The sequence below is a fragment of the Ruminiclostridium herbifermentans genome (assembly GCF_005473905.2).
GTDB classification, from domain to species: Bacteria; Bacillota; Clostridia; order Acetivibrionales; family DSM-1351; genus Ruminiclostridium; species Ruminiclostridium herbifermentans.
The window spans coordinates 3157297-3214967 of the sequence record NZ_CP061336.1 but is presented as its reverse complement, the minus strand read 5'-3'; the positions used below and the strand labels follow the sequence as shown (position 1 = coordinate 3214967).

Sequence of the window (57671 nt, the reverse complement as noted above, 5' to 3'; positions counted from 1 at the left end):
AGAACCTGTAAAAATTGAAAGTAATAATTTTATTACAACAGTAAACACCGAAGGAATAAATCAAATAAAATATTGGGCAGTTGATATAGCAGGTAATATAGAGGATGAACAAACGCTCACAGTTAAAATTGATAAAAGTAGTCCGACATTAACTAAAAGATTATCACCAAATGAAAATTCAAATGGCTGGAATGATACGGCTGTAGAATTATATCTTACTGCTGAAGACATGTATTCGGGAGTTAGAGAAATTTATTATCAAGTAGGTGATGAAGACGAGGCTCAGGCAATTGGAAATTCTGCGATAGTCTCAATATATGAAGAGGGAACAACAAAAGTTACTTTTTGGGCTGTAGACAATTTGGGCTTTGTTTCCGAAAAAGAAACGGTTAGTGTAAATATTGATAAAACTAACCCAGTTCTTACAGTTCCTATGGATATTACTCTTGAAGCTACAGCTATAAAAACACCTGTTTTACTAGGAACTCCAACTGTAGTGGATATTTCAGAAGTAAAAATAACCAATGATGCTCCACAAGATGGGTTTCCAGTTGGAGTTACAAAGGTTAAGTGGATTGCAGAGGATTCAGTTGGAAAAATTACAGAAGGCGTTCAGACTATTACTGTAAAAGATACTACTAAACCATTACTTACTGTACAAGGTAATATAGTTAAAGAAGCAACAGGTATTTTAACCCCTGTGGTAGTCGGTCCTGCTGAGGCAAAGGATATTTTTAGTGTAAACATTACCAATGATGCTCCACAGGAGGGTTTTCCTCTTGGAGATACTAAAGTAACCTTTACTGCAACCGATGCAAATGGTAATAGCGTTACAGCAATACAATATGTAACTATAAAAGATAGAACACCACCAGTACTAACACTTCCTGCTGATATTACTTCATATGAGGCTACAGCAGTAAGGACACCTATTGATATAGGTATGGCAACAGCAACAGATATTTTTGAGGTAACCATAGGTAACAATGCACCAGCAGATTATGTAGTGGGAACAACTGATGTGGCATGGACAGCAACAGATGCAAACGGAAATGTTTCCACAGGTATTCAAAAGATTACCGTTGTAGATACTACGAAGCCTGTATTAAATATTCCTGATGACATTACGATTGAGGCTACTGCTAGGAGAATGAAGATAGATATTGGTGAGGCAACAGCAACAGATATATTTGCTGTATCCATTAAAAATGATGCTCCTGCAGATTTTGGTGTGGGAACAACCAAAGTAACATGGACAGCTACTGATGCAAATGGTAATGTTACAACTAAAGTTCAGAATATTACTGTTACAGACACAACAAAGCCTGAGATTAAAGTAAAAGATGATATTATTATAGAGGCGACAGGAAGAACAACTCCTGTTCAGCTTGCTTTACCAGATGTAAGTGATATTTTTGAGACAACTATTACTAACAATGCTCCTGAAAATAACATATTCCCATTAGGAAAAACAACAGTTACCTGGACTGTAAAAGATTCTAATGGAAATGTTTCGACAGGAGTACAAATTGTAAATGTTGTTGATACTACAAAGCCATTACTTACATTACCAAAAGATATAATGGTAGAGGCAACAGCAATTAGAACGCCTGTTGAAATTGGTACTGCAAATGCGACAGATATTTTTAATGTGACTATTAAAAATAATGCACCAGCAGATTATCCAGTAGGAGAAACAAAAGTAATATGGACAGCAACAGATGAAAATGGAAATATTACTGAAGGTATACAAACCATCATAGTTGTAGATACTACAAAACCTGTTATCAGTATTAGCGGGAATACAACAAATGTAGAAGCAACAGGAAGAAGAACTCCTGTAACTTTTAAAGCTACTGCAACAGATATATTTAAAGTGACCATAACAGATAATGCTCCAGCAGATTATCCTCTTGGAGAGACTATAGTGACTGTAACAGCTACAGACGAAAATGGAAATATCGCATCTAAAGATGTAAAGGTTACTGTAGTTGATACAACTAAACCATTGATGGAATTACCACCTGATATGACTGTAGAAGCAAATGCTGTAAGATCAATTATTGATATAGGACAACCAGAGGTATCAGATATTTTTGATTGTACAGTTGAAAATGATGCACCAGCAGATTATCCAATAGGTATTACAAAAGTAATATGGACAGCTACTGATGAAAATGGAAATACCAGTATTGGAACACAGATTATTACTGTAAAAGATACAACAAAACCTGAACTTATAGTACCTGAGGATATTATTGCAGAAGCAACAGCAGTGCTTAGCCCTATTTCACTTGGTAAAGCCATTGCAAATGATATTTTTGATGTGACAATTAAGAATAACGCACCTGAAGCTTTTGGTTTAGGACAGACTGTTGTTACATGGACAGCAACCGATGCAAATGGAAATGTTACAACAGATACACAAAGAGTAATTGTTAAGGACACTACTCCACCAGCTATAGTATCTATTGAAGATTTGACAATAGAGGCTACTGATATTTTAACACCTGTAGATTTGGTTGAACCTAAAGTAACAGAAATATTTAAAGTTACTATGAGTAACGATGCACCTGAGGCATTCCCACTTGGGACTACAAAGGTAGTGTGGACTATAAAAGATGAGAATGGTAATTCTACAACTGCAATTCAATCTGTAACAATTGTAGATACTACAAAACCTGTTCTCAATCTTCCTGCTGATATAAAATTGGAAGCGACAGCAGTTAGGACACCTGTAAACCTTATTCAAGCAACAGCAAGTGATATATTTGGTGCGGATGTAACAAGCGATGCACCAGTTGATTTCCCAGTTGGAGTTACTACAATTACATGGACTGCAACTGATAAAAATGGAAATATCACTACTGGAACACAAAAGGTGACAATTGAGGATACAACAAAGCCTATATTAACAGTACCAGAAGCTATTAAAGCAGAAGCAACTGATATCAGAACAGCTTTAAACATTGGAATGGCAAAGGCTACAGATATATTCCCAGTTCTTATTACAAATGATGCTCCTGCAGATTTTCCAATAGGAAATACTATAGTAAAATGGACAGCAACAGATGAAAATGGAAATGTATCAACAGCAGAGCAGCTAATTACTATTGAAGATACTACAAAACCAGTATTAATATTGCCAGAAGATATAACTACAGAGGCAACAGCAAGAAAAACACCTGTGAATATTGGAGAAGCAAAAGCAATTGATATCTTTAAGGTTAATATCACAAATGATGCTCCAGCAGAATATCCATTAGGAAAAACGATTGTAATATGGACAGCTATTGATGAAAACGGAAATGTTTCAAAAGCAGAACAGGTTATTACAATAGTAGATACTACAGCCCCAGAGCTTAATGTACCTAATAACATAGAAACAGAAGCAACAGCAATAAATACACCTGTGAGTATTGGATTGGCAACAGCAACAGACATATTTAACGTAACTGTTACAAGTGATGCACCAGTTGTTTATCCAATAGGAGAAACTATTGTAACGTGGACTGCAAAAGATGAAAATGGAAATGTTTCAACAAAAGAGCAGATTATTAAAATAGTAGATACTACTAAACCAGTACTTAAAGTACCTGATAATATAGAAGCAGAAGCAACAGCAATAAAAACACCAATAAATATTAGAGAAGCAACAGCAACTGATATTTTTAAGGTGGATATAGTAAATGATGCACCTGAAGCTTTTCCTGTAGGTGTAACTATAGTAAAATGGACAGCAACAGATGCAAATGGAAATGTATCAGAAGCTGAGCAAATTATCAAAATAGTGGATAGTACAAAGCCTGTATTGGTTATACCAGCTTCAATAACAACAGAAGCAACATCAATAAGAACACCTGTAGATATTGGTAAGGCAACAGCAACTGACATATTCCCAGTAGAACTTATTAACGATGCACCAGCAGACTATCCAATAGGAGAAACTATAATACATTGGAAAGCAACAGATGCAAATGGAAATGTATCAGAAGCAGAACAAGTTATCAAAATAGTAGATACTACAAAGCCTGTACTAGTAGTACCTGGACCAGTAACAGCAGAAGCCATTGCTATTGAAACACCAGTAAACATAGGAGGAGCAACAGCAAGTGATATTTTTGAGGTAGTTATTACAAGTGATGCGCCTGAGAAATATTTGCTTGGTGAGACAGTAGTAACATGGACAGCAACTGATGCAAATGGAAATGTATCAACAGCAGAGCAGGTTATTACAATAGTGGATACTACAAAACCAGTAATTACAGCTCCTGCAGATATAAAAGAAGAAGCAACTGCTATTAATACACCTGTAGACATTGGACAGGCAACAGCAACTGATATTTATCCAGTTACTATTACTAGTGATAAACCTGAAAGCTACACTTTAGGAGAAACAATAGTAACTTGGAAAGCAACAGATGCAAATGGAAATGAATCAACAGCGACGCAGAAGATAACAATAGTAGATACTACTCCGCCAGAGATAATTAAACCTAAGCCTTTAATAATTGAAGCGACTGCACTGAAGACACCCGTAAATTTGGTTTCACCAGAAACAAGAGATATTTATGAGGTTACTACTTCACATAATGCACCTGCAGGTGGCTTCACATTAGGCAAAACTGAGGTAATATGGACAGCAACAGATGCAAACGGAAATGTATCAACTGAGATTCAGGAAATCATTATAGTTGACACTACAAAACCTGTAATAACTGCTCCAAAGGATATAATAATGGAAGCAACAGCAGTCAGGACACTTGTAGATTTAGGCTCACCAACAACATTTGATATATTTAAGGTGACAACTACAAATGATGCACCAGCAGATTTCCCTGTAGGAACAACTGTTGTAGTTTGGACAGCAACTGATGAAAATGGCAATGTTGCAACAGCAGAACAAAAAGTTACAATTGTAGATACTACAAAGCCAGAGTTAACTGTACCAGCAGATGTAACAGCAGAAGCAACTGCTATTAATACACCTGTTGATATAGGTGAAGCAACAGCTACTGATATATTTGAAGTAACTATTGTAAATGATGATCCTAAAGAATATAAGCTAGGAGAAACAATAGTAACATGGACAGCGACAGATGAAAATGGCAATGTATCAACAAAAAAACAAAAGATAACAATAAAAGATACTACTCCGCCAGAATTGACTGTACCAGAGAATATAACAGCAGAAGCAGTAGCTATCAATACACCTGTTGATATAGGTGAAGCAACAGCTACTGATATTTATCCAGTTACTATAACATGTGATAAGCCTGATAGCTATAAATTAGGTACAACACCAGTAACATGGACAGCAACAGATGCAAATGGAAATGTTACTAAAAAAGTACAGCTTATTACAATAGTAGATACTACAAAACCAGTAGTAATTCCGCCAGCAGATATTGAGAAAGAAGCAACAGCGGTATTAACACCTGTGAATATTGGAGTTCCAACTACAAGTGATATATATAAAATGACTGTTAAGAATGATGCACCAGCTGCATTTCCAATAGGAACTACTATAGTAAAATGGGAAGTAATTGATGAAAATGGAAATGTAACTATAGTTGAACAGAAAATCACAATAGTAGATACAACTCCGCCAGAGCTGATAGTACCAAAGGATATTACAGAAGAGGCAACAGCAGTAAGAACACCTTTAAAAATAGGTGAAGCTACAGCAAGTGACATATTCAAAATTACTGTTACAAATGATGCACCTGCAGATTTCCCAATAGGAGAAACTATTGTAACATGGACAGCAACAGATGAAAATGGAAATGTTTCTAAAGCAGAGCAGAGAATTACAATTGTAGATACTACAAAGCCAGAATTGACTGTACCAGATGATATTGTAACAGAAGCGACTGCAATAGAAACACCAGTCGACATTGGAGAAGCAATAGCTAGTGATATCTTTGAAGTAACTCTGATTAATGATGCTCCTGAAGTATATCCATTAGGTACAAAAACTGTAAAATGGACAGCAACAGATGCAAATGGAAATGTAACAACAAAAGAGCAGAAGATAACAATAAAAGATACTACAAGACCAGAACTTATAGTACCAGAAGATATAACAGTAGAAGCAACAGCAATAAGAACACCTGTTGACATTGGAGAAGCGACAGCTACTGACATCTTCAAAGTAACTATTACAAATAATGCCTTAGCAGATTATCCATTAGGAAAAACAGTAGTAACCTGGAAAGCAACGGATGAGAATGGAAATGTATCAACAGCTGAACAGGTTATAACAGTAGTAGACACTACAAAACCAGTGCTTAAAGTACCAGGAGATATAGTTGCAGAAGCAACAGCATTGTTAACTCCTCTTGATATAGGAGTAGGAATAGCAACTGATATCTTTGATGTGGCTTTATCAAATGATGCACCTGCTGCATATCCATTAGGAATTACTATTGTGACATGGACAGCTATTGATGAAAATGGAAATATTGCAACAGGTAAACAAAGAATTAGAATAGTAGATACTACGAAACCAGTGCTTAGTGTACCAAAAGATATAACAGCAGAAGCAACAGCGATAAGAACACCTGTAGATATAGGACAGGCAGAAGCAACAGACATTTTCCCTGTGACTATAACAAATGATGCACCTGCAGACTACCAGATTGGAACTACTAGAGTAACATGGATAGCAACAGATGCAAATGGAAATGTAACAACAGCTGAACAAAAGATTACAATAGTAGATACTACTGCGCCTAAATTAATAGTACCAAAGGATATAGTTGCAGAAGCAACAGCTCTGAGGACTCCTGTAGATATAGGTATAGCAACAGCAACAGACATATTCCCAGTGACTATTACTAATAATGCACCTGCAGACTATCCAATTGGAATAACAGAAGTTATTTGGACAGCAATTGATGAAAACGGAAATGTAACAACTGCTGTACAAAAAATTATAATAGTAGATACTACTGCGCCAGAGCTTATAGTACCAAAGGATATAGCTGCAGAAGCAACAGCTCTGAGGACTCCTGTAGATATAGGTATAGCAACAGCAACAGACATATTCCCAGTGACTATTACTAATAATGCACCTGCAGACTATCCAATAGGCGATACAACTGTAACATGGACAGCAACAGATGCAAACGGAAATGTTACTACAAAAGAGCAAGTTGTAACAATAATTGATACAACAATGCCAGTATTAGTATTACCTAACGATATAGTAAAAGAAGCTACTGGCATAAGAACGCCTGTTGACATTGGTAATGCAGTAGCAACTGATATTTTTGAGACTACAATAAGAAATAATGCACCTGTAGATTATCCAATAGGAGATACATATGTAGTTTGGATAGCGAAGGATGAAAACCTTAATGTTGCAACAGGACGCCAGAAGATAACAATAGTAGATACTACAAAGCCAGAATTAACAGTACCTGCTGATGTTACTGTTACTGCAACTGGCATTAGAACAGTTGTGGCAATTGGACAAGCTACAGCGAAAGACATATTTGATGTAACAATATCAAATAATGCTCCAGCTGACTTCCCTGTGGGAGAAACATTGGTAACATGGACAGCAACAGATGCAAATGGTAATATAACTACTGCAGTTCAAAAAGTTACTGTAAAGCCTGTTCAAAATACTGTGTTACTGAAAGCATATAATTCAAATAAAGCAGATACAACAAATACCCTTGATCCAAGAATTATGCTTCAGAATACAAGCAACACAACAATTAATCTTTCAGACATAAAGATTAGATACTATTATACTGTAGATGGTGACAAAGGGCAGTCATACTATTGTGATTATGCACAAGTTGGAGGTTCTGGTGCACAACGTGCTATTACTTCAAGCGTGACAGGAACTGCTCAAAAGAGTACAGCAAAGCCTGGAAGCGATTATTATCTCGAAATCAGTTTTTCAAGTAATGCTGGTACTCTGAATCCAGGGGAAAAAGTTGAAATTCAAGGTAGACTTACAAAAACAGACTGGACAAACTATACACAGACTAATGACTATTCATTTAATCCAACAGCTACAGAATATACTGAAAACACTAAGATAACAGTATATTTATCAGGTAATCTATTTTATGGCGTAGAGCCATAACAAAAAACAGTGCTTTTAGGCTACTCCTAATTAGGGGTAGCCTAAAAGTATTTTATCGGTAAAGAAGAACTAAAATTTACCATTAAAATTGTAGATTTTAAGTTTATCAATGTTTAAATTTTCTTTCCACATTCACACTTCATGGTTCATAGTGTGAAAAAACATTAAATGAACTCTAAAATTTGATATGGTAGTATTTTACCCTATGAAATTTACTAATAGTTAGAGTAGATTTCAGGGGAGTGATAGCAAAAATGCAGACACAAAAATCGGCAGATCAAAAGTCAGAGCAGTCATCGGGAAGAGTTAGCAATAACCTTAAAAATGTTCCTGCATCTCAAAAGCCCACCACAAAAAATAGTACAGTTAGAACAACTGAATATAGAAAAATGATAGAAATATGTCTAACTGATCCAGATTCTGTTACACGTGATGAATTTATTGCATTCCAAAGTGCAATGGGATATGGACAGACAGTCAGACTTCTGGAAGAAGGAAAACGCCGTAAAATGGCTAGAAATGGTGAGAATAAGGGGGCAGAAGCAAATTCTGCAGCAGATAATCTTAAGCAGAAAGTAGACATAGCAAAATCGGCTAAAAATGAAGTAGATAGTAAAAATGAAATGCAAACAGATAAAGTATCAACAGCAAATAGCTTAACAAAGACTATTATAGATACTGCAAAAACTAAAAAGAATGAGCCTGTAGCTGAGCAAAAGACTGCAGCTCAGTCAACTGCAAAGACAGACGCTCAGGCTGAACAAAAGACAGCTACCCAATCGGCGACAAAGACAGCAGCCCCAGCAGCAGCGAAAACAGCGGCTCAGCCAGCAGCAAAGACAGCAGCCCCTGCAGCAGCGAAAACCGCAGCTCAGCCAGCAGCAAAGACGACAGCTTCTGCAGCAGCGAATACAGCAGCTCAGCCAGCAGCAAAGACGACAGCTCCTGCAGCAGCGAAAACAGCGGCTCAGCCAGCAGCAAAGACGGCAGCTCCTGCAGCACCTATAACAGCGGCCCAGCCAGCAGCAAAGACGACAGCTCCTGCAGCAGCGAATACAGCGGCTCAGCCAGCAGCAAAGACGGTAGCCCCAGCAGCAGCGAATGCAGCGGCCCAGCCAGCAGCAAAGACGGTAGCCCCAGCAGCAGCGAATACAGCGGCCCAGCCAGCAGCAAAGACGGCAGCTCCAGCAGCAGCGAATACAGTGGCTCAGCCAGCAGCAAAGACGACAGCTCCTGCAGCACCTATAACAGCGGCTCAGTCAGCAGTTCAGGCAACACCGAATACAGCACAAAAGTCAGCAGCCCAAGCTGTTAACAATGCAGTAGCACAAAAAAAACAAAAAGCAGTAGGGACAGTAGGAAATGTATCGGCGCAGGCAGAACCAAAAGAGGAACGAAAGGAAAAAGCCACTGAGAAATCAGCGCTAGAAACAGTGTTACCTACAGCTGACAAGAAAGCTGAACAAAAAGCACAGAAGCCAGCCGCAGAAACATCTTCAAAAGCAACTGAGGAGCCATCTTCAAAAAATCAAACTAATAAGGAGAAAAACAAAGAAGGCAATAAAGCTGATTCTTCAAAGTCAGAGGGAGGCTCTGCTCTTGGAAAAGGAGAAGGAGGAGCACAAGGCCCAAGCGCTCAAAAAATTAATGATAGTCTTAAACCCAAAAGAGAAGTAAAGCCTGCACCTAAAATAACTGGTGAGAATCCTGGAGAAATATTGAGTAAGTTAGGTAGTGCAGATGCAACTCAGGTTATAAATACCTTCTCTGAGGCAAATGCTGCTTCACAAGGAGCCTTTGATAAGGAAAAAGATAAAGCTCAGAAGTTATTACCTGAAATACCGACACCTACAGGATTAGAACCTGTAGATAAACAGGGTAATACAGATAAAAAGCAGAATTCAATAACACATAAGGCTATAGATGCCTTTAAGTCTGCAAAAACAGGTGGAAAAGCACAGGAAGGAAATATTCAGGACTTTAATTTGCCTGAATCAGAAGACCTTGACGCTGATGATGTAATGAGGGAGGCAAAGGCTTGCACTAAGAATCCTCCTGAAATTGGTATGACAGGAGAAGCAGACCCATCACAAATAGATGGCTTTGAGTCAGAAGCTTCTCAAAGTGTTGAGAATTCCAAACAGGCTGAAGTAAGTCAAATTAAAAGAGATTTTGGAGAAAACAATATAGCACCATTAATTGATAATACTATATTGAAAGCAAAAGAAACAATACGTGCTGCAGCACCGAAAAAATTTGATATAAAGAAAATGGAACCAATAAATCCTGAGGTAGCTTCAAGAGTAGATCCTTCTTTAAATGATACACTGCAAGCTTACATGAGCCAGCAAAACAGTGAATATGAAAAAGGAAAAGCTGAATATGATGCAGGTGTAATGGCTGAAAAAGCAGCAGCAGATGAGAAAATAGAGAGCCACAAGGCAGAAGCCAAAGAAAAGCAGCTAATGGAGCAGGAAAAAGCAAAAGCGGATGTAGAAGGCTATAGAGAACAATGGCAAGGAGAAATTGATCAAGCTACTGCAGAATATGATACTGAAGCAAATGCTGAAGTGGAAGGTAAGAAAAAAGAAGTAGGAGATATAAAGGAAGAAAAGGACAACGAAGTAAAATCAACTCTTAAAACTGCCGAAGCTGATGCAGAAAAGGAATGTGATACAGCAAAGAAAGAGGCAGATGAGAAAGAAAAAGAAGGAGAGAAAGAGAAAAAAAGTTGGTTAGGACAAGCTTGGGACTGGGTTAAAGATAAAGCTCAAAAAGTAGTAGATGGTGTTAAAAAAGCAATTAGTGGTATATTTAATGCACTCAGAAGCGCAGTAAAAACTATATTTGAAAAAGCTAAAAAGGCAGCTCTAGATTTAATTGAAGCAGGACGTAAATTGATAGTTGATTGTATAAAAGGATTAGGAGAGATCCTTAAAAAGCTTGTTAATAAGCTATTAGAAAAATTCCCTGCTATAGCTGAGAAAATATGTGCATTAATCGATAAAGCAGTTAATGCCGCTGTAGAAGCTGTAAATAAAATAGCAGAAGGTTTGAAAAAAGCAGTAACTTTTGTTTTAGATACAATGGCAAAAGGACTTGACAACTTATTTGCAGGCTTAGAAAAGCTGTATAACGGAATTATGGATGGTTTGAAGAAGTTCCTGAGTATGGACTTTATGGAGATGCTAAAAGTTGCACTAGAAGCTGCACAGATAGCAGCAGAACTTGCATTGGCATTTGCAACTGGTGGAGGAAGCGTTTTGGTACAAATTGCTAAGTGGCTTGCTACTACACTTCCAGGACTTATTAGTAAAGCTAAGTCTATTATAGGATTTGTAAATACAATTAGAAGTATCAAGCTTAGTGATATAAAAGAAATGCTTAGTCCGTCTGGATTAGCAGATTTCCTTGTAAAAGGACTCTTTGGAGAACTTAAAGCATTACCAGGAGCAGAAGGCGAGAAGGAGGAAAAAGAAGGAGCCGAACCTGCAAGTAGTGGCGCAGAAAAGGGATTAGTAAAAATCCTGAATACTCTTACAATGGTATTTAATAAAATTAAGGGAGTGTATGGAAAAGTTGCAGGTGCAATAAATAAAGTACTCCCAGCAATTAATATCACTAATAAAAAGTGGTTTGATCCATTCAGCATGGTATATGCCGGAGTTGTAAAGGTTATTGAGGTAGCTCAAAATCCTGCACAGGCATTAAGTGAAGGAGTAGAAAAACTTAAAGAAGCAGCCGGTAATTTCTTTGGCGGTATAAAGACAAAGATAACTTCAGTTGCGGGAAGTATTAAGGAAAAGGTAGCAATCCTTGGAAAGCCAGCAGAGTTGCTCAAATTGATAATCAATAAGGGTGTTGACATGGTACTGAACTTCATAATAATGAATCCACCTTCAGCTCTCTTAAAAGCATTATTTAAACTGATAGAAGCAGTTGCTGGAAAATCTCTTGTAGAACTGATACGTCAGACTATACCGTTTGCAGATGCTTTACTTAATAAAATAGCTGAATCAGGTCCTATACAGTCTATAGCGTCACCATTACAAGAGCCTATAAATAAGGTGAGCGGTGCCATAGATGATGTTACTTCAGGAGTAACAGGTATTGTGGATGATGCAGAGCAGAAAGCTATGTCAGCATTTGGCAGTGGCGAGAAACTTATAGCAGGCTTTATTGGAGGCGGAAGTAAAGGCGGAGGCCAAGCTGGAGGTAAAGCTGGCGGTAAAGACGGCGGAGGAAAAGGCGGTGGCGGAGACTTCTTCGGCACTCTAAAATCCGGAATACATACAAGATTGGTATCATTAGGAGAACAAAATCTGAAAAACAAGGGCAAGGAGTTTGCGAAGGCTGCAGTTGATAAAGGTAAGGAAGCTGTGGCTGGTGCGGCAGGCAAACTCAAGCAAATGCTTACACCAAAAGTCAAGTTCAAGCTAGGCAATGAAGACCATGAGTTGTGGGTTGAAAGAGGCAAGAATAAGAATGTTGTAATGATGGCGAGTGAAGAAGGACCTGTAGAAGATAAGGTAAAACTTGACAATATCGCTAAAGATAAAGTAGAATCAATAAAGAATGATAATCCTGACAATATTGCAGATAAGCCAAATGACACCATTAAAAAAGAAAATGAAATAATAGCAGCAATTAAAAAATCGAATCCTGAGGGAACGCTAAAGACTGCGGGAGTAAGTGAAGCTAGAGAGGTAAAGTATGGAGAGCATCTTACTAAAGATGGAAGGAAAACAGTTTTAAAACCCAACGTAACTTATACTACCAATGAAGGATACTCATATTCTACTGATGAAAAAGGTCGTATCAGAAGTGTAGAAGGAGTATTGCAGTTAGGTTTAGCCGAAAGAAATGAATATGCTCAAAAAACGGTAGGCAGGGAAGATAGGTTATCTGAAGATGATGGTGGTCATTTAATAGCAAGTATATTTAAAGGCTCAGGTGGTTTGGATAATCTAGTAGCTATGGATGGAAATTTGAACAAAGGCGAATGGAAAAAACTCGAAAATATGTGGGCTAATGCTTTAAAAGGCAAGGATGGTAAAAAGAAGATCAACCCGAAACCCGTAAAACTAGATATTGAAGTAGTATATAAAGGAGATTCTCAACGCCCTGCTAAATTTAATATAGTTTATCAGATTGGTAAGGGTGACCCTATTGAAGTAACATTTTTAAATAAAAAAGGGGGAAAATAAATGGAAACGGTCGAAATGGAGAGAATATTTGGTAAGGTAGCTCAAAAGGTTGTGCAAATGATTCCAGAAGAATGGACAAAAGTATTTATCTATGGTGAGATATTGGAAGATGTTCAAAAAGGTTTTTTCTATTATCTTACTAAAGATAGAAATCAGCCAATTTACAGCTATTATATTCCAAAACTATTTGGTGTACCTAAGGGAAAATATGGAGAACAGAGAGAAGAGTTTCTAAATTCTCTTCAAGAACTGTGGGAAGTATTTAATAATAATGGTGAACAAGTATGGACAAGTTTAACAATGATTCTGGAGAGTACAGGAAAATTTAAAATTGACTATGACTATGAGGATTTAACTGAGGCGGATGATCATGAAAGACTTATAATATGGAAATATAAGTATCTTGGTTTAACTCCTGAGGATGAAGATGACAAAGAATTTTTAGAAGAATATTTGAAAAATGCGAAAACCGATATATCACAGGACATATAAAGCATATTCATGCAAACATATGGTAGGTGTAAGCATTTCATCACAACTTCACACAAAGGCGGTTATCTCAATAGAGGTAACTGCTCTCTTTTGCTTATATGGGCTGAAGAATATTAACCGAAAAGGTTTAACTTTGAGGCTATATATACCTTAAAATTGAAAATAAAAATTACGTATGCTTGCGAAGGTTCAAGATCCATAATGTATTTGCTAAAATGATGTGAACTTTTACAGATGAAATTTACTGGAATTTGGCGCTTGAATGTAATTGAAAGAGTACCAATAGCACTCTCTCCAAATGCCTAAATACAGCCTTTGTAGGCTATTCTGACCACCTAATTGACACACTTGCGGTCATTCCGACCACCTATGCAAAAACAATTAAACCGTCGGCACTGCCGGCGGTTGTGCTTCGGCACGGGTCGCTTGCGACCACGTGCCTTTATCCCGCACCAGAATCAATATGGGGGTTCAGCACAATTTGTTCGGAAAAGTGCCGAAAGGAACAGTGATCGATTTGCCCTCAAATTTGTTTTTAGTCTTGGCAAGGGTATTTGTACCCTACAGCTACTAGAAAATCGGAAACAGAGGTAACACGTCGCCACACAGGGGTAAGCATTTCGCAAGCAAAAAAGACGCAGCAAAAATCAATTTACTCGGCGGAGGCATAGCTACACCTAACAAAGCCCCACAGTTCATGGTGAACCCCTCCTTGACCGGCTTTTTAACTCATGATAAACTGGGACACAGCCGGGGGTTTAAGGGGGAAAATTACTTCCCAAAAATCTTAGCAAAAAACAGCATATCAAAATAAATATTAGGCAGAAAAGATTAAAACGATAATGTTTTTCTTCTCTGTTTTTTGTTTTGTCTTTTTCTCAGAATCTACTTGCAATCACTTCTCACCAGAGGTAACATCACACACAATTGAAATTTGTACTTTTGTAAGTGTTTTTACAAATAGTAAATAATTCACGTAATGAAGAACAGTATAAAGGCTCGTGAGCCTGAAATCACGTAATCAGTCACATGAAAAATGGATAGGCTAAAACTCCCTTGCGAGGATTAAGGTCAAGAGACACATCTTTACAGGATATGTCCTAATCGAATCTAACGCTCATAAAGTGCGGTTGCCGGCAGATTTTATGGAGACAAACAACGAAATGGAGGAGATATTATCTATCAAAAACGCAAGATGGCTTTTATAGGTATTGATATGCATAAAGACACACATACAGCGGTAGTTATGGACTGCTGGACAAATAAAATAGGTGAAATCACCTTTGCAAACAGACCATCGGCATATGATAAATTCATAACTGATGTGAAAAAGCTGTATGGTAATTTACAGCCGATATTCGGCTTAGAAGACACTAGAGGCTTTGGAAGGAACTTTGCTTCCTACCTTTTGGGGCATAAATACACTGTCAAGCATATAAATCCTGCTTATACAGATGCAATGCGTTCAAGTGCCCCCATGTCCAAAAAGGATGATTCCTATGATGCTTTCTGTGTAGCAAAGATACTTAGGGATATGTTGGACACACTGCCAGATGAGAGCCATGATGATTTATTCTGGACAATCCGTCAATTGGTAAAACGCAGGGATTCGATTGTACAAGGAATTATTATTGCTAAAAATCAGCTAAATGCCCAGCTTACATATGTTTACCCAAGCTACAAGGAATATTTCTGTGATGTTGATACCAAAACAGCGATGTACTTTTGGGAAACATATCCACACCCCAAATACCTCAAAGGCGTTCAACCAGAAGCTCTTTTGGAAGAATTGAGGAAGGTGCATAGGGGTACAACTGTAAAGAAAGTGAATCAAATATTGACATTATCAGAAGAGAACAGCCCAAAGGAGAAGGATTATCAAGACGAGCGTGACCTTGTTATCAAGAGCCTTGTGCGGGAATTAAAGTTCAGAAAGCAGGAAAATGAGGATATCGACAGAGAATTGGAAAGGCTGATTCAGCTTACAGGCTATAAGCTTCACACAATGCCGGGTATAAACCTTATCACAGCAGCAAGCATTATTTCAGAGATAGGTAATATTGAAAGGTTTCCTAACTCTAACAAGCTAGCTCAATTTAGCGGGGTAGCTCCAGTTAATTTCAGTTCTGCCGGAAAGGGCAAAGACCAACGCAGCAGACAGGGGAACAGGGTTTTAAATGCTATATTTCATTTCCTTGCAATCCAATTGGTATAAAGTTATAATTAATAATGTACAAATAATATTAAATAAAAATGTACAAATGGTATGATTACAGGGTACAAAAGGAGGTACCCTAATGATTATCAAAAGTAGTATCATAACAGATTTAAATATTCAAACTGTCAAGGATCTTTATAAGTTAAAACCATTTATGGAGGACACAACATTGAAGGTTAATAAAAGCCAGATCGCAAGGGAACTTGATGTCGATAGGCGTACAGTTGATAAATACATTAATGGCTTTCATAAGGCCAAATCCAGAGAATGCGTGAATTGTATCACTGCTTACTATGACATTATCGCAGAGCTTCTATCTGATAACAGCCAGCAGATATTTTATTACAGAAGAGTTTTATGGCAATACCTAGTAGACAATCATTCTTATGAAGGGTCTTATGTGAATTTCTGCTACTATCTAAGAAAATATCCTGAACTAGACTCATATTTCAAAAAAAGCAGACCTTCAAACGCAAATAACGTAACCATACGTTATGAAACAGGAATGGGTCAACAAGCACAACTAGACTGGAAAGAGTCTATACGATTTACTCTTTCAACAGGTGAAATAATAGAAGTAAACATATTTGTATTATTGCTGTCATACTCACGTTTTAGAGTATACAGGGTATCTCTATCAAAAACACAGGACATATTATTTTCATTCCTTGATGATGCGTTTAACACGTTTGGAGGTGTTCCAAGTGAGATTGTCACCGATAATATGAAAACAGTTATGGATGAGCCAAGAACAGAGTATACAGAAGGGAAAATAAATATAAAATTTAAGCAGTTTGCGGATGATTATGGTTTTAAGGTGCACCCTTGTATTGCAGGAAGACCAAGAACAAAAGCCAAAGTAGAAGCACCAATGAAACTACTTGATGAGATAAGAGCCTACAATGGAAAACTTGATTACAAGGAACTTAATGAGTTGGTCACACGAATAAATAACAGAGTAAACATGCAGGTAAATCAAGGTACAGGTCGTATTCCATTAATGTATTTCAACAAGGAAAAAGCTTTCTTAGGAAGCTTACCAGCCGATACCATAAGAAAGCCTTATCAAATAACTCCACATAAAGTAAAAGTAAATTCATCCAGCATGTTCAACCATAATGAATGCCAGTATTCTGTACCACCAGAATACATTGGAAAAACTCTTACTTTACAAGTGTATGATGGTTACATACATGTTTATTATAACATGGAATTAATAACTATCCATACCCTTAGTAAAAAGAAACTAAATTATTTTACAGAACACTATACTGCTATAGCAAGAAAATCGCATGCATTTAAGGAAGAAAATATAAATGAGCGGGCAAAAGAAAACTTACAGGTTATAGGAGAAGTATATAGTTATGAATAACAGTACATACAACCAGCTATGCCGGAACATGGAAATTCTTGGTCTTGGGCAAATGGTAATTCATCTTGATGAAATATCTAATTTTGTGACATCCAACAATCTTTCGTTTACAGAAGGACTACTGAGACTTAGTAATTACGAAGTTGATTTTAAGGAGGCCAAAGCATCTAGATCTATGATTAAAGCAGCAGCATTTCCTTTTGTAAAGGAATTGAAAGATTATGATTTCAATTTTCAGCCGTCAGTAAATCAGCAAGAAATACAAGAACTTTGCACGCTTGGTTTTCTTGAAAGAAATGAGAATATAGTATTTCTTGGTCCAAGTGGTGTTGGAAAGACTCATCTGGCAACATCAATAGGAATAGCTGCAGCAAAGAAACGTACTAGCACATATTTTATCAAATGTCATGATTTATTGCAGCAACTAAAGAAAGCAAAACTGGAAAACAGACTTGATGTAAGACTCAGACACTTCTGCCATTACAGACTACTTATCATTGATGAACTTGGCTACTTACCCATTGATAAAGAAGATTCTAATATGTTTTTTCAGCTTATAGATATGAGATATGAGAGAAAAAGTACCATTCTTACAACAAACATGAATTTCAACGAATGGGATGGTGTATTCTATGACGCAGTTGTAGCCAATGCAATACTTGACAGGGTATTGCACCATGCACATGTAATATCTATATCTGGAAAGTCATACAGATTAAAGGATCATATGAAGCAAGGAGAATAGTTGTACATAATTATTTAATACTTTTTATACATTTTTCCTTGACAGTTTATAATTGGTGCAGGTAAATCCTAACGGTAAAGCAAGGCATCCGGTATTCAGAGAGTATTTTGAAAGCAAGCTTAGAGAAGGTAAAAGTAAGCCTCAAGCTCTTGTTTGTGTGTCAAGAAGAGCTGTAAGGATTATATATGGCATGATGCGGACAAAGACCGAATACAAGCCTTTTGAAAAATTAGAAGATTGATGTTGTTTGGAACTATCATTATGGTAAAATAGAGTTGTAAAAATTGTAAAAAATCCTTTAAAAAGAGGCTTTAAATAGATTGTGATTTTTAGTGGTAAAAAGAGCTTACAGGATTAAACCGCAGTATAGAATATCTATAATGCGGGAGTAAGTGAGGCTACCAAGGGAGGCTCACAGACTGACGTATACATATCAAAAGATGCTAATGGTAATCCGATACCATTAGCAAAGCAAAGAGTGAATGGCCAAGACATACCACTTCCAGATCCAAACGCACAAGGTCCTCATACAGTCTTAGGAGGGAAAATAAGTTCTAAAACAGGCGAAGTTTATAGACAATCAGCTACATTTCCAGAAGGTAGTTGGCCTACCGCTAATGGACAAAATGTTCCATTGAGTGAAGTTCATTGGACAGACCATTGTACTCCACAGTATCATACGAATCCACATCAGCACATATTCACATATGAATGGGAAAATGGTGGTGGATGGTTACGAGGGGAACCAACTAAGTTACGATAATAATGAAGTATTAGAAAAGAGGTTATTATGGATTATATGTTTTCTGTTCTTATACCAAAAAATGATTTAAGTAAAACAAACCTTGCGGAGATAATGGCTGAATGGGGTGGAGAAATATTTTCTCGTAATCCAAGAGAGTTTACATATGATATATCGTTAAAATTCCGTGAGATTATCGATTTGAGCTACTTTCAGAGTATGATTGGAAGTGGATATGATGTATCTAATAATATTGCACTTTATTTAGTGGGTAATAATATCCAGAGATTAGAACTTAGTGTAAATAAACATGAGTTAAATATACATGATAATAAAGTGATTAAATTTATATATGAACTATATAACACGTTGGAAGATTTTTGTATAATTAATGAAATTGAAGACGAGCGTATAGATAATAAATACTTTGTTACTAGTGCAAAGGAAGCAGTTGATATTTTTATCAATAGCTTAAATTGGGATTATCCAAAAGGTATAATTATAATAAAAAATTAATTGAGAAAGTTACTAGTGATAATTCAATATGATTTACACAAAAGCAGTTGATAGACGTAAAAATCTATCAGCTGTTTTTTTGGCTCTTTGTCAAGTCTTGGGGCGTGATTGCTTGCAATCATGCTTTAGTACTAACGCTGTAAAAAATTTTGTGTATGAATCAAGGGAAATACTCCTCTTTGGTTAAGAATTTAAGTATTAACAGAGAGGAGATTTTTTTATGAGTGTTTTACCAAAAGACTTTATTCAGGAAATAATTCAGGAGAATGATTTTAAAAATCCAGGAGATATCATGTCATTTTTGAAGGAGGCTTTTAAGGATGTTCTTCAAGAAATGCTTGAAGCTGAAATGGATATGTCTCTTGGATATTCAAGAGATGATTCAAGTTGTAAATTAACGGACAATAGCAGGAATGGGTATTCAACTAAAAGACTTAAAAGTGAATTTGGACCAGTTGAAATTGCTCACATACAGCGGTGGTTATGGACTGCTGGACTAACAAAATAGGAGAAATCACCTTTGCCAACAGACCATCTGCATATGATAAATTCATGACTGATGTGAAAAAGCTGTATGGTGATTTACAGCCTATATTTGGATTAGAGGATACCAGAGGCTTTGGACGGAACTTTGCTTCCTACCTTTTGGGGCATAAATATACTGTCAAGCATGTAAATCCTGCTTACACAGATGCAATGCGCAATAGTAGCCCTATTTCAAAAAAAGATGACTCCTATGATGCTTTCTTTGTAGCAAAAATACTTAGGGACATGTTGGACACACTGCCAGATGAGAGCCATGATGATTTATTTTGGACAATCCGTCAATTGGTAAAAAGAAGGGATTCGCTTGTACAAGGGATTATTATTGCTAAAAATCAGCTAAATGCCCAGCTTACATATGTTTACCCAAGCTACAAGGAATATTTTTGTGATGTTGACACCAAGACAGCTATGTACTTTTGGGAGACATACCCACATCCCAAACACCTCAAAGGTACGCAGCCGGAAGGATTACTGCAGGAATTAAGGCAGGTACATAGGGGTATGACCGAGAAAAAGGTACAGGATATTTTAAGGTTGTCAGAAGTGAACAGCCCTAAAGAGAAGGATTATCAAGACGAGCGTGACCTTGTTATCAGAAGTCTTGTGCGAGAATTAAAGTTCAGGAAGCAGGAAAATGAGGATATCGTCAGGAAATTGGAAAGGCAAGTTCAGCTTACAGGCTATAAGCTTCATACCATGCCGGGTATAAACCTTATCACAGCAGCAAGCATTATTTCAGAGATAGGTAATATTGAAAGGTTTCCTAACTCAGATAAGTTGGCTCAATTTAGTGGGGTAGCACCAGTTAATTTTAGTTCCGCTGGAAAGGGAAAAGACTAACGTAGCAGACAGGGTAACAGGGTTTTAAATTCAATTTTATAAACTTGGTAATACCAAAGTGTATTTATTTAATGGGTAACAAAAAATAATGTTGTTCTAAATCACTTTTCAAAAAAATCCAGTTGTATTTCCCCTCTCCAATTTACTTAATATGCGAGTGAGTTTTTAAATATCCAAAAAAATGAAATCAATAAGAATTTAAGTTTTCAAATTAATGTTAAGCAGTGCTTTTATAAATTTAAATGTGTTTTTTATTTGAGTTCAAAGCATTTAAATATTTTTAAGGTATTCTGCCTTAACAAAAGTTGAACGTGTTAAGTGTATAACCTCAGCTTTTCTAGTGGGGAAATGAAGCTTTCATACTTATCATTTTAAAGTTATTTTAATTATTTTTATCAGGAGGTAAACAAATGGAAGAAATTAATAGCGAATTAAACAGCGTTATTGAACTATTAAAAAAAGTAAGGGAACAAAACGCAGCGGCATTAAATGCATGTCCTGAGGATAAGCTGCTATGTGATGCTGAATACGGCAGACTTTTTCAAAGCCTTTGGACGTCAGATTTCAAGCTGAAAAATCTTATTATCTTACTTGAGGTTATAGATAAAAGTATCAAATCTGAGCTTAAGTTTAGAAAGAACAAGTGTGGATAGACGTCTTGATGCGACAAGCGTTTAGGTTTTGATTATAGGTGTTAACGAGCATTTAATTCACAATAATTAATCAATAACTTTTTAAACCTTAGTTGTAAATCGCCACCCAATATTACCATATATATTGAAAAACGAAAAATAGTAATAGAATCAATTACAATCAGCACAAGATTAGGGAATTGGGAGAGTGTGAAATGTTAGATATGTATATGTCCAGCTTGGAACATTTGGCAGATGAATTTAAGCGTATGGATTTGCTGCTAAAACTATATATGTTGTCAGAAGCACAGAATGAAAGTACAAATCACAATTCATATATTAGTGATGCTATGACAATAGATGAGGTATATAGTTTGCTTTTTGGAAACGGTGATGAACAATATGATAAATATCTTATAGAAGCTGAATTAGCAATGTTAAATAAAGTAATATCACAAAAGCTAGAAGCTAGTTTGAACAATGGGATTCACCTTTCAGTTCCATATATTTCAAAGCTATTTGGACTAAGCTCTTTTGAGATAAATTGCATTATACTCTGTCTATTACCTGAAGTTAACAGAAAATACGAGAAGATTTTTGGTTATTTCCAAGATGATATAACAGTAAAAAGTCCGAGCATAGACCTTGTATTAAAGCTGTTTACAAAAACAGAGAGTGAAAAAATATACGCCCGTTGTGTATTTGACCAACAAGCTCCGCTTGTAAAGTATTTAATGGAACTTCAGGGAGACATAAGTGATAGACGCATTCCAATGATAGCACGTCATTTGAAGCTGGATGAATGGGTTGTAAATTACTTACTAGATGCTCAAGTGTTAGATGCACGTTTAGCAAATGTAGCAGAAATGATTTTACCAGAGGATATAAGAAAAGATAATGAAAATACCCATTTGGAGAAAAATATTGTTAGTTTTATAGAATATTATCGCAAAAATAAAGAAAAAGGCAGCAAGCAAATTTTCTACTTTAATGGACCAAATGGAGCAGGGAAAATGGCTCATGCAAAGGCTGTTAGCTGCTCAATGGGAATGCCGCTGATAATTGCAGATTTAGAAAAGATGGTATTTTCTGAAATATATTATGATGAATTGCTAAGATTGCTAGGGCGGCAATTAATGATAGGAAACACAGCACTATGTATTAATAACTTCGACATAGTAATGACCGAAGATGGCAGATATAAAGAGAAAATAACAAGTCTTTTACAAATGATTGAAAAATACGTTCCTATAACTTTTATCCTTGGGAAAACAGAATGGAATCCTTCAATACTAAATGAGAATGTTGTTTTTATGGGCGTAGATTTTCCTTATCCCAAAGCAAGCCAACGCAAAGAATATTGGGAGAAATTTAGTCAGGAATACCTGCTTGATGAATCAGTTAACATAGAAGATTTTTCTGGGAATTTCAGATTTACGCCCGGTCAGATTAAGAGAGTGCTGAGACTTGGTGAAAGTAACTCAGTATGGAACGGCAAAAACAATGGACAAATAGCAATAGAGGATTTAAACAATGCCTGCTATACACAATCAAATAGAAAACTAAATCATTTATCAGTAAAAATGAAAAAAACTTATTCTTGGGACATGCTAGTGCTTCCACCTGACCAAATGTCTCAAATGAAGGAAATTTGTAATCAAGTAAAGTTCCGTTCTCTTGTATATGAGAAGTGGGGATTTGATAAAAGACTTGCTTTAGGTAAAGGACTTAACGTTCTTTTCTCAGGGCCTCCTGGTAGTGGTAAGACAATGGCTGCTGAAGTAATTGCAAATGAAATAGGTTTGGAAATTTATAAAATTGATGTGTCTCAGATAGTTAGTAAATATATAGGTGAGACAGAGAAGAATTTATCAGAAATTTTTGCAGAAGCAGAAACATCCAATGCAATACTGTTTTTTGATGAGGCAGATGCTTTGTTTGGAAAGAGATCTGAGGTAAAGGATGCACATGACAGATACGCAAATGTGGAAATAAGCTATTTACTTCAGAAAATGGAGGAGTACACAGGTATAGTTATTCTTGCAACAAACTTGAACCAAAATATTGATGATGCCTTTTTACGAAGATTGCATTTTAATATAGTCTTCCCATTTCCAGAGAAGGAACAGAGAAAACTTATTTGGAAGGGCATGTTTCCATCAGGAGCACCTGTTGATAATGAACTGGATTATGACTTCCTTGCTGAGAAATTCATTATGGCAGGTGGAAATATTAAAAATATAGCTATAAATGCTGCTTTCTTTGCAGCAAAAGAAGAATGTCCCATTGGCATTAAACATATTATGTTAGCTGCAAAGCGAGAATATAAGAAGATGGGAAAAACCTTTGTTAAATCAGATTTTGACCCATACTACAAATTGATTGAGGTGACAGATTAATGGCTATAGATACTCGTACAGTAATAAGAGATGTTAGTACAAGCTTAAAAACCCTTATAAAAGAAAATGTTGCAGAATTAAATGATGACAGCTACATAACTTTTGGTTCGCCTAGTGATGTTGATTCAAGCAACATATGTCTTTCAATGTGTCTTTATTATCTTACAGAAAACCCAAGCATGAGAAATAGTGAAAAAGACCCAATAGTGGGTACAAACCAGTTTTATGAGCCTCCAGCTTATCTGGATTTATACTATTTGATGACTCCGTATGCAAAAGACAGAGATACAGAATTACTAATTCTTGGAAGAATATTTCAACTATTTCATGAACATGCAACATTAAGCGGAAATGATTTGAAGGGAAATCTAATAGCTTGTGGCAATGAAAAAATCAGAATATCATACAATAACCTATCCTTACAGGATATTAAGCAGCTGTGGGAAGTATTTCCTGGGAAGCCTGCAAAACTAAGCTTATCTTATCTAGTATCACCTGTAAGATTACCAGCTGAAAAAGTAATAACAATTCCAAGGGTATTACAAAGAGACTTGGATGTATTTCAATATAAAAATACTATTACAAAATAGTGATGCTAATAGATGCTAAAAGTATAGAAATCTAGGTGTTTCTAAGATAAACCGCTTAAATCTAATATTTATATCATTAGATTGGCTGTAATATCAAAAATATTTTAAAAATCAGCTTTAACAACTGAGATTTTGAGTTAATGACCTAAAACTGTTGAAAGGGGTGATTTTTGGAATAAAAAGTAATAAAAGTCCAATGCAAATGTGATGTTACTCGCAAAATTTATATTTTGCGTAACATATAAATCCTAAATAACAGTTATAACAAGGAGGGCTTGAAATGCCAAATTATTTATCACCAGGAGTTTATGTAGAAGAAGTATCCAGTGGAGTAAAACCAATTGCTGGTGTAGGCACATCAGTAGGTGCTTTCATTGGTCTTACTGAAAAAGGTACCGTTGGTAAAGCTACATTGGTTACTAATTGGAGCCAGTATGTGAGTGAATTTGGAGGATTCATTCCAAGTGCATATCTATCATATGCAGTATACAATTTCTTCGCTGAAGGAGGCACATCTTGCTACGTTGTAAGAGTTGCTCCAGAAGATGCAAAGACAGCAACTTATACCGTAAAGGATAATAGTGAAGACGCTGTTGACTTATTTGAAATTTCAGCACGTTCAAAGGGAGCATGGGGTAACAGAATTTCATTTGAAATCGGAAGAGCATCAAACTCAACTGGTACTCCAGAAGATTTGAGGTTTAAGTTAGTAGTTAAGTACAAGGAGTCATTTGATGACGAATATACAGGTGATACTGAAGGTGAAATAGTTGAGATTTTCGATGGCTTACTAATGATAAATATCGAAGAGAAAATCAATGAAGTATCATCATTTGTAAAAGTTAAAGTTCTTAGAGACTTAACCTCACTAGAAGAAATGGAAAGAGTTCCTGTTTTCAATGACTCTGAAGAAGAATCAGCAATTAATCTAAGGAATGGTGCAGATGGAAGATCCGCAGTTAAGGATTACTTAAATACTGAAACAGGTATTCATGCATTTGACGTTATAGATGAAATCAATATCATGGCTGCACCTGATGTTGCAGATTTAGACGGAGGCCGTGACATTATTATTGAAATGCTTAACTACTGTAAACAAAGAGGAGATTGCTTCTTTGTTGCAGATCCTCCACATGGTTTAACACCTTCAGCTGTAAAGGAATTTAAAGAAGGAATAGGTCAATTCTTGGGCACTAATCCATTAAATTCATCATATGGTGCATTGTACTACCCATGGGTATTTGTAAATGACCCATTAACAGGAAAGAAAAAATTGGTTCCACCATCAGGAGCTGTAATAGGTACATATGCATATGTTGATTCAACTCGTGGAGTTCATAAGGCTCCTGCCGGCACATCAGATGGTTATCTTGATACTGCTGTGGGCATAGAGAGAATAATTACTAAGGGAGAACAAGAAATTCTGAATCCAATAGGAATAAATGTTATCAGAGCACTTCCTGAAGGAATTTGCATTTGGGGAGCAAGAACTCTTTCTTCTGATGCAGAATGGCAGTATATCAACATCAGACGTTTGATGATGTATATTGAAGAGTCAATTGATAAGGGAAGCCAGTGGGTAGTGTTTGAGCCAAATGATCCTAGCTTATGGGGAAAAGTAAAGAGAAATCTTTCTGCTTTCTTAACAAGAGTATGGAGAGATGGAGCACTTTATGGATCTACTCAAGAAGAAGCATTCTTTATTAAGGTAGACGAAGAAAACAATCCTCCTGCTACAAGAGATGTAGGTCAACTTATCATAGAAGTGGGAGTAGCTCCTGTAAAACCTGCAGAATTTGTAATTATCAGGGTTAGTCAAAAAACACTTGCTAAATAATAGTTGATTGTTAGCTTTTTAATGACCAACCTTTGTTGGCGCCAATAATATTAAGAAAAAAGAGAGGGGATAAAATCCTATGGCAACTGGAAATAGAAAAGATCCATACAGAAATTTTAGATTTAGAATTGCAATTGATGGTATTCAAATTGCTGCATTCTCAGATGCAACTATTCCAGATACATCAACAGAAGCAGTTGAATACAGAGAAGGAACTGATGCAACACATGCAAGAAAGCTTTCCGGCCTTACAAAGTTCGGAAACGTTACTTTAAAAAGAGGTCTTACAGATTCAATGGAATTGTACAACTGGCGTAAAGCAGTTATGCAAAAAGGTGCTAATCAAAACAGAAAAAGCTTGTCCATTATTTTAGTGGATGAGGAAGGTAATGAAAAGGCACAGTGGGATATTGTTGAAGCATGGCCTATCAAATACGATGTAAGCGCATTAAGTGCTAAAGGTAATGAAGTTAGTATAGAAACTATTGAGTTAGCACATGAAGGTATATCAAGAGTTAAATAATAACAAAGTAATTAATATATAAAGTAAATAATAACGTGGTAGAAATAGCTCAAAGACAATTTAATTGAAATATCAATTGAAATGATAATATTATACGAAAATTGAGGAAATGGATATTCATGTCATTATCAATTATTATTTCAGTTAAAACAGTTGGAAAGCTAATTACGTGAAAGGATACTTCAACTTTTTTGTAAGCCTTTCAAAATGAAAATGTGGGCATTCACAAAATAACAGTTGAAGTTGTTCCTTCACAGAAATATTATACAAAAACTTAAATATAAGAGAGGTTAACATAAATGGATATTTTACAAACTGAATTTAATTTTACCTTACCAAAGGGATATGTTGATGAAACAGGAACAATACATAAACAAGGAACAATGAGACTGGCAACTGCTGCAGATGAAATTATGCCATTACGAGATTCTCGTGTTCAGCAAAATCCAGCTTATTTAGCAGTAATTCTTCTTTCTAGGGTGGTAACAAGTCTAGGTACTCTTAAAATGGTTACACCAAGAGTTATTGAGGAGTTATACACTTCAGATTTTGCATATTTACAGGAAATGTATAATCGTATTAACCAAAATGGTGCAAATGTAATTAAAGCAAAATGCCCTAAATGTCAGCATGACTTTGATATTGAGGCTGAAACTCTGGGGGAATAACCGGCTACCCTCTCGAACGCCTCTATGAGGAGGTAGCCTTTTTAGCCTACTATTTGCACTGGGATTATAAGACGATATTGGGCTTAGAACACGCTGAAAGAGAACGCTGGTGTAAGGAAGTTAGTGAAATAAATAAAAAACTCAATGGAGATGAAAATAAAAAAGGCTTCTTTGAGGTATAGGAGGAAACTGATAGCAATGAAGTTTGGTACAGTAAATATAGGACAAGCAATGAAAAATTCTCCCGGAAAAAGAAAAGACCCATATATGGCTTATAATTTTGTTGTTGAAATAGAGGGGATTCAAGTAGCACAATTTTCCGAGGTATCAGGTTTGAGCGTAGAAACTCAGGTTGAAAAGAAGAACTTTGGTGGAGAAAATCATAGGGAATATACATTTTTGGCTCAGACAAAATATTCTGACATTACCTTAAAGCGTGGACTAATGGATGATTTGTATCTATGGAAATGGTATCAAAAAGTAATAGATGGAAAATGCACTGGTATAAGACGTAATGCTTCAATATATTTATTGGATGATTGCGGTAATCCATTAATGTGGTGGGATGTTTTAGATGCATGTCCTATCAAATGGGAGGGACCAGCACTTAATGCGTCTAGCAGTGCTGTAGCAGTAGAAACCTTAGTATTAACACATAATGGGATACACATGCATAAATAATGCTTGTTATTAAAATAAATTGTATTAGATGTGGAATTAAATTTTAAGAATAGTAGCATATACAGCGTTTGGGTAAAGCCCACAAATATTGTTCAAATACTATGAGCCACTGTATATACAGTATCACATAAGAGGTGATTTAAAATATGTATTTTCTATATTTTAATGCTAAATAGTATTATAAGGATTGAAGCTTATGAAGAAGAAAAGAAATATAAGGTCTGAAATACAAAAGCTATTAAGACCTAATAAAGGAAAAAAATTAAATGAGGAACAAATTGAATCAGCGGCTGAGGATCAAGCTGAAGCAGAAAATAAAGTAATACTAGCTGAAGATGAAAGTTTAGAGCCCAAAAATGAGGTAGAAGCAGAGTTTCAAAAGAACGAATCTGTAGAGCCAAAAGCTGAAGAAAAGGCAGAAGCACAGTCAGAAAACCAAGAAAAGCTAGAAGATGAAGAAGAGGCAGATGCACAGCCGGAAAAACAAGCAGAACCAGAAGCTGAGGAAAAGGCAGAAGCACAGTCAGAAAACCAAGAAGAGCCTAAAGCTGAGGAAGAAGCAGAAGCACAGATGGAAAACCAAGAAAAGCTAGAAGCTGAAGAAAAGGCAGAAGCACAGTCAGAAAACCAAAAAGAAGCAGAAGCTGAGGAAAAGGCAGAAGTACAGCCAGGAAACCAAGCAGAACTAGAAGTTGTGGAAAAGGCAGAAGTACAGCCAGGAAACCAAGAAGAGCCTAAAGCTGAGAAAAAGGCAGAAGTACAGCTGGAAAACCAAGAAGAGCTAGAAGCTGAAGAAGAGGCAGAAGCACAGTCAGAAAACCAAGAAGAGCTAGAAGCTGAGGAAAAGGCAGAAGCACAGCTGGAAAACCAAGCAGAACCAGAAGCTGAGGAAAAGGCAGAAGTACAGCCAGGAAACCAAGAAGAGGCAGAAGCTGAGGAAGAGACAGAAGTGCTGCTGGAAAACCAAGAAAAGCTAGAAACTGAAGAAGAGGCAGAAGTACAGCTGGAAAACCAAGAAAAGCTAGAAGATGAAGAAGAGGCAGAAGCACAGTCAGAAAACCAAGCAGAGCCAGAAGCTGAGGAAAAGGCAGAAGCACAGTCAGAAAACCAAGCAGAACCAGAAGCTGAGGAAAAGGCAGAAGCACAGTCAGAAAACCAAGAAAAGCTAGAAGCTGAGGAAGAGGCAGAAGCACAGTCAGAAAACCAAGCAGAACTAGAAGCTGAAGAAGAGGCAGAAGCACAGCCGGAAAACCAAGCAGAGCCAGAAGCTGAGGGAAAGGCAGAAGTACAGCCGAGAAAACATACAGAATTACAAATAGAGAGCAATATTAAGCTTGGAATAAAGAACATCAGACAAAGTTCAGTCAAAAATATAAAGTATGGGTGCTGTATACAGATCAAGCCTGAAATGAATACATCTATAGTGCTTAAAAACCAGCCATATGTTAATTTTTCAAAAATGATAATGGGCAAATATGGTTTCGAAAGACTCGATAGTACCTTTTCAAAGTTGATATTTCGTCAATTTCAAATGATGTTAAGGGAAGACAGGTCTGAGGCAAATGTAGAAAACAGTAGAATTGTAAATAACTACAATAGTTTTTTTTATATCAATAAACCTGTATTCAATATATTATCTCAGTCAATTGCATTAACTAGTGTAAAAAGCAATAAGGAAATAAGTTTTCCTTTTTATATAATAAAACATTCTCATTTAAATTCCGGCAATGAGAGCAGTAATGGACTTAAATATGAGAAAGAGACTCTTAAGTTTCTGCCAAAAAGTATTTTAAAGGGAGAACAAATCAGCAGAAACTCTAAAGAAGAAAAGATGATAAATTCTTTAGAAAAGAGTGCAAGCACTATTAGTAATTTTTATAATCTGCATTACATGCAAAAAGCGCAAGAAAAGTTTATAGAATCAAAAAAAGAAGAGATTTTAGACAATCCAGCTGATAGAATTACTAAAATAATTTCTGAACCTATAAACATATTGTCAGGAGCTCAGGCTTTTGAAAAAAGAATTGAAACTTTAGCAACAAAAATACAAATGAATAATAGTGTTACAAATATTTCATATGAAAAAGCTATTAAGCCGGCAGTGAAATTACTATTTGACAGCAATCATCCATCTAAATTACGAGCTTTAATTCCTGAATCATCAAGGTCCATTAACCTTGAAGGACGGAGTTTAAGCAATAGAACTTCCATTGGAAGCAGTACAAAGATTATAAACATAAGTAAAATTGACATAACGAATAGAAATACTAATGCGGATATAAATAGAAGCGTAAACAGAGTTGACGGTTGGACCATAAATGAAAAAAATTATGTGAGCAGCAATGGGCCCAAAAATGCAGGTAACCTTATAATTACTAATGTTTTTAAAAATGGAATAACAAATTTGGCAATAAATAGGCCAATTAATGAAACAACTAATTTAACAGTAAACAGACCAAATAATGAAATAATTAATTTGGCTATAAATAAAATAAATAATCAAGCATCCAATGGAAGTTCTATTAAAACTATTAAGAATAATTTTATTACCAATAAGGTTTTATATAGATTAGAAAATATTGATGAATCAAACAGATATCCTCAAATCCCATTAATGAAAAATAGCCATGCAAATAATGAATCTTTTGAACTGAAACCAACAGAGGTAGAAAGTGCTGAAAGAGTAAAACAAAAAATTCAAGAAATTCAAGAAATTGCAATTGAGGATATTAAGAAAAGTGAAATCATTCTTCGTACAACTTTAGCAAAAAAAGATAGTAATCTTAAAACTAAGGAATTGCTAAAAAGTACTCTCGTGCAGGCTGATAGCGCAATTTCTAGACTTATAAAGAACTATTCAAATAAACAAAATGCTGAAGATGAAGAAGAAACAGCAAATAAGATAAATAACTATCAGAATAGAACAAGATTAATACCAGCTGAAATAAAACAAGCCACAAAATTAAATGGAATATCTAATTTCACAGGAAATCTGCTAGAAGACAGCAACTTGATTTTTTATAAGCCTCCTGTGAAAGAAAAATCAAAAGAAACCCAAGAGGCTCAAAAAGTTATAAATATAAATGATGAAAAAGTTTTTGCAAAAACTGTTACCTCTGTAAAGCCACAGAGCAAATATAGTCAAATAGAGGTTGAGGAAGTAAACCTGATTGCAGATAGGGTTTTTAGAATAATTGAAAAGAGGATTGCAATACAAAAAGATAGGAGGGGACTGAGGTAATGGCTGAAAAAGCAAAAATAATTCCGCTAGAGGGTGGCGGAGAAACTATTGAAGTAATGTTTAATCCAAATGAATACACTCTTAATTTTCAAGCAACTTACGAAGGAGAAGATTCAAAAAGGCAATTTAAGAAAACAGAAGTACCAGAATTCAATGTGTCACTATTTTATGATACATACGAAAAAGGTAGTGATGTTAGAAAAGAAACACTCAAAGTAACTAGATTGCTATTTCCAACTGTCAGCGGAAAACAGACAAAAAAACCACCAACATGCTTGTTTGTTTGGGGCGGCTTTAAATATCGAGGAATAATAACAAAAGTTACCCAAAAGTATACTATGTTTCTTCCATCGGGAATTCCTGTAAGGGCTACCCTTGATGTTACATTTGAGACAAAAGAACTTGAAATGAAAGTACAAGAAGATAAAGGCTTACAAGCATGTAGAAAGCTATGGACAGTAAAAAGCGGGGATCGTCTCGATTTAATTGCAAATCAAGCATTGAGAGATCCAACTCAATGGAGACATATAGCCAAACTAAATAAGATTTCTAACCCTTTTAACTTTCCAAGCAAAAATGATTTTGGAAGGATTCTGGTAATACCAGATTTATAGGTGAAATAAAATGAGTGATGTTAGAGTAGCTAATTATAAAATAATGCTAAATGGTTCACCATTATCACCAGATTTTTTGGCTGCTATTGAAGCAATAACTGTTGAAGATGAAGTTAATCTTCCAGCAATGTTTTGTATTCAGATTAGTATGGCTGACAGTGACAAAGGAAAATGGAGAGGAATAGATTTAAAGGATATAAAGCCAGGAGATAAGATTACTATTTCAATGGGAATTGATGCAACTGAAAATTTGATTAGCGGAGAAATTACATCCTTATGTGCTAATATAGGTAAACATTCAATTTTAGAGATTAGGGGATATGATTTCCTTCATAAACTGCGTATGGGAACAAGGAATAAAGTCTTTACAAAGAAAAAGTACAGTGATATTGCTTCTGAAATAGCAAAGGAGCATGGATTAACACCAACCGTTGATGACACAAAAACTGTTTACCCATACATCTTTCAAAATAATCAAAGTAATTTTGAATTTTTGCTAAATAAAGCTGAATATCTAAATTATGAAATGTATGTTGAGGACAAAAAGTTTTACTTTGTCAAATCCCGAATTTCAAAATCACCTGAAATACCAGATATGACCTATGGAAAAGAATTTGATGAAATTAATCTAGAACTTAAAGTGTTAAGTCGTGGTAGTGAAGTTTTGGTAAGAGGATGGGATGTAAAAGAGAAGAAGGAAATAGAGTCTACTGCTAAAAAAGGCGATGAATCCACTAAAATGGGCGGTAAAGAGTCTGGTTTCGAACTTTCATCAAAAGCTATAGAAGCATCTCCCGTGGCTGTATGGGTTGAAAATCTAATTGACACAAGCGAGGCGAAAAATGCTGCAATAGCACAATACAACAGCCTATTAGATGAGTTTGTTACAGGTGAGGGTAAGTGCTGGGGAGACGCACGTTTGAAAGCTGGGAAATCAGTAAAACTAATGGGAATAGATGAACGCTTCAGCGGAACATATTATATTGTCTCAACAATACATAACATCGACAAAACTGGATATACAACAATATTCAAAGTGAAGAGGACTGGAATATGAGTGATATAGGTGTATCGAATTTTACTAATTATATTAATGAAAATGGAAGACTGTTTGGTGTCATGGTAGGAATTGTTATAAATAATGATTCTGCAAATGATTCTGAAAAACCTGGACCAGGACTTGTAAAGGTAAAAATTCCTTTATTGGGTATGAAAGAATCAAACTGGGCTAGAATTGCATCGCTTATGGCTGGAAAAGAGAGAGGAGCATTTTTTCTGCCGGAAAAGGATGATGAAGTGCTAGTAGCATTCGAAAATGGTGATGTTAACAAACCATATATTATTGGAGCCCTTTGGAATGGGAAGGATACACCACCTGATACTAACAGCGATGGGGAAAATAATACAAGAATAATAAAATCTCGTAGTGGACATATTATACAGCTTTTTGACAAAAGTGGAGAAGAGAAAATACTTATCAAGTCTTCAAAAGGACACATTGTTGAAATGAATGACGGAGAAGAAACTCTAAGTGTTATTGATAAGTCGGGGAAAAACTCTATAGTTATCAATACTAAAGATAATAAAGTAACTATATCTTCTGGCAAAGATATTGAATTAAATGCTCCTAATGGAAAGATTGCAATGAGTGCTAAGAATATTGAAACTAAGTCGTCAGCTGATACAAAAATAGAATCATCAGCAGGAATGGACATTAAAGCCTCAGCAAATATGACTATCAAAGGCGCTACAGTAGCTATTAATTAATGATAAAAATTTATTTCTTAATACATGTATAATTCCCCATTACATAAATTTAGACACAGAAGCGAAAGCTGAGTGTTTTATATATCAATTTAGTTAAGGCCTTTCTTAGTAAATAACTGGGAGACCTAACATAGAAAAATATTAAAGGAAGGAGAATAGAAATGGGACAACCTGCAGCAAAACAAGGAGATCGTATTATGGCAACAGATACTCATATAGTGCTGATTTCATCTGGTTCAGGTACCATTCCCACGCCATTGCCACATCCATTTACGGGAATAATTGATGGAGCTCTTAGCAGTGATGTAACAATTATGGGTAAGCCTGCAGCGACGGTCGATTCAACTGCGACAAATACACCAGCCCATGTTCCGCAAGGCGGGCCATTTCAAAAAACACCATCCAACAAAGGTACAATCAAAATGGGGAGTACAACTGTAAAAATTAATGGGAAAATGGCTGCAAGAAATGGTGATATGGCTATGACATGTAATGATCCATCAGATTTACCAGTTGGTAAGGTAGTTGCAGCTGGAACAGTTACGATTGGCGGCTAATGCGAAGTTTAAATTTTGTGCATACATCGTTGCCTTCGCACAGCCAAAAGCTGCAAGCAGCTTTTGGTGGAATATAGCAGTTTTTTGCACATACATAGTGCATTTTCGAGCAGCAAAACCACAAGTGGTTTTTGTGAGAGTGTTTGAGATGATTATCAACTTGAGAGTGCGAAGTTCAAATATAGTGCATACATCTCTCCCTTCGCATCAAAAAACTGCAAGCAGCTTTTTGTGTGAAAGAGCAATCTTTGCACATACATAGTACGTCTTATAGAAATACTTAGCATAAACATGATTAATTCTGGCGGTTTGTTGTAATGAACTGCCAAAAAGAGAGTATCTTTGCCCGCAGAGATACTCAACTGAAAGCTTTACCAAAGTTTTGTGCCCAAGATGGGCGTAGGAGGTTTATATGGAAGTTATTGATTTTTTAGGACAGGGATTAAAGTACCCAATTTCTGTAAAAAAGGCAAGAATATGTACTTCAGCCGGAAATGACTCTATCAAAGAATCAATTATACTCATTTTAGGCACTGCAATAGGTGAACGCGTTATGCGGCCCGAATTTGGTTGTCGCTTGAATGAAATGGTATTTGCTTCTAATGATATGGGGACTGCAACATTAATTCAAAATTATGTTGAAGAAGCTTTAATGAAGTGGGAGCCACGAATTAAAGTTGATGATGTGACACCAACTGTTAGGCCAGATAGTACAACTATGGATATATTGATTGAATATACAGTTAAGTCTAGTAATAGTAAAGAAAACCTTGTTTATCCATTTTATCTTGAAAGTGTGGGAAAATAATGAAGTATATTTTACCGAAAATTGACAAGCGAAGCCAAGAAGACTTGGCAGACCAACTTAGGAGTCTCATACTGGAGTATTGTGCTGAATTTGAAAATATCAATGAAATAAAGTCGGACAAGCAGGTAGATGCCCTCGTTCATATTTTTTCTAATATGATGGGACATGTAATTGAGGCATTGAACCAGGCTCCAGATAAGAACTTTACAACATTTTTAAACTTGATTGGAGTTAGCCCTATACCACCGCGTGTTGCTAAAGCTCCAATAATATTTAATTTAAAGAAAGACTATAACAATGAAGGTTTTGTTCCAGCATGTACTAAAATTTCAGCACAGCCTGACAATCAGGACGAGGTCATTTTTGAAACAGAAAGTGACTTGACAGTAATTAGACCTAAATTAGTTAAGGCTGCAAGTGTAGAGCCCATCGAGGATCAGTGGAGCAATCTTGACTTTTTATTTGCAAAAGAGCCAACAGGAAAGGAAGCAACATTGTTCCTTGGAAATACTCAGATGGTTCATCGTTTATACATAGGAGATGAGTTGCTGGGATTGGTTGGATCAACTGTCACTCTAGAAATGGATTTGACTTTACCTGAAGCCAAAAAGTCATCTGCAAATAAGAAATCTGAAGGGCTTTTGAACTCTACTAATAGGGATATAAAAATTCAATGGTATTACCTTGATGAGGATGGAAACTCTATAATTCTACCTCATTTAACGGAACAAAATGTTCTGATTGATGGTCAATCAGCAACTAGTGAACTAAAGCTTTCGGCAGAAAATTTATTTTCATTTGCTGATTTACCTGAAATAAAACCTAAAGAAATATCAAGCTATACCAAGAGTGGAGCATATAAAAGCTGGAAAAATCGTTGGATTTATGCTGAATTAAAAACTTTATTAACTGATGAGAATTTAATGCCAACAGTAAAAAGTATTAAAATAGGCAGAACAATAACATCTGATCAGCTTAATCCGGATTTAGCAATTTACAATTATTATCCTCTTGATTTATCAAAGGATTTTAATCCCTTTGGAGATAAGCCAGCATTTAATGATACTTTTTATATTGCCAGTGGTGAGGCTTTTTCAAAAAAAGATGCTGATATTACAATTGCCGTTGATATTTCCAATAAATCTGAGTTAACGACTGAAAAGATTAAATTAGCAATAGAGTATTGGAATGGAAGAGACTGGACACAATTGGGATGGATACAGAGAACAGCAGTTGTAAAAGAGGTTGAAGAAAAAGATACAACAACTGGTAAAGTAAAAAAGAGAATAGAAATTGAGAACATTGAATCTAAACTCGGTGGAAAGATTATTGAGGATACAACAAAAGCTTTTACGAATCTTGATGGTGGAAATATAAAGTTTAAATGCCCAAATGATTTAAAATCTTGTATTGTCAATGGTCAGGAGAATTATTGGATTCGTTTCAGAATTGTTGAAGGCAACTATGGTGAAGATAGTAGTGTGAAATATGATGAAGAAAAAGTAATTATAAAGGATGCTACTTACAACCCTCCTTTATTAAAGCATTTAAAAATTCAATATACCTATGAGCCATCAGAAGGTAAAATCCCTGATATGGTAATTGCTGAAAATAACTTCATCATGTCTGATAGAACTGATGAGTGCTTTAAAAATGAGCCTTTTAAAATATTTACAGCCTGTGAAGACACAGAACCGACTTTCTATTTAGCTTTTGATGAGGATATTAGTAATTTGCCTATTTCACTCTTCTTTCCATTGACAGGTAATCAAATTGGAGAAAAGCCAGTAGTTGCTTGGGAGTATTGGAATGGTAGGAATTGGCTGACACTAAGTGTTAATGATGCTATACGTGATTTTACACGCAGAGAAATTCAGCAAATAAATATGCCTTCTGACGTGGAAAAGTGTGCTATTTTTGGTGCAGAGCACTATTGGATACGTGCAAGATTGGAAGAAGGAGGCTATAAAGTATATCCGAAAATTAATGCCGTTTATTTAAATGCTGTTTGGGCTGTAAATTCAAATACATTGCAGGGAGAAATACTGGGTTCAAGCAATGGAGAACCGAGCCAGACCTTTGAATTTTCATGCACTCCTGTTTTATCGGGACAGGTTGTAAAAGTCCAAGAGACTTTAGGACGAGATGAGTGGATTACTTGGGAAGAAGTACAGACTTTTTCTGTCTCAAGAGCAGATAGCAGACATTATATGTTGGATTCTGAAAGTGGATTATTGACATTTGGAGATGGAGTAAATGGAATGATACCTCCTGCTGGAAAGGATAACATTCGTTGTGACTATAAGCATGGGGGCGGAGTATTAGGAAATGTAGGTGCAGGGTCAATAACAAAATTATGGGACGACATTCCTGGTATTGAATCAATAACTAATCCAATTGCTGCTGATGGAGGCTTTGATCAAGAAAAAATTGAAGATGCCAAAGCCAGAGGCCCATATACATTAAAGAACAGAGACAGAGGAGTAACTTGTGAAGATATAGAGTGGCTTGTACGTGAAGCAGTACCTAAGATTGCAATAGTAAAATGCTTTCCTACTATGGATCGTGAACTGGATTTCACACCTGGAAAGGCTATTGTAATAGTAGTTCCAGAGTATGACGATCCAAAACCTGTACCAAGTCAAGAACTACTAAACGAAATTGATGAATACTTATCTGAAAGAATCTCAACAGTTCTTCTTAGAGAGAATGAGCCAATGTTGGAAGTAATAGGTCCTGATTATATACGTATAGGGGTTGAAGCAAATGTTGAATACACTAACCCTGCATCAGGAAAAATCATTGAGGGCCGAATAATTGATAATTTAAAGAGTTTCTTAAATCCTTTGCATGGCGGACAGGACAGAAAAGGGTGGACACTTGGCAAAAATTTATATATTTCTGAGATATGTTCAGAAATTCAAAATACACCAGGAGTAGACTTCATTAAAGATATTACAGTTAAGGCATCGGTTCAATGCTACACATTAGATCTTGAGACTTTTAAGGAAGAACCATATATGCCTGCTATAACTTATCCTACATATAGTGCAGTAAAAAGCAGTGATAATAGAATTGTATTTGCATTGGCAAGAAAGCTTATAGCAAATAAGGAAGTAAAAAATATTTGGGCTAAAGGCTTTAGAGAAAATGATGAAATACTTCTCCGCTATAGAAATTATAAGTCGCAAAAGCTGGTTATCGTAGCTATAGATGGAGATGTTCTGGAATGTAAGACTGCTGATGAAGATTCATTAGAATATCATTTAAGTGATTGCCAGGTAATAGAAAATCAAGTCTGTACTTGTGGTTTTTACAACGGAGATAAAGTATTTCCAGTAGGAACAGATGTTGAAATAGTAAAGCCAATTGCAAAAGATTTGACTATTCGTTCATATATTATGAATGAAGTTAGAGGAAATCCATCATCCTTTTATATTAAGATGGCAGTGCTTGAGACAGGTGACAATATATATATAAGCCGTAATGATGAATACATAAAATCAGCTTCGTTAAAAATCCGCCAAGTAAAATCAGAGAATATTTTCTTAGAGGAAGATGAAATTATATATAGTGGTGTTCACCTCATTAATAAGAAACCTACTCTCGCATTTCCTTATTTACAAGATAGAGATACTGGCATAATTCATGATATTAGCAACATGAAAGCTGAATGTCATTATGAAGAAATAGAAAAGGATGACAGAATATATTTTGAGAGTATCAGCAATATGCCTGAGGAATTGAGATGCAAGCATTGCTTACCTTTTGAAGATTAATAAATTAAGTATATTAATCCAAAGTTATTAAAGTATATGAAAGGAGGAAGAAAAATGTCAATTGCAATACCAAATTTAGACAGGATGAATTTTGAAGAACTAGTTAAGGAAGCTAAATCTTTAATACCAATATATAATCCTGAATGGACAAACCATAATCCATCGGATCCTGGAATAACCTTGATAGAATTGTTTGCATGGCTTTGTGAAATGATGATTTACCGAATTGACCAGGTTCCAGATGAAAACTATATACATTTTCTTAATTTATTAGGTATCAAATTGAATGATGGAGAAGATTTGTTATCAGGAATTAGACGTGGTGTTGAACAATTGTCAGAGTGTACTAAAGCTGTTACTGCTGAAGATTTTGAAAAGTTAGCATATGAAGCTGTTATGTCAAAACCTGGAATTAAAGAAATGTTTCCAGATATATCTGTACGTGCAATTTGCTATAAAAATAGAGACTTAGAAAACAATATAACAGATGATGAAAAGTTCGGTGACATTTCAATAATTTTAATTACAGAAGTATCAGATCAAATGAAGTTTTTAAAAGAACATAGTGATCTTAAAAATTATGTAAAAGATTATTTACATGAACGTAAATTACTTACAAACAGAGTTCATGTTGTAGACCCTGAGTACCAAGAAATAAGAATCAATATGCAAATTGCAGCAGATGATTTGAAAATTGCGGATACGGTGAAAAGGGTAATCGAGGAGTATTTGGATCCAATTAAAGGTGGGCCAGATAAAAAAGGTTGGCCCCTTGGAAGAAACTTTTATAGTTCAGATTTGTACTATTTAGTTGAAGGGATATCTGGCGTTGAACATGTAATAAGGTTGGAGCTGGACTCACCTACACTTAAACCCCATCAGTTGGTTAAGCTTAAATTAATAACTATTGAGGTCGAGAGCTAAATATCTAACTAAACAATTTATTTGTTAAAACAGTATTTTTAATGTCAAAACAAAAAGGGGGGCAAATGATGAGTAATCAGCAAATTAGTAATTATGTACAATATCTTCCTAGGATATATCATAAAAGCAGCGATCAAACTTATGAAGATTATTTTCTTGGTCGTTTTCTTAAGGCATTTGAGCAGGTACTGACGGGTTCTGCTGAAAAGAAAGATATAGTAGGAATTGAGTCAATATTGGACAACTTTGAACAATACTTTAATCCATCTCAAACACCGCCACAATTTCTAGAGTGGCTGGCTAGCTGGGTAGCTCTTGACTTAGAAGAGTCAGTTGAATTCTATGGGAACAATGACAAGGAACAAAAGGAACAGTCACCAATACAAATTCTTCCTTTGGATACATCAAGAAGCACAATAAACCGAGAACTAATAAGTAAAATGGTTCAATTGTACAAAAAAAGAGGTACAACAAAAGGTCTTTTGGAATATTTGCAGTTTTATGCGGGTGAAGAAACTACTATTTCTATTAATGAATATGAAGAAACAGCTAAAGTTGGTGAACGAAGAAAAATAGGTGTAAATACTATGGTTGGTAAGGCAAAGCCTACATTCTTCTCAGTACATACAATGATTCCTATTCATAGCAGAAGCAGGTTACAAAAAAAGGTTCAATTAATTAAAAAAGTAATTGAAAATGAAAAACCCTTTTATACAAATTATCTGCTTAGTGTAGAAATTCCTTCTATGCGTGTTGGAGTGTATTCAAAAGTAGGAAAAGAAACCCTTTTAGGTGGTATGATAGAGGACTAATAAAAAGTAAAACATTATTAATATTTGGAGGACGTAGCAAATGGGAAAAGAATTGAAAAGAATGCGCTATTTTGACGGACTCTTTTTGGACGCAAATGATTATAAACTTGATCAAGATTATCAAAGAAGGCTTCAGCAGCTTCATAACTACTATATGCATACATGGGGTATTGCAGGAGGGCTTGAGGTTTCGCCATTAATTAAGTTTAAAGAAGAAGATAATAACAATCAGTCAGATGGTGAATCTTCAAATGAATTAAACACATTTATGAAATTATCAGAAGGGTCAGAGTCTACAACAGAGTCAGAATCAACAGAAACAGGAACAACAGAAACAGGATCAACAGAAACTCCAGAAACTCCAGAATCAAAAAAATTAGTGACTCAAATTCATAGACTTGATAAAGAAATAGAAACTTTTGAGATAGAGGATAATCTTACTACAGAAGAAATGTGTAAAGTAATTGTCTCTGGGGGCTTAGCCCTAAACTGTGTAAAGAGCACAGAAAACGATGGTGAGATGATTAGCCAGCAGATTTATATATATGATGGACACCCCGATAGTGTAATTGATCTTTCTGAATGTCCTGCATTTGAAGATATCTATATTTATGTTAGATATAAAGAAGAAGAAAGAGACTATGTTAATGAAGAAGTAGATATACGTAATCTTACTAGTTCAGATCTTGAAAAAGGTAAAGCGCAAGAAATACATATATATGAACGAGGAATTATCAGTTACAGTACTGATAAACCACTAAATATAAGAGACAATGGTACAGATGAAATAAAAGACATCATATTAGCTAGAGTAAAGCTTGAAATTGATGAAAAAACAGGATACAAATATATAAAAATTGTTTCAGAGTATGATTTTGATGATAAAACACCAGTAAGGACATATTCTAAGCCTGCAGGCAAAACTATAGCCTCTCAAAAAATCTTGTTTAAAATGAGTGATGATGCTGGTGATATGCCATCTATTAGAGGAATATTTCAAGAAGATAATTCAATAGGACTTGAAGTGGATGCTGTAAATACTTACTTTGATGGCTCTGTTCAAGTAAATGGTGATCTGGTTGTATATGGGAATATTAAAAATGACAGTTCAAGAGAGAAGGAACTTTTAATATCAAATCGTTTCGTCCAGGTAAATAGTTATTCTGATGAATGGAAGTTACAGAATAGTGGTCTTCAAGTATATCGTGGAGAATCAAAAGAAAAACCTGATGCATGTCTAATGTGGTCAGAAGAACAACAAAAATGGCAAGTTGGATATAAATATAAGGAAGAAGGCTCAGATGAAGAAATTGATGAGGGTTTTTATAATTTAGCTTATGGACCTGAATGGGAAAAACTCATTAACGGCAGTGTTATTGACGAATATCATAAACATACAAAACTATATTTTCCATCCGAAAATGAAGCTATTGAAACAGATAACTTAGGAAAATTATCTATACATGGTAATATTAGCCTTAATGATAATACAATATGGTTACGTTCAAAGGAAAATGCTTATCATGGTTTGGGATGGTTTGGAATTGACAAAACGTTTGCGAATTTGGCTATTGATGGTCCTGCATTATTTGGCCTTAAGGGCGGAATATTAGGTACCACAGATGGTGGACAAAAAGCAATTATATCTTGGAATAGTCGTGGAAATGTAGGTATCGGGGTACCATGCCCAGTTGATGATAAACTCGAATTAGCTGGTAGTCTACGTATTTTAAGTTCTACAAATCCTATCAAATTTTCTTCTAAGTGGACAGGATTTCCTGACTCAACAACTAATTGTGCTGAAATATGCAATGACACAACTAATCATAAAGCTTTGATGATTGTGGGTAACAAATCTGCTGGACAGGGTAGAAAAGTTGCAATATGGGATAGACTTGATGTAAATGGAACTTTAAATGTTAAAGGAGATATGCAGCTATCTCAGGCTTTAAGACCAAGTACAGGAAAAACAGCTAATAATGGAATTATATTTCCTAATGATCCAGGAGGAGGATCAGGAGATGCTGCATGGATAAGATATTATGCCAGAACAGGTGAGGCATGTACTCTTGAAATTGGTACTTCAAATGATGCAGATGACCACATTGCGCTAATGGCATCAGGGAATGTAGGTATTGGAACTTTAAATCCAGCTGATGATCTAGATGTAAATGGGTATATGCGAATTATGAGCGGTTCTAATCCAATTCGTTTCACATCTAAATGGAGTGGATTCCCAGACATGGGTAAGAATAATTATGCTGAAATATGTAATGACACTACAAATTTCAAATCACTAATGATTGCTGGAAATAGGTCTGCAGGAGGAGTCAGAAAGATATCTATTTGGGATACCTTGGAAGTTAAAGGTTCTCTAAAAGTTAACGGTAATTTTAAAACTCTTTGTGCTATTACCCCAAGTGTTGGTAAGGGAGAAAATAATGGAATTACATTCCCAAGGGACTATTATGGTGGCACCGGGGATTCTGCATGGATTAGATATTATTCAGATACAGCACGTGGCGGCGGTGAAAACATGACGCTTGAAATAGGTATATCCAATGACGTTGGCACTGGAGGATATTATGGAGGCGGTGACCGTATACGCTTATATGCTAGTGGAGGAGTATATGTTGACGGATATTTATATTACAGTTCATCTCGTACATTAAAGGAAAATATAAATAGACTATCTGCTCAAAAAGCAAAAAATATATTAGAGGGATTAAATCCAGTATCATTTAACTTTAAAGGAGATAAAGAAAAAAGAACTTTAGGCTTTATAGCAGAAGAAGTGCCCTCAGAGGTTGCAACAAATGATCATAAGGCTATTAGTCCTATGGAAATTATTACTGTATTAACAAGCGTTGTAAAGGAACAAAGAAAATTATTAAAGACGCTGCAAAAGCAAGTTGAAGAATTATCAAAACAATAAAAATAAAAATGGAGGTTTTATTTATGAAAGAGCAAATTCAAAAACGCATAAATGAGTTAAAAGAACAACTTGAATCAGGTAGCAAAATGATAGAGGAAATGGAAGTAAAGCGCACAAATCTTACTTATACACTTCTTAGAATTAATGGAGCAATACAGGTTCTAGAAGAATTGTTAATTAAAGAAGAGACAGTTAATAATCCTGATAAAGAATAATATTGTATTAATCCGCCGAGAACTGCATTTTTGAAAATTTGAGTAATTGGCTGCTGTGAATATGGCAGTATTTTAAGTATCCGGAGGAAGAGACAAATGGGAAAAGAATTAAGGAGAATGAACTATTTTAACGGACTCTTATTAGATGCAGAATATTACAATCAGGATAAAGAATATCAAAGAAGGCTTCAGGGCTTACATAACCGCTATTTGCATACTTGGGGTATTATTAGCGGACTTGAGGTTAAGCCAGTTCCAGATAGTAATATGGAGGTATATGTAACGGAAGGTGCTGCACTAGATTTAACAACAGAGGGGTTTAGATGGTTCAGAAGTAAAAGAGATTATCAGTAGGCAAATAATAATGTATGAAGGACATCCTGAAAATCCTATAGATCTATCAGAGTATAATGCAGGAGAAAATATATATATTTACTTAAGTTATTTTGAGAGTAATGCAGACTGGGATAGTGAAAAAGGTCAAGGACAGGAGATACATATTTGGGAATGCGGAAAGCTGCATTTTTCGACGGTTAAACCTGTTGATATCAAGAAAAATATATTATTAGCAAGGGTTGTACCGATAGAAGTATATGATGAAAAAACAAAAAAGAGAAACCATTATTGATAACAGTTGTATATTTGATACAGATACTGATGGAACTCCGTTAAGACTATATGCAGGTGCTTTGGTAGTGAGATGAAGCTAGATAAGTTTACATTGATATGGGAATAGACTTAGAAAAAACTCCTGTTATCCAAGCTTCAGTTAAAGTATTGAAATCTGATTATAATCAAGAATTAGATAATGAACAGGAATCTAATTCTAAATCAAGAATCAGATACAGAAGAGGAATCTGATTCTAATCAAGATTCAGATATAGAAATGAAATCTAATACTAATCAAGCACCAGATACAGAAGATGGATCTGATTCTAATCAGGATTCAGGTACAGAGCAGGAATCTGATTCTAATCAAGAATCAGATACAGAAGAGGAATCTGATCCTTATCAAGATTCAGATACAGAGCAGGAATCTGATTCCTAATAAAAAAACAGTTACAGTATTGGAATTTTTTCCAAATCAAAAGCGGCTGAAAAATCAAAAGAAGAATCAGATGAAGAATCAGATGAAGAATCAGAATCTAATTCTGAACAAGAGCCAAAAGAAAATCAAAGTACTTATCCGTTTGTAAATTTAAGGGTAGTGTGTCTATAAATGATGACCTTGACTATACAGGTAAACTGGTATCTAAAAATAATAAGGGAGAAATTAATCCTGAGTTTACATTTAAGGAAAATTTTTTACAACTAAATAGTAATAGATGAAGATGAAGAATCAGAGAATGAGAATGAATCAAATGATGGTTCAGAGAACGGCAATGAATCAAAGAAAAAAGGTTCAATTAATGGGGTGGACCTAAAAGATGGTGGAATGGATGTATACAAGAGGTGGAAATGGTGTACCGGATGCACGAATTTTATGGTCGGAAGTTGAGCAAATATGGAAGGCTGGTCTTGAAAATAGCCTTAGTCCCTTGGCTTATGGTGATAAGTATGAAATCTAAAAAATAGTGCAATAGCTGGAGAACTTCATCACACAATATATTATATTCCAATAAGGGAATATCGATTAAGTGCTGATATGGATAAAGAATTATCCATAAATAGAGAACTGATACTTAATGATAACAATATAGAGTGCAGCCAAAGGACAAGTTGCATGGTACGGAGGAAGTAAGCTTTTTGACAAACTAATGTAGATGGTTGTGTTCTGTTGGGAAATACGGGTGGTTTGCTAGGAACTACATATGAAGGACAGAAAGCAGTTCTTTCATGGAATAATAAAGGTAAAAATGGAAGAGTAGGAATAGGATCAGTGGATTTTAGCAAAGTGATGATGATGTGACATTGCTGGGAGTACAAGAATACTAATAGGTACTAATCCTTTAAGAATTACATCCCAATGGACAGCCTTTCAGACAAGACCATTAATCAAGCCGAAATATGTACTGATACTACCTACCATAAGGCTTTGATGGATTGTAGGAACCAATCTGCAGACAAGGCAGAAAAGTTGCTATATGGGACTGGTTAGATGTAAATGGTTTCCTATACGTAAATGGTAATATGCAGGTGTCAAATAAGCTGCGCTTAAGTGAAGGTACTGGAATAACGGTATTATATTTCCGAATGACCCAGGAGGAGGTTCAGGAGATTCTGCATGGATTAAATACTATCCTAAAATATTGGAGGGTGGCAAGAGGTTGAATCTTGTACTCTTGAAATAGGAACCTCTAATGATTCTGATGACAATATTTACTTAAATTCGTCTGGAAAATGTTGGAATAAGTAGTTCTAACTTTATACCAAAATGAAAAACTCGATGTTGAAGGATATACACGAATATTGAGTGGATCAAACTCTATACGATTTACATCTAGCTGGAGTGGTTTTACTTCTAAGTCACCTTTATATGCTGAGATTTGCAATGATACAGGAATTTATAAATCATTAATGATTGCCGGAAACAGATCTGGAGGATACGAAAGAAGAGTATCAATGTGGGACGATGTGGATGTTAACGGAGATTTACGTGTAGATTCAAATATAAAGGTAGAGGGTGCAATAATACCAGGTGTTGGTGAATGTGAAGTAAATGGGAATTATGTTTGACAAAAATCCAGGGGGTGGCAGTGGGGATGCTGCATGGATTAGGTATTACTCAGATAAACTTCGTGGCGGCGGAGAAAATATGACTCTGGAAATAGGAATATCCATGACAGCAATATATATACAGAAACAGGAAGATATTGGGTTTCAAACTGTCCATTACCCATGGTTACAAATCCGTGTGGTTCATGGAAGTATTATACTCGTACAATTGTTGGAAATGGTGGTGATAGGCTTCTATTAAAATCACCGGGTGGTATCTATGTAGATGGCAATTTTTATATAACTTCTTCAAAAGAGTATAAAGAAAATATACATGAGCTTTCCCAAAAAGAAGCACAGAATGCAATAGAAGCTCTTGAACCTGTTGAATACAATTTTAAAGGTGACAAAAAGAAAACTACCATAGGCTTTATTGCTGAAAATGTTCCAGATAGTTTAGCATCATATAATAAAACAGCTATTAGTCCAATGGAAATTATAGCGGTTCTAGTAAAAGAAGTTAAAGATCAAGAAAGAGCTATAAATGAACTTGATAAAAAGATTATTAAGATTAGCAAAAATAAACGCAAAAAAAATAAAAATTAACTTTTACAATAGGAGGAAAATAAAATGAAAAGAACAAATTGAAGCACGTATTGAACAATTAAAGAAAGAATTTGAAGAAGGAAAGAAAATGATTGAGGAACTTGATGTGAAGCGAACAAACTTAGGACAGACTATGTTACGTATTAGTGGTGCAATTCAGGCTTAGAAGAATTAATGCCTAAAGAAGATGAGACATTAAATTCCTAAATAAAAGGTTGAAATACTATGATAAGCAACAAATGGGGAAATGGGATTCTTGCCTGTATTTATGAAATTTTACATTCTAAATGCAGGTAGGAATTCTGAATATGAACGATTTTGATATAAAATGGAGGGAAGGTAAAATGTCAAATGAAACCAAGAGAATGAATTATTTCAATGGACTATTGCTAAAAGAAGAAGACCTGACTCTTGACCAAGATTATCACATAAGCAGCAACGAATCCATAACAGATATTTTCACGATTGGGGAATAGTAGATGGATTGAAGGTAGAAGCAGTTCCTAATTTACCAATGGTAACTGTTCAGCCGGGTTTTGCCATTAATAGAGTATTAGATGAAAAAACAAACGAAAAAATTAGTCAAGAAATTTGGGTATTCGAAGAGGATACAAATAGAACTTTAGATTTATCACCCATTGGTATTGGCAAAAATATATATATTACTGTAAGCTATAAAAAAGAATTAGTTGATATAGATACAGTAAAAGGTGGAGATACACCTATACATATTTGGGAACATGCTGAAATTAATGCATCAGCGGAAAGACCAAAAGACGAAAGCAAGGATATCATTATAGCTTGTGTACAGCTAGTGATTAAAGATGGAATTATGATAGTAGATCCATCAAATATTGTTTATGATTACATACTTGATGAAAATGGTAAAAAAGTTAATGTATGTACTTATGCGGTTACACAGGGAAATACTGGAGAATTTCAGAAAATTAAAATTGGAAACAAAGATAAACTAAATTTGCCCTATATTAATGGAATTACTTCTGAGGCAGAGAATGGAATTGATGGTCTTGAAGTAAATTCAGCTTATACTAATTTTACCGGAAAAGTAACAACTGGTGATTTTAATACAAATGGGGATGCAAAGGTAAATGGTAATTTATCGGTTAGATCAAATAATAAACCAGTATTTAATGTGGATACTAAAGGTAATATGCAAGTTAGCAGCACAGCTACGGTTACAGGAATGCTTACAGCAGCAGGAGGGCTAAATGTCAGTGGAACTAATGCTGTAATTGGTACAGAGAATGTAGAGTTTTCAGGGAATACTATATTACTTAATAAATATACTTCTGATAAAGGTGAAACAACTACAAAGGATACTGTATCAGGAATAGAAGTATACAGAGGAGGGGTTCCAACTCCTAATGCAAAAATCGTATGGGATGAAGCTGATGGTACTTGGAAGGCAGGAACTGATAAGGAAGATAATAATGATAAATCTGGGCTATATAATTTAGCTTATGGTGATGCATGGGATACAATGAAAGATAAAAGAAATGCTGATGCTTATCATCATCATGCAAAGCTGTGTTTTGAACATGATGGATATGGTATAAGCGTAGATGAAAATGGTAATGCGACTATTGATAAATCAGTTACAATTAGTGGAGATATTTTTGCTAATGGTGGAATTATTACACCATATGAATTAATAGATTCTGATGATGTTACTACTCAAAAGCGTGCAAAATTAGTATGGAATAGTCAGCAAGAAAAGTGGCAGATTTGCATATTAACTAGGGATAAAGAAGAAATTGATAAATGGATTGAAGGCGAGCCATATAATATAGCATATGGAGAAGAATGGGAAGTACTTACTAATAAATCCACTGCAGATAAATATCATCACCACAGTGAGTTCTATAACAGCAATGACGGACAAGTTGTTATGGGGGTAAGTAATGATGGTGATGTGCAAGTTAGTAATAATCTAGAAGTTGCTAAAGATTTGATAGTAGTTGGAAATTTAGATGTTAAAGGAACTCATATTATATCCCAAAAAATATCTCATGAAGTAACTGAAAACGCTATTGTTGTAAATATGCCTAACCAAGATGGTAAATATGCAGCAGAAGCTGGACTAGAAGTGTACCGAGGAAAAAATCTTGACAATGCCAGACTAATTTGGGATGAAGCTAGTGACAGCTGGAAATTAGGTATTGGTAACAATTTATCTGAAATACCTAGTGGAGAAAAATGGAATTATATTACAGGCGGTGAGATTGTAGATCATTTGCATAAACATACTAGCCTTAATACAGTAGATGGTAACAAAGTGTTATCTGTTGATAAAAGCGGATATATTAAAGCTGAAAAGGATATGAGCGTCAATGGCTGTATTTCTGTAAAAAAGGATGCAAGTGTTTCAGGAGAATTAGTTGTAAATGGCTCTGCAGTCTTTAATGGTAATATAACTGTAATGGGTACCCAAACTGTAGTAAATGCAATAAAAATGGAAGTTGATAACAATACTATTTTGGTTAACAAAAGAATTGATAGCGGTAAAGGTGACTATAAGTTTGATGGTGGATTAGAAGTATATCGCGGAAAAGATAATCCAACTGCAAAACTTATTTGGGATGAGGCTGAAGAGCAGTGGAAAGTTGGAATATCAGGAGATTTATATGACTTACCATATGGTGATGATTGGGATAAACTAACAACATTAGATTTTGCTGATACGCTGCATAAACATAGTATGATATGCAAAGAAGATGGAGACCCTATAATTGAATTGGATGGAAACGAAGTTTTAGTAGAAGGTTCAATGAAGATAAAGGGAGATTTAAATGTTACTGGAAAAACCATCACTAAGAATAAAGAAAATGAGATAACAGATGAGGCTTTCCTAATCATAAATAATAAGGATAATGATAACTTTTCACTAAGCGAAGCTGGTATTGAAGTGTACCGTGGAAACCTTAAAGATAAAGCTCGTATTGTTTGGGATGAGTACTCTAAAAAATGGAAGATTGGTATTGGAAGCAAATTAAAAGATATAATTTGCGATAATCCAACACAACTATATAATGAACGTGGAGATGTACTTGGATTAAGTGTGCGTGCAGCAGGAAATGTAGATATTGCTCATGACTTAAATGTAGGACAGGATCTTACAATCACTGGCAGTTTAGATGTAAGAGGCGGTTTAACCAGAATAAACAGTAGTAATATAGAAATAGTAAGTAACATTATTACGATGAATAGATTTGATTCTGGAACAATATCTAAAAAATCTAATACTGGTATTAGCGTATACCGTGGAGATGATGCTAAAACTGCTGTTATGGTTTGGGATGAGGCAAATGGTTGTTGGAAAATGGGATTAACAAGTATAGACAAGTTAAATCCTTCTACTCCAATTACAGACCCTTCAAATACAGACCCTTCAAATGCAGATCCTTCAAATACAGATCCTTCGACTATAGACGATGCAACTTACTTTAAAGTATTTAATGATGGAAGTATTGAGGCAACCAATGCAACAATTACTAAAGAGCTAAAATTAGAAAATGCATCTGTACAAGGAGAATTGTTTGTTAAAAATGGTATTAATGCTATAGATAATAGCAAAAATGCATTTATAAAATGGAATGAAAATAGATGGGAAATAGGATCGTCGAATGTTAACGTATTAACTGTAAAAGATGAAAGAAGAGTAGGAATAGGAGATAATGCTAATAATGCAAATCTTGATGTGTATGGTAGTGCATATATAAGTTCAGCAATGACTGTTAAAGGTAGTTTAGAAGTTTCTGAAAAAACTACTTTAAATGAAGTTTCTGCAACAACTCTTAAAGTTGGTAATAATTTATCATTTACAAAAAGCGGATTAGAGGTTAGCAGATTTGATGAGGATGGAAATAAATTAGCGCCGGCAAAAATAAACTGGAATGAAAAAGATGGTTGCTGGCAATTCGGTACGACTGAAGAAAATATGATTTCTTTAACACCTACAGGTGAAGGAGAACATGCACATAATGTACTTTATACAGAAGATAAAAAGAATCCTGTTGTTACTGTTTCAGATATGGGATATGTTGGTGTTCGTACTACTAAACCAACCACACATTTTGAAGTTTCTGGAAATGCAAAGATTAAAGAAAAGTTAGAGGCTAAAACAGTTGATATATCAAATGATACAACTATTGGTGGAAAAGCGACTATTGCTGGAAAAGTAACAATTGGTTCTTCAAATAAAGAACAACCGGCATATGAAATACATAGAGGAGCTACCAAACAACCGGCTAAGTTATGCTGGGATGAGGAAAGAAAAGTTTGGCAAGCTGGTTATGATAATATAATTAAGGATATCTCATTATCAGACCATAAACATACTGAGTTGGGTGATGTGAAAGGTGTTACTGATAAAATATCAGTTGATGGAAGCAATATCAACATGGGAACTAATATTACTGAGGTAAATCTGAAAGTAAATGGTAATACAACTATTACTGGAAACCTTATAGTAAAAGAACCAAATAAAAGCACTGATTTAGGTATTGCTACAATTGAATCATTGACTGTAAATAAAGGTTTAAAGGTAAACAATGGACCAAGAAACCCAAAAGCACAGATAATATGGGAAAATGAAAAGTGGAAAGCAGGAACTGAAGACGGTGTTACAGAAATTTCATTAGCTGGACATACGCACAATGCATTGCAAAGTACTATAGATGCTGGAAGAGATGCTCTGAAAGTAGATATTATTGATAATAAGGATGCTATAGTACTGGGAACAACTGCTAATAAGGTAAATTTAGAAGTAAATGGTGATGCAAAAATAACAGGTGCTGCAACAATATCTGGTGCTGCAACAATAACAGGGGCAGCAACAATATCTGGTGGTGCAACAATAGGCGGAAGGTTAAGTGCTCATACACTTGCTTCAAATGAAGGACTTAGAGTAGCAAGGGGTGGAGGTAAACCTAATGCGATAATTAAGTGGAATGAAGATAATGAGTGTTGGCAGGCTGGAATTGATGGTGGAAGCATCGAGAATATATCATTAGCTGACCATAAGCACAATGCATTAAAAAGTATTAATGATGCTACAAAGGAAGCCCTGAAAGTAGCTAATGTTGAAAATAAGGAAACTATAGTACTGGGAACAACTAATGATAAAGTAAATTTAGAAGTAAATGGTGATGCAAAAATAACAGGTGGTGCAACAATAGGTGGAAGGTTAAGTGCTATTACACTTGCTTCAAATGAAGGACTTAGAGTAGCAAGGGGTGGAGGTAAACCTAATGCGATAATTAAGTGGAATGAAGATAATGAGTGTTGGCAGGCTGGAATTGATGGTGGAAGCATCGAGAATATATCATTAGCTGACCATAAGCACAATGCATTAAAAAGTATTAATGATGCTACAAAGGAAGCCCTAAAAGTAGCTAATGTTGAAAATAAGGAAACTATAGTACTGGGAACAACTAATGATAAAGTAAATTTAGAAGTAAATGGTGATGCAAAAATAACAGGTGGTGCAACAATAGGTGGAAGGTTAAGTGCTCATACACTTGCTTCAAATGAAGGACTTAGAGTAGCAAGGGGTGGAGGTAAACCTAATGCGATAATTAAGTGGAATGAAGATAATGAGTGTTGGCAGGCTGGAATTGATGGTGGAGACATTCAGAATATATCATTAGCTGACCATAAGCACAATGCATTGCAAAGCAGTATAGAGTCTGGAAAAGAGGTTCTGAAAGTAACTGCTGATGACAATATCGAAATCGGAACAGAAGCCGAAGATGCAAATTTGAAAGTGTTTGGAAGCATAACTGCAACCAAGGGACTTAAAATAGTACAAGATGATAAAACTTATATACTAAAAGTAGTAGAAGATGATATAAATAATACGTATAAATTACAGATAGAAGCTTTAGAAGCTTGATAATTCAGAGGGAGAAATACGTGCTGAAGAATGAACAGCAGTATTTATAACTTAGCAGTTGTACAACAGCAAATCATAAATTTATTTTGTGATAGCTGAAATATATTAATAAATAGATATAGGTGTAAGCTACCAATTATAGATATGTTTTGGTGGCTTACACTTATTTTATATATTTGTGGTTTATATTTAGAATTTTAATAAAATAATTGTATAACGAGTACTGGCATTTGGCATATTTTGATATACTATTAAAAAATAATTCAACTTTTCCACAGCAAAAATCTATCGGTGATTAAGATTATAAATGACGAAATTATTCATGAAATCATATCTAATTTGACTTTCTATAAAAAATCTCCTATATCTGCAATGAATTAATGAATCATGTCTGAATATTGCATTATCACGAGTTAAGTCGTACTAAATGATATACAGAACTGAAAGTACTTATTAATTTTTATAGAATTCTCTCATATGAACAAAATTGCTCAAATATTCTATAATAAAATAGTATTTTAAATTGAGATGATTCGTTATATTTGAAAGACAATGATTAAATGTGTAAACTGAAAAAAGCAGGGTATATTATATGTTATAATATTAAAATGTATTTAAAAATAGAGGATTTATTTTAAATCACAGCTGAAACGGTACGCTGCATATAAGACGTGACTAATAGTATGAAATAATTAGGTGAAGCAGAAAAAATATGCGTACTTCTGCTGTCACATTGCCGTAGATGCGTCTATTTAAAAATGTGATAACAGTTTTAATTGTCATTAGCATAAAACTTTACTGGGGTGCTTTATGGATATTAAAGAAGTTGCTGAAATTGCTACTGCTGCAGGAGAAATTCTTTTGCGTAATGGAGCTGAAGCATATAGGGTTGAAGAAACGATTAAGAAAATATGCAATTCTTATGGATATGAGGGTGAATGTATTTCAAATTCAACAGGCATTTTTATCTCTGTTATTACTCCCGACGGACATATGGTTACATCAGTAAAGAGAATTAATCAAAGAGATGTTGATCTTTATAGAATTGAGAGGATTAATTCTTTTTCAAGGGATTTGATTAATAATCCATTATCCTATGAAGAAGCGAAAAAGGTATTGAAGGATATATATAATGCTCCCAATTTTTCACTGGGAGTAAGGATTTTTGCTGCAAGTATGACGGCATTTGTCTATACCCTTTTTTTTAATGGAACTGTGTTAGATGCTCTAGTTTCAGCTATTATTAGCATTGGAATATACTATGTCCTTGACAAGCTATCAAAGGCTGGAATGTTTCAATTTTTATTATACTATCTATCTGGACTTATAATTGGAGCAGTAAGTTTAGGTTTACAATTATTGATTCCACAAATCAATATGGACAATGTTATTACTGGTGCAATTATAGTGCTTCTTCCCGGAGTAGCATTTACAAATGGAATTAAAGATATACTTTATGGTGATTATGTTTCTGGTTCAGCTAAATTAAGTGAGGCAATTTTAATCATAGTTGCAATGGGAGTGGGAATTGCAACCGCACTTTCACTATTATTGAAATGGATTTAAAGGGTTAAAAAAATTATATAAGTTGAAAAAATTATATAAATAGTAAGGAGGTGCAAATCCATGCCGTTTATATTAAGGACTTTTTTTATTAAGGCCTTTTATATTAAGAAAATGCTTAATCCTTGATGATGCTTTTTGTATGGCTGTGGGGCATGGATATAATAATGATAATCAAAATAATATTGGCGTTTTTTGGGAGTATTTTTCCGGCAATACTTTTTAATATAGATAGGCGAAAAATATTTTTGGCTGGATTATGTGGGGCTATTGGATGGGCTATATATCAGCTTTTGTTTTATTTTACACAGAGCCCAATAATAGCTTCGTTTTTTGGAGCAATTGCCATAGGAATTTACAGTGAGTCATTAGCTAGAATAATAAAAACTCCAGCATTTGGTTTTTTGATACCTGGCATTTTTCCGCTTGTACCTGGCTATAAGGCTTATACTGCATTAAGACATATTGTAGAGAATAACTTGTCAGCAGCTCTAGATAAAGGAATATTAACACTAGCCGTTGCTGGAAGCATTGGATTTGGTATAATGTTTTCAACAGCAATCTTCAAGATGATTTTTTCAGGTAAGCGTGTAAAAAGAATATAATAATGTAACTGGTTTATTTAATAATAAAGATATGACTGAAATTTCACAACACTTCTCCAAAATAATGCTATAACTAGTTTATTTATTAATAAGAATATCATTTATTAAATAAAAGAGCAGGGATTCTTTCAAATCCCTGCCCTAAATAGCTATGATTTAACGAATTAAGTTAAGAAATAATTTTGGAACCACAAATTCTCTAACAATAGTTTCCAATTACTGCCCTAATTAACTGTGGCCACCCATTTGGAGCGAAAACAGTTCCTCGGACATTAACTGGACACAAGAAGTTATCAATTACGGGTATGCGAGAAAAATAGTTTGAGTTAATCAAAATTACCATCTCCCAAAACTCGATATATAAAACTCTTGCCTGCGTCCTATAATGTCAAAATTCATCCCACTTTTAGGATATCCAATAACATCAACTAGTTTTGCAAAACTATAATTTTTGAGAAATAGAGTCGTCCATTGGAACCATCCCCCCACTATCTTCATTAAATCTTAGCTATTGGACACATTTCTGTATCCAGTAAATATTATGGTCATATTTCAAATTAAATATGCATGAAAAAAATTTTTTTTAGTCATCAACTTTTGCGTTGCTTTTATTATTAAATTGTGAGTTGGTTTTGTCCTTAGTAATATTTTTTTCAGACTTATTTTGAGAATTAGATTTTGATGATATCTTGTGACCTTTACTTCCTTTAGCCATAAAATTACTCCTTTCTTAGTATAACCATGCCTATGCTTTTAATTAAAAATACAGAAGGCATGGACATTATTAAAATTGTAAAAACTTAAACTTTGTAACCTTATAATTTGCTTAATAAATAATTTTATACAACTAATACTGATTGATTAATTATTTAGCTTATCTTCAGCTTTCAAATAAAATCACTCTATTTTTAGTATAATTTACTGATAATTTATTTAAAAAATAACTTTAAAGTATAGTTAGCTCTTACACGGTTAACTTTCAAGTTTTGAGTTCATTAATGCTTTAAGCTGATTTTCAACAATTAGCATCCAAGGTTTATAGTATTCTAGTAGATGTATTTTGTCTTGTTTGGAAAATTATATGATTTCACTTGACTAACTCATACTGCAGGATATAGTATTATGTAATAATTTGAAATTCTAAAGAATTTAGGATTTAATTTAGTATTACAATTTAACTTAGTATTATATAGGGATTCTAAGTAAACATATTTGGAACTAAAAATGTTAATAATTTATATGCTAAATATAAAAGGGGACTTTTTGGAAGGCAGGGTTAAGCTTGACTAATATATTGATACGATTATTTATTAAGGACTATAAGAATATTGATAATCCTATTGTAAGAGAGAATTATGGTAAGTTTGCTAGTATTATTGGAATTGTAACTAATTTATTACTTTTTATAATTAAGATTATTGCTGGATTAATTTTTAGCAGTATATCAATTGTAGCAGATGCTGTAAACAATCTTTCGGATTCAGCTTCCTCAGTAGTAACGCTAATTGGATTTAAAATTTCTGGGAAACCCGCAGATGAAAAACATCCATATGGGCATGCGCGAATGGAGTATATTTCAGGATTGATTGTATCTTTTATAATTATATTTTTAGGTTTACAGCTTATTATAAGTTCTATTGATAAAATAAGGGAACCTCAAACGGCAGAATTCAGTTTGCTATCAGTAGCAATACTTATTATTGCTATTGTTATAAAGCTTTGGCAGTGTATTTTTTATCGTAATATGGGCAAAAAAATTAATTCTATGACGCTGGTAGCTACCTCAGTTGATAGTAGAAATGATATTCTTTCAACATCAGCTGTTTTAGCAGCAGCATTAATAACACGTCTTACAGGCTTCAACCTAGATGGGTATATGGGTGCATTAGTAGCTATTTTAATTATAATAAGTGGTATAAAGTTGGTTTCTGATACTATAAGCCCATTATTGGGTATGGCACCAACAAAAGAGTTGGTAGATAGAATATACGAAAAAATTTTAAGCTATGATAATATCATTGGATTGCACGATTTGACCGTACATAGTTATGGTGCATACAAATGCTTTGCTTCAGTACATTGTGAAGTGTCAGCGGATCAGGATATTATGGTTAGCCATGATATTATTGACAATATTGAAAGAGATTTTTTAACAGATGAAGGCATTCACATGGTAATTCATCTTGACCCTGTTGTGACAAATGATGAAAAAACTAATGAACTTAAGGAATTGGTTAAAGGAATTATTTTAGATATATCGCCTGAGATTAGTATGCATGACTTTAGAGTAGTTTGGGGAATAAGCCACTCCAATTTGATTTTTGACATTGTAACTCCGTATAATACAAGACTTAATGATGAAGAGTTAAAGAATCTAATTTCGGATAAATTAAAGGATATAGATGAGAAGTATCGAACTATAATAACAGTAGATCATAATTACGTGCCAAATAGTAAAGACTGTTAGGAATAAATTCGAAAAACAGTTATAAATACTTTGAAAAACATCAGTATATTGTTAATAAAAATATGCCCAACGCCATATATTGTGTGGCTTTTAATAA

Annotated in this window: 42 protein-coding genes and 2 pseudogenes (1 of these 44 running past the window's edge); 43 read left to right on the top strand and 1 reads right to left on the bottom strand. The window is 34.9% G+C overall.

Translation table 11 applies throughout. The features are described 5' to 3' along the window. The 42 genes and pseudogenes from EHE19_RS13060 to EHE19_RS12870 all read left to right on the top strand — a co-directional run. On the top strand, positions 1–8104 hold the 3' portion of the coding sequence (locus EHE19_RS13060) for an HYR domain-containing protein (protein ID WP_137698293.1). It extends 938 nt beyond the left edge of the window; only the last 8104 of its 9042 coding nucleotides appear in the window; its start codon lies off the left edge, out of view; its stop codon occupies positions 8102–8104. A gap of 254 nt (positions 8105–8358) precedes the next feature. Next, complete coding sequence (locus tag EHE19_RS19800; RefSeq protein WP_244648238.1) at positions 8359–13311, top strand: DNA/RNA non-specific endonuclease; 4953 nt, start codon at positions 8359–8361, stop codon at positions 13309–13311. Then, positions 13312–13803: an immunity protein YezG family protein gene (locus tag EHE19_RS13050; RefSeq protein ID WP_137698292.1), complete on the top strand. Its 492-nt coding sequence runs from the start codon at positions 13312–13314 to the stop codon at positions 13801–13803. It abuts the gene before it with no gap. Positions 13804–14998: 1195 nt separating this feature from the next. Continuing rightward, positions 14999–16018, top strand: a complete 1020-nt coding sequence (locus EHE19_RS13045) for an IS110 family RNA-guided transposase (protein ID WP_137698291.1) — start codon at positions 14999–15001, stop codon at positions 16016–16018. Between the two features lie 82 nt (positions 16019–16100). Next, positions 16101–17393: an IS21 family transposase gene (istA, locus tag EHE19_RS13040; RefSeq protein WP_190530273.1), complete on the top strand. Its 1293-nt coding sequence runs from the start codon at positions 16101–16103 to the stop codon at positions 17391–17393. After that, positions 17386–18138, top strand: a complete 753-nt coding sequence (gene istB / locus EHE19_RS13035; RefSeq protein ID WP_190530271.1) for an IS21-like element helper ATPase IstB — start codon at positions 17386–17388, stop codon at positions 18136–18138. The genes istA and istB overlap by 8 nt, the downstream gene beginning before the upstream one ends. 61 nt (positions 18139–18199) lie before the next feature. Beyond that, a pseudogene (locus EHE19_RS13030) lies at positions 18200–18379 on the top strand (IS110 family transposase); the annotation flags it as partial. A gap of 237 nt (positions 18380–18616) precedes the next feature. Continuing rightward, entirely contained in the window at positions 18617–18901 is a 285-nt protein-coding gene (locus EHE19_RS13025; protein ID WP_137697812.1) for a hypothetical protein, read from the top strand. Between the two features lie 27 nt (positions 18902–18928). After that, positions 18929–19396 (top strand): hypothetical protein, encoded by a 468-nt coding sequence (locus tag EHE19_RS13020; RefSeq protein WP_137697813.1) that lies wholly within the window; start codon positions 18929–18931, stop codon positions 19394–19396. Positions 19397–19616: 220 nt separating this feature from the next. Then, positions 19617–19859: pseudogene (locus tag EHE19_RS13015) on the top strand (transposase); the annotation flags it as partial. A gap of 20 nt (positions 19860–19879) precedes the next feature. Then, the gene (locus EHE19_RS13010) at positions 19880–20782 is read left to right on the top strand and encodes an IS110 family transposase (RefSeq protein WP_244648236.1); all 903 of its coding nucleotides are present in this window, start codon (positions 19880–19882) and stop codon (positions 20780–20782) included. A 410-nt stretch (positions 20783–21192) separates the two neighbouring features. Then, complete coding sequence (locus EHE19_RS13005) at positions 21193–21435, top strand: hypothetical protein (RefSeq protein ID WP_137697815.1); 243 nt, start codon at positions 21193–21195, stop codon at positions 21433–21435. Between the two features lie 194 nt (positions 21436–21629). Further along, a complete protein-coding gene (locus EHE19_RS13000; protein ID WP_137697816.1) occupies positions 21630–23813 on the top strand; it encodes an AAA family ATPase in 2184 nt (727 codons plus the stop codon). Beyond that, positions 23813–24403, top strand: coding sequence for a Pvc16 family protein (locus EHE19_RS12995; RefSeq protein ID WP_137697817.1), 591 nt, complete (start codon positions 23813–23815; stop codon positions 24401–24403). Before EHE19_RS13000 ends, EHE19_RS12995 begins: the two co-directional genes overlap by 1 nt. A gap of 280 nt (positions 24404–24683) precedes the next feature. After that, positions 24684–26240 (top strand): phage tail sheath family protein, encoded by a 1557-nt coding sequence (locus tag EHE19_RS12990; protein ID WP_137697818.1) that lies wholly within the window; start codon positions 24684–24686, stop codon positions 26238–26240. 79 nt (positions 26241–26319) lie between these two features. Continuing rightward, positions 26320–26763 (top strand): phage tail protein, encoded by a 444-nt coding sequence (locus EHE19_RS12985; protein ID WP_137697819.1) that lies wholly within the window; start codon positions 26320–26322, stop codon positions 26761–26763. 299 nt (positions 26764–27062) lie between these two features. Next, positions 27063–27431 carry a hypothetical protein gene (locus EHE19_RS12980; RefSeq protein ID WP_137697820.1) on the top strand — a complete coding sequence of 123 codons (369 nt, stop codon included), beginning with the start codon at positions 27063–27065 and terminating at the stop codon, positions 27429–27431. Next, positions 27428–27613 (top strand): DUF6760 family protein, encoded by a 186-nt coding sequence (locus tag EHE19_RS20070; RefSeq protein ID WP_137697821.1) that lies wholly within the window; start codon positions 27428–27430, stop codon positions 27611–27613. The genes EHE19_RS12980 and EHE19_RS20070 overlap by 4 nt, the downstream gene beginning before the upstream one ends. 16 nt (positions 27614–27629) lie before the next feature. After that, positions 27630–28112: a phage tail protein gene (locus tag EHE19_RS12970; RefSeq protein ID WP_244648235.1), complete on the top strand. Its 483-nt coding sequence runs from the start codon at positions 27630–27632 to the stop codon at positions 28110–28112. Positions 28113–28308: 196 nt separating this feature from the next. Then, positions 28309–31353 (top strand): hypothetical protein, encoded by a 3045-nt coding sequence (locus EHE19_RS12965; protein ID WP_137697822.1) that lies wholly within the window; start codon positions 28309–28311, stop codon positions 31351–31353. Then, positions 31353–31967, top strand: coding sequence for a CIS tube protein (locus EHE19_RS12960; protein WP_137697823.1), 615 nt, complete (start codon positions 31353–31355; stop codon positions 31965–31967). Before EHE19_RS12965 ends, EHE19_RS12960 begins: the two co-directional genes overlap by 1 nt. A gap of 10 nt (positions 31968–31977) precedes the next feature. Further along, entirely contained in the window at positions 31978–33024 is a 1047-nt protein-coding gene (locus tag EHE19_RS12955; RefSeq protein ID WP_137697824.1) for a phage late control D family protein, read from the top strand. After that, the gene (locus tag EHE19_RS12950) at positions 33021–33734 is read left to right on the top strand and encodes a phage baseplate assembly protein V (RefSeq protein ID WP_137697825.1); all 714 of its coding nucleotides are present in this window, start codon (positions 33021–33023) and stop codon (positions 33732–33734) included. The genes EHE19_RS12955 and EHE19_RS12950 overlap by 4 nt, the downstream gene beginning before the upstream one ends. Before the next feature lie 161 nt (positions 33735–33895). Further along, complete coding sequence (locus EHE19_RS12945; protein ID WP_137697826.1) at positions 33896–34291, top strand: PAAR domain-containing protein; 396 nt, start codon at positions 33896–33898, stop codon at positions 34289–34291. A 412-nt stretch (positions 34292–34703) separates the two neighbouring features. Next, positions 34704–35099 carry a GPW/gp25 family protein gene (locus tag EHE19_RS12940; RefSeq protein WP_137697827.1) on the top strand — a complete coding sequence of 132 codons (396 nt, stop codon included), beginning with the start codon at positions 34704–34706 and terminating at the stop codon, positions 35097–35099. Further along, the gene (locus EHE19_RS12935; RefSeq protein WP_137697828.1) at positions 35099–38878 is read left to right on the top strand and encodes a putative baseplate assembly protein; all 3780 of its coding nucleotides are present in this window, start codon (positions 35099–35101) and stop codon (positions 38876–38878) included. Before EHE19_RS12940 ends, EHE19_RS12935 begins: the two co-directional genes overlap by 1 nt. Positions 38879–38932: 54 nt before the next feature. Next, positions 38933–39802 (top strand): baseplate J/gp47 family protein, encoded by an 870-nt coding sequence (locus tag EHE19_RS12930; protein ID WP_137697829.1) that lies wholly within the window; start codon positions 38933–38935, stop codon positions 39800–39802. A gap of 68 nt (positions 39803–39870) precedes the next feature. Beyond that, positions 39871–40614: a phage tail protein gene (locus tag EHE19_RS12925; protein ID WP_137697830.1), complete on the top strand. Its 744-nt coding sequence runs from the start codon at positions 39871–39873 to the stop codon at positions 40612–40614. Between the two features lie 40 nt (positions 40615–40654). Next, positions 40655–43549, top strand: coding sequence for a tail fiber domain-containing protein (locus EHE19_RS12920; RefSeq protein ID WP_244648234.1), 2895 nt, complete (start codon positions 40655–40657; stop codon positions 43547–43549). A gap of 23 nt (positions 43550–43572) precedes the next feature. Beyond that, positions 43573–43764 (top strand): hypothetical protein, encoded by a 192-nt coding sequence (locus tag EHE19_RS12915; RefSeq protein ID WP_137697831.1) that lies wholly within the window; start codon positions 43573–43575, stop codon positions 43762–43764. A 96-nt stretch (positions 43765–43860) separates the two neighbouring features. Then, complete coding sequence (locus EHE19_RS12910; protein ID WP_190530310.1) at positions 43861–44118, top strand: hypothetical protein; 258 nt, start codon at positions 43861–43863, stop codon at positions 44116–44118. Positions 44119–44128: 10 nt separating this feature from the next. Further along, entirely contained in the window at positions 44129–44392 is a 264-nt protein-coding gene (locus EHE19_RS12905) for a hypothetical protein (protein ID WP_190530308.1), read from the top strand. A 180-nt stretch (positions 44393–44572) separates the two neighbouring features. Beyond that, complete coding sequence (locus tag EHE19_RS12900; RefSeq protein WP_190530306.1) at positions 44573–44812, top strand: hypothetical protein; 240 nt, start codon at positions 44573–44575, stop codon at positions 44810–44812. Positions 44813–45203: 391 nt separating this feature from the next. Beyond that, positions 45204–45332, top strand: coding sequence for a hypothetical protein (locus EHE19_RS19985; RefSeq protein WP_280513949.1), 129 nt, complete (start codon positions 45204–45206; stop codon positions 45330–45332). A 209-nt stretch (positions 45333–45541) separates the two neighbouring features. After that, a complete protein-coding gene (locus tag EHE19_RS19980) occupies positions 45542–45673 on the top strand; it encodes a hypothetical protein (protein ID WP_280513948.1) in 132 nt (43 codons plus the stop codon). A 57-nt stretch (positions 45674–45730) separates the two neighbouring features. Further along, positions 45731–45862, top strand: a complete 132-nt coding sequence (locus EHE19_RS19975; protein ID WP_280513947.1) for a hypothetical protein — start codon at positions 45731–45733, stop codon at positions 45860–45862. A 311-nt stretch (positions 45863–46173) separates the two neighbouring features. Continuing rightward, positions 46174–46440: a hypothetical protein gene (locus tag EHE19_RS19795; RefSeq protein ID WP_244648233.1), complete on the top strand. Its 267-nt coding sequence runs from the start codon at positions 46174–46176 to the stop codon at positions 46438–46440. A 162-nt stretch (positions 46441–46602) separates the two neighbouring features. Then, positions 46603–47025: a tail fiber domain-containing protein gene (locus EHE19_RS19790; protein WP_244648232.1), complete on the top strand. Its 423-nt coding sequence runs from the start codon at positions 46603–46605 to the stop codon at positions 47023–47025. A 344-nt stretch (positions 47026–47369) separates the two neighbouring features. Then, positions 47370–47501: a hypothetical protein gene (locus EHE19_RS19970; protein ID WP_280513946.1), complete on the top strand. Its 132-nt coding sequence runs from the start codon at positions 47370–47372 to the stop codon at positions 47499–47501. 8 nt (positions 47502–47509) lie between these two features. Next, positions 47510–52939, top strand: coding sequence for a hypothetical protein (locus tag EHE19_RS12880; protein WP_190530300.1), 5430 nt, complete (start codon positions 47510–47512; stop codon positions 52937–52939). Positions 52940–53749: 810 nt separating this feature from the next. Continuing rightward, positions 53750–54505 carry a threonine/serine exporter family protein gene (locus EHE19_RS12875; protein WP_137697835.1) on the top strand — a complete coding sequence of 252 codons (756 nt, stop codon included), beginning with the start codon at positions 53750–53752 and terminating at the stop codon, positions 54503–54505. A 164-nt stretch (positions 54506–54669) separates the two neighbouring features. Continuing rightward, entirely contained in the window at positions 54670–55107 is a 438-nt protein-coding gene (locus tag EHE19_RS12870; protein WP_137697836.1) for a threonine/serine exporter family protein, read from the top strand. 583 nt (positions 55108–55690) lie between these two features. On the opposite strand, the gene EHE19_RS19965 is transcribed toward EHE19_RS12870, so the two are convergent. Further along, positions 55691–55822: a hypothetical protein gene (locus EHE19_RS19965; protein ID WP_280513945.1), complete on the bottom strand. Its 132-nt coding sequence runs from the start codon at positions 55820–55822 to the stop codon at positions 55691–55693. 567 nt (positions 55823–56389) lie between these two features. Here EHE19_RS19965 and EHE19_RS12865 point away from each other — a divergent pair. Next, complete coding sequence (locus EHE19_RS12865) at positions 56390–57574, top strand: cation diffusion facilitator family transporter (protein ID WP_137697837.1); 1185 nt, start codon at positions 56390–56392, stop codon at positions 57572–57574. Positions 57575–57671 lie beyond the last annotated feature (97 nt).

Coding starts and splice junctions, on each gene's coding strand:
- EHE19_RS19800 (WP_244648238.1), top strand. CDS start 8,359: ATGCAGACACAAAAATCGGCAGATCAAAAGTCAGAGCAGTCATCGGGA.
- EHE19_RS13050 (WP_137698292.1), top strand. CDS start 13,312: ATGGAAACGGTCGAAATGGAGAGAATATTTGGTAAGGTAGCTCAAAAG.
- EHE19_RS13045 (WP_137698291.1), top strand. CDS start 14,999: ATGGCTTTTATAGGTATTGATATGCATAAAGACACACATACAGCGGTA.
- istA (WP_190530273.1), top strand. CDS start 16,101: ATGATTATCAAAAGTAGTATCATAACAGATTTAAATATTCAAACTGTC.
- istB (WP_190530271.1), top strand. CDS start 17,386: ATGAATAACAGTACATACAACCAGCTATGCCGGAACATGGAAATTCTT.
- EHE19_RS13020 (WP_137697813.1), top strand. CDS start 18,929: ATGGATTATATGTTTTCTGTTCTTATACCAAAAAATGATTTAAGTAAA.
- EHE19_RS13010 (WP_244648236.1), top strand. CDS start 19,880: ATGGACTGCTGGACTAACAAAATAGGAGAAATCACCTTTGCCAACAGA.
- EHE19_RS13005 (WP_137697815.1), top strand. CDS start 21,193: ATGGAAGAAATTAATAGCGAATTAAACAGCGTTATTGAACTATTAAAA.
- EHE19_RS13000 (WP_137697816.1), top strand. CDS start 21,630: ATGTTAGATATGTATATGTCCAGCTTGGAACATTTGGCAGATGAATTT.
- EHE19_RS12995 (WP_137697817.1), top strand. CDS start 23,813: ATGGCTATAGATACTCGTACAGTAATAAGAGATGTTAGTACAAGCTTA.
- EHE19_RS12990 (WP_137697818.1), top strand. CDS start 24,684: ATGCCAAATTATTTATCACCAGGAGTTTATGTAGAAGAAGTATCCAGT.
- EHE19_RS12985 (WP_137697819.1), top strand. CDS start 26,320: ATGGCAACTGGAAATAGAAAAGATCCATACAGAAATTTTAGATTTAGA.
- EHE19_RS12980 (WP_137697820.1), top strand. CDS start 27,063: ATGGATATTTTACAAACTGAATTTAATTTTACCTTACCAAAGGGATAT.
- EHE19_RS12970 (WP_244648235.1), top strand. CDS start 27,630: ATGAAGTTTGGTACAGTAAATATAGGACAAGCAATGAAAAATTCTCCC.
- EHE19_RS12965 (WP_137697822.1), top strand. CDS start 28,309: ATGAAGAAGAAAAGAAATATAAGGTCTGAAATACAAAAGCTATTAAGA.
- EHE19_RS12960 (WP_137697823.1), top strand. CDS start 31,353: ATGGCTGAAAAAGCAAAAATAATTCCGCTAGAGGGTGGCGGAGAAACT.
- EHE19_RS12955 (WP_137697824.1), top strand. CDS start 31,978: ATGAGTGATGTTAGAGTAGCTAATTATAAAATAATGCTAAATGGTTCA.
- EHE19_RS12950 (WP_137697825.1), top strand. CDS start 33,021: ATGAGTGATATAGGTGTATCGAATTTTACTAATTATATTAATGAAAAT.
- EHE19_RS12945 (WP_137697826.1), top strand. CDS start 33,896: ATGGGACAACCTGCAGCAAAACAAGGAGATCGTATTATGGCAACAGAT.
- EHE19_RS12940 (WP_137697827.1), top strand. CDS start 34,704: ATGGAAGTTATTGATTTTTTAGGACAGGGATTAAAGTACCCAATTTCT.
- EHE19_RS12935 (WP_137697828.1), top strand. CDS start 35,099: ATGAAGTATATTTTACCGAAAATTGACAAGCGAAGCCAAGAAGACTTG.
- EHE19_RS12930 (WP_137697829.1), top strand. CDS start 38,933: ATGTCAATTGCAATACCAAATTTAGACAGGATGAATTTTGAAGAACTA.
- EHE19_RS12925 (WP_137697830.1), top strand. CDS start 39,871: ATGAGTAATCAGCAAATTAGTAATTATGTACAATATCTTCCTAGGATA.
- EHE19_RS12920 (WP_244648234.1), top strand. CDS start 40,655: ATGGGAAAAGAATTGAAAAGAATGCGCTATTTTGACGGACTCTTTTTG.
- EHE19_RS12915 (WP_137697831.1), top strand. CDS start 43,573: ATGAAAGAGCAAATTCAAAAACGCATAAATGAGTTAAAAGAACAACTT.
- EHE19_RS12910 (WP_190530310.1), top strand. CDS start 43,861: ATGGGAAAAGAATTAAGGAGAATGAACTATTTTAACGGACTCTTATTA.
- EHE19_RS12905 (WP_190530308.1), top strand. CDS start 44,129: ATGTATGAAGGACATCCTGAAAATCCTATAGATCTATCAGAGTATAAT.
- EHE19_RS12900 (WP_190530306.1), top strand. CDS start 44,573: ATGAACAGGAATCTAATTCTAAATCAAGAATCAGATACAGAAGAGGAA.
- EHE19_RS19985 (WP_280513949.1), top strand. CDS start 45,204: ATGTATACAAGAGGTGGAAATGGTGTACCGGATGCACGAATTTTATGG.
- EHE19_RS19975 (WP_280513947.1), top strand. CDS start 45,731: ATGGACAGCCTTTCAGACAAGACCATTAATCAAGCCGAAATATGTACT.
- EHE19_RS19790 (WP_244648232.1), top strand. CDS start 46,603: ATGGTTACAAATCCGTGTGGTTCATGGAAGTATTATACTCGTACAATT.
- EHE19_RS19970 (WP_280513946.1), top strand. CDS start 47,370: ATGTCAAATGAAACCAAGAGAATGAATTATTTCAATGGACTATTGCTA.
- EHE19_RS12875 (WP_137697835.1), top strand. CDS start 53,750: ATGGATATTAAAGAAGTTGCTGAAATTGCTACTGCTGCAGGAGAAATT.
- EHE19_RS12870 (WP_137697836.1), top strand. CDS start 54,670: ATGATAATCAAAATAATATTGGCGTTTTTTGGGAGTATTTTTCCGGCA.
- EHE19_RS19965 (WP_280513945.1), bottom strand. CDS start 55,822: ATGGCTAAAGGAAGTAAAGGTCACAAGATATCATCAAAATCTAATTCT.